At 49.1% G+C, this 57671-nt stretch carries 45 protein-coding genes, 1 pseudogene and 1 CRISPR repeat array (2 of these 47 cut by a window edge); of the genes and pseudogenes, 17 read left to right on the top strand and 29 right to left on the bottom strand.

Annotated elements, in window-relative coordinates:
• The 4 genes from cas2 to fghA all read left to right on the top strand — a co-directional run.
• Positions 1 to 279: the 3' portion of a CRISPR-associated endonuclease Cas2 gene (cas2, locus tag DBY97_RS04490; RefSeq protein WP_107857590.1), read on the top strand. Its footprint begins 15 nt before the window's first position; the window shows 279 of its 294 coding nt (coding positions 16-294); the start codon falls outside the window, past its left edge; the stop codon is at positions 277 to 279.
• A gap of 189 nt (positions 280 to 468) precedes the next feature.
• Positions 469 to 2829: direct repeats of the CRISPR family, unit length 32 nt; unit sequence CCAGCCGCCTTCGGGCGGCTGTGTGTTGAAAC.
• A 319-nt stretch (positions 2830 to 3148) separates the two neighbouring features.
• Positions 3149 to 3469 (top strand): HD domain-containing protein, encoded by a 321-nt coding sequence (locus DBY97_RS04495; protein ID WP_107857591.1) that lies wholly within the window; start codon positions 3149 to 3151, stop codon positions 3467 to 3469.
• A 33-nt stretch (positions 3470 to 3502) separates the two neighbouring features.
• Positions 3503 to 4639, top strand: a complete 1137-nt coding sequence (locus DBY97_RS04500; RefSeq protein WP_107857592.1) for an S-(hydroxymethyl)glutathione dehydrogenase/class III alcohol dehydrogenase — start codon at positions 3503 to 3505, stop codon at positions 4637 to 4639.
• 8 nt (positions 4640 to 4647) lie between these two features.
• The gene (gene fghA / locus DBY97_RS04505) at positions 4648 to 5475 is read left to right on the top strand and encodes an S-formylglutathione hydrolase (RefSeq protein ID WP_107857593.1); all 828 of its coding nucleotides are present in this window, start codon (positions 4648 to 4650) and stop codon (positions 5473 to 5475) included.
• A 153-nt stretch (positions 5476 to 5628) separates the two neighbouring features.
• Here fghA and rtcR read toward each other — a convergent pair whose 3' ends face one another.
• The 3 genes from rtcR to DBY97_RS04520 all read right to left on the bottom strand — a co-directional run bounded on the left by rtcR (position 5629) and on the right by DBY97_RS04520 (position 13445).
• Entirely contained in the window at positions 5629 to 7251 is a 1623-nt protein-coding gene (gene rtcR / locus DBY97_RS04510) for an RNA repair transcriptional activator RtcR (protein WP_107857594.1), read from the bottom strand.
• A gap of 88 nt (positions 7252 to 7339) precedes the next feature.
• A complete protein-coding gene (locus DBY97_RS04515; protein ID WP_107857595.1) occupies positions 7340 to 12667 on the bottom strand; it encodes a RecQ family ATP-dependent DNA helicase in 5328 nt (1775 codons plus the stop codon).
• A gap of 22 nt (positions 12668 to 12689) precedes the next feature.
• Positions 12690 to 13445, bottom strand: coding sequence for a tRNA(His) guanylyltransferase Thg1 family protein (locus DBY97_RS04520; RefSeq protein ID WP_107857596.1), 756 nt, complete (start codon positions 13443 to 13445; stop codon positions 12690 to 12692).
• A 1029-nt stretch (positions 13446 to 14474) separates the two neighbouring features.
• Here DBY97_RS04520 and DBY97_RS04530 point away from each other — a divergent pair.
• A complete protein-coding gene (locus DBY97_RS04530; protein ID WP_107857597.1) occupies positions 14475 to 16049 on the top strand; it encodes a vWA domain-containing protein in 1575 nt (524 codons plus the stop codon).
• Positions 16050 to 16137: 88 nt separating this feature from the next.
• Entirely contained in the window at positions 16138 to 17616 is a 1479-nt protein-coding gene (locus DBY97_RS04535; protein WP_107857598.1) for an RNA ligase, read from the top strand.
• Between the two features lie 32 nt (positions 17617 to 17648).
• Here the strand turns inward: DBY97_RS04535 and DBY97_RS04540 are convergent, their stop codons facing one another.
• On the bottom strand, positions 17649 to 18092 hold the full coding sequence (locus DBY97_RS04540) for an RpiB/LacA/LacB family sugar-phosphate isomerase (protein WP_107857599.1): 444 nt from the start codon (positions 18090 to 18092) through the stop codon (positions 17649 to 17651).
• 86 nt (positions 18093 to 18178) lie between these two features.
• On the opposite strand from DBY97_RS04540, the gene DBY97_RS04545 reads away from it, so the two are divergent.
• From DBY97_RS04545 to cysI, 4 genes are all read left to right on the top strand, one after another.
• A complete protein-coding gene (locus DBY97_RS04545; protein ID WP_107857600.1) occupies positions 18179 to 18832 on the top strand; it encodes a metallophosphoesterase in 654 nt (217 codons plus the stop codon).
• 137 nt (positions 18833 to 18969) lie between these two features.
• Positions 18970 to 19434: a dihydroneopterin triphosphate diphosphatase gene (nudB, locus tag DBY97_RS04555; protein WP_107857601.1), complete on the top strand. Its 465-nt coding sequence runs from the start codon at positions 18970 to 18972 to the stop codon at positions 19432 to 19434.
• A gap of 84 nt (positions 19435 to 19518) precedes the next feature.
• Positions 19519 to 20052: an inorganic diphosphatase gene (locus DBY97_RS04560; RefSeq protein WP_003678634.1), complete on the top strand. Its 534-nt coding sequence runs from the start codon at positions 19519 to 19521 to the stop codon at positions 20050 to 20052.
• Between the two features lie 169 nt (positions 20053 to 20221).
• Complete coding sequence (gene cysI, locus DBY97_RS04565) at positions 20222 to 21979, top strand: assimilatory sulfite reductase (NADPH) hemoprotein subunit (RefSeq protein ID WP_107857602.1); 1758 nt, start codon at positions 20222 to 20224, stop codon at positions 21977 to 21979.
• Positions 21980 to 22106: 127 nt separating this feature from the next.
• Here cysI and DBY97_RS04570 read toward each other — a convergent pair whose 3' ends face one another.
• The 6 genes from DBY97_RS04570 to DBY97_RS04595 form a co-directional block, all read right to left on the bottom strand.
• Positions 22107 to 22679: a hypothetical protein gene (locus DBY97_RS04570; RefSeq protein WP_107857603.1), complete on the bottom strand. Its 573-nt coding sequence runs from the start codon at positions 22677 to 22679 to the stop codon at positions 22107 to 22109.
• A 90-nt stretch (positions 22680 to 22769) separates the two neighbouring features.
• Complete coding sequence (locus DBY97_RS04575; protein ID WP_003685697.1) at positions 22770 to 23276, bottom strand: hypothetical protein; 507 nt, start codon at positions 23274 to 23276, stop codon at positions 22770 to 22772.
• Between the two features lie 449 nt (positions 23277 to 23725).
• Positions 23726 to 25516, bottom strand: coding sequence for an assimilatory sulfite reductase (NADPH) flavoprotein subunit (locus DBY97_RS04580; RefSeq protein WP_107857604.1), 1791 nt, complete (start codon positions 25514 to 25516; stop codon positions 23726 to 23728).
• Between the two features lie 190 nt (positions 25517 to 25706).
• Positions 25707 to 26030, bottom strand: a complete 324-nt coding sequence (locus DBY97_RS04585; protein WP_107723417.1) for a DMT family transporter — start codon at positions 26028 to 26030, stop codon at positions 25707 to 25709.
• A gap of 32 nt (positions 26031 to 26062) precedes the next feature.
• Positions 26063 to 26932 (bottom strand): ABC transporter six-transmembrane domain-containing protein, encoded by an 870-nt coding sequence (locus DBY97_RS04590; RefSeq protein WP_107857605.1) that lies wholly within the window; start codon positions 26930 to 26932, stop codon positions 26063 to 26065.
• 11 nt (positions 26933 to 26943) lie between these two features.
• Positions 26944 to 27369, bottom strand: coding sequence for a MarR family winged helix-turn-helix transcriptional regulator (locus DBY97_RS04595; protein WP_107857606.1), 426 nt, complete (start codon positions 27367 to 27369; stop codon positions 26944 to 26946).
• Positions 27370 to 27551: 182 nt separating this feature from the next.
• On the opposite strand from DBY97_RS04595, the gene yddG reads away from it, so the two are divergent.
• The gene (gene yddG / locus DBY97_RS04600) at positions 27552 to 28466 is read left to right on the top strand and encodes an aromatic amino acid DMT transporter YddG (RefSeq protein WP_234394520.1); all 915 of its coding nucleotides are present in this window, start codon (positions 27552 to 27554) and stop codon (positions 28464 to 28466) included.
• Between the two features lie 129 nt (positions 28467 to 28595).
• Positions 28596 to 29906, top strand: a complete 1311-nt coding sequence (locus DBY97_RS04605) for a sulfate adenylyltransferase subunit 1 (RefSeq protein ID WP_107857608.1) — start codon at positions 28596 to 28598, stop codon at positions 29904 to 29906.
• Between the two features lie 71 nt (positions 29907 to 29977).
• Here the strand turns inward: DBY97_RS04605 and glyA are convergent, their stop codons facing one another.
• The gene (gene glyA / locus DBY97_RS04610) at positions 29978 to 31228 is read right to left on the bottom strand and encodes a serine hydroxymethyltransferase (RefSeq protein WP_070714100.1); all 1251 of its coding nucleotides are present in this window, start codon (positions 31226 to 31228) and stop codon (positions 29978 to 29980) included.
• A 133-nt stretch (positions 31229 to 31361) separates the two neighbouring features.
• A complete protein-coding gene (locus DBY97_RS04615; RefSeq protein WP_070461683.1) occupies positions 31362 to 31736 on the bottom strand; it encodes a hypothetical protein in 375 nt (124 codons plus the stop codon).
• 221 nt (positions 31737 to 31957) lie between these two features.
• Between DBY97_RS04615 and DBY97_RS04620 the strand changes: the two genes are divergently transcribed.
• On the top strand, positions 31958 to 32176 hold the full coding sequence (locus DBY97_RS04620; protein WP_003746288.1) for a YdcH family protein: 219 nt from the start codon (positions 31958 to 31960) through the stop codon (positions 32174 to 32176).
• Between the two features lie 231 nt (positions 32177 to 32407).
• Positions 32408 to 34609, top strand: a complete 2202-nt coding sequence (locus tag DBY97_RS04625) for a FepA family TonB-dependent siderophore receptor (RefSeq protein WP_107857609.1) — start codon at positions 32408 to 32410, stop codon at positions 34607 to 34609.
• Between the two features lie 180 nt (positions 34610 to 34789).
• Here DBY97_RS04625 and DBY97_RS04630 read toward each other — a convergent pair whose 3' ends face one another.
• The 4 genes from DBY97_RS04630 to DBY97_RS11430 all read right to left on the bottom strand — a co-directional run bounded on the left by DBY97_RS04630 (position 34790) and on the right by DBY97_RS11430 (position 37723).
• Positions 34790 to 35452, bottom strand: coding sequence for an NAD(P)H-dependent oxidoreductase (locus DBY97_RS04630; RefSeq protein WP_107723409.1), 663 nt, complete (start codon positions 35450 to 35452; stop codon positions 34790 to 34792).
• 245 nt (positions 35453 to 35697) lie between these two features.
• Positions 35698 to 37095, bottom strand: a complete 1398-nt coding sequence (gene aspA, locus DBY97_RS04635; RefSeq protein WP_107857610.1) for an aspartate ammonia-lyase — start codon at positions 37093 to 37095, stop codon at positions 35698 to 35700.
• An 89-nt stretch (positions 37096 to 37184) separates the two neighbouring features.
• On the bottom strand, positions 37185 to 37385 hold the full coding sequence (locus DBY97_RS04640) for a hypothetical protein (RefSeq protein ID WP_003746297.1): 201 nt from the start codon (positions 37383 to 37385) through the stop codon (positions 37185 to 37187).
• A 191-nt stretch (positions 37386 to 37576) separates the two neighbouring features.
• Positions 37577 to 37723, bottom strand: coding sequence for a hypothetical protein (locus DBY97_RS11430; RefSeq protein WP_164836719.1), 147 nt, complete (start codon positions 37721 to 37723; stop codon positions 37577 to 37579).
• 296 nt (positions 37724 to 38019) lie between these two features.
• Between DBY97_RS11430 and DBY97_RS04645 the strand changes: the two genes are divergently transcribed.
• The 3 genes from DBY97_RS04645 (at position 38020) to DBY97_RS04655 (ending at position 42800) form a co-directional block, all read left to right on the top strand.
• Positions 38020 to 38712 carry a VIT1/CCC1 transporter family protein gene (locus DBY97_RS04645; protein WP_107848990.1) on the top strand — a complete coding sequence of 231 codons (693 nt, stop codon included), beginning with the start codon at positions 38020 to 38022 and terminating at the stop codon, positions 38710 to 38712.
• 130 nt (positions 38713 to 38842) lie between these two features.
• Positions 38843 to 42247, top strand: a complete 3405-nt coding sequence (mfd, locus tag DBY97_RS04650; RefSeq protein ID WP_107857611.1) for a transcription-repair coupling factor — start codon at positions 38843 to 38845, stop codon at positions 42245 to 42247.
• A gap of 211 nt (positions 42248 to 42458) precedes the next feature.
• The gene (locus DBY97_RS04655; RefSeq protein ID WP_107857612.1) at positions 42459 to 42800 is read left to right on the top strand and encodes a hypothetical protein; all 342 of its coding nucleotides are present in this window, start codon (positions 42459 to 42461) and stop codon (positions 42798 to 42800) included.
• A gap of 90 nt (positions 42801 to 42890) precedes the next feature.
• On the opposite strand, the gene DBY97_RS04660 is transcribed toward DBY97_RS04655, so the two are convergent.
• The 13 genes and pseudogenes from DBY97_RS04660 to thrC all read right to left on the bottom strand — a co-directional run.
• The gene (locus tag DBY97_RS04660) at positions 42891 to 43193 is read right to left on the bottom strand and encodes an ArsR/SmtB family transcription factor (RefSeq protein WP_107857613.1); all 303 of its coding nucleotides are present in this window, start codon (positions 43191 to 43193) and stop codon (positions 42891 to 42893) included.
• Between the two features lie 79 nt (positions 43194 to 43272).
• Positions 43273 to 43794 (bottom strand): rhodanese-like domain-containing protein, encoded by a 522-nt coding sequence (locus tag DBY97_RS04665; protein ID WP_107857614.1) that lies wholly within the window; start codon positions 43792 to 43794, stop codon positions 43273 to 43275.
• Between the two features lie 12 nt (positions 43795 to 43806).
• Positions 43807 to 44001, bottom strand: coding sequence for a YgaP family membrane protein (locus DBY97_RS04670; RefSeq protein WP_003685761.1), 195 nt, complete (start codon positions 43999 to 44001; stop codon positions 43807 to 43809).
• Positions 44002 to 44465: 464 nt separating this feature from the next.
• Complete coding sequence (locus tag DBY97_RS04675; RefSeq protein ID WP_107857615.1) at positions 44466 to 46562, bottom strand: TonB-dependent receptor plug domain-containing protein; 2097 nt, start codon at positions 46560 to 46562, stop codon at positions 44466 to 44468.
• A 316-nt stretch (positions 46563 to 46878) separates the two neighbouring features.
• Entirely contained in the window at positions 46879 to 48372 is a 1494-nt protein-coding gene (gene cls, locus DBY97_RS04680; protein WP_107857616.1) for a cardiolipin synthase, read from the bottom strand.
• A 154-nt stretch (positions 48373 to 48526) separates the two neighbouring features.
• Positions 48527 to 49117, bottom strand: a complete 591-nt coding sequence (locus DBY97_RS04685; RefSeq protein ID WP_107857617.1) for a phosphatase PAP2 family protein — start codon at positions 49115 to 49117, stop codon at positions 48527 to 48529.
• 217 nt (positions 49118 to 49334) lie between these two features.
• Positions 49335 to 50396: a uroporphyrinogen decarboxylase gene (hemE, locus tag DBY97_RS04690; protein ID WP_107857618.1), complete on the bottom strand. Its 1062-nt coding sequence runs from the start codon at positions 50394 to 50396 to the stop codon at positions 49335 to 49337.
• A gap of 135 nt (positions 50397 to 50531) precedes the next feature.
• Complete coding sequence (locus DBY97_RS04695) at positions 50532 to 51755, bottom strand: heme biosynthesis protein HemY (RefSeq protein ID WP_107857619.1); 1224 nt, start codon at positions 51753 to 51755, stop codon at positions 50532 to 50534.
• Complete coding sequence (locus DBY97_RS11470; RefSeq protein ID WP_234394524.1) at positions 51752 to 53023, bottom strand: uroporphyrinogen-III C-methyltransferase; 1272 nt, start codon at positions 53021 to 53023, stop codon at positions 51752 to 51754. Before DBY97_RS11470 ends, DBY97_RS04695 begins: the two co-directional genes overlap by 4 nt.
• A gap of 216 nt (positions 53024 to 53239) precedes the next feature.
• A pseudogene (locus tag DBY97_RS11475) lies at positions 53240 to 53875 on the bottom strand (uroporphyrinogen-III synthase); the annotation flags it as partial.
• A 72-nt stretch (positions 53876 to 53947) separates the two neighbouring features.
• A complete protein-coding gene (locus DBY97_RS04705) occupies positions 53948 to 54724 on the bottom strand; it encodes a ferredoxin--NADP reductase (RefSeq protein ID WP_107857621.1) in 777 nt (258 codons plus the stop codon).
• 85 nt (positions 54725 to 54809) lie between these two features.
• The gene (gene msbA / locus DBY97_RS04710) at positions 54810 to 56576 is read right to left on the bottom strand and encodes a lipid A export permease/ATP-binding protein MsbA (protein ID WP_107857622.1); all 1767 of its coding nucleotides are present in this window, start codon (positions 56574 to 56576) and stop codon (positions 54810 to 54812) included.
• Between the two features lie 228 nt (positions 56577 to 56804).
• Positions 56805 to 57671: the 3' portion of a threonine synthase gene (thrC, locus tag DBY97_RS04715; RefSeq protein ID WP_107857623.1), read on the bottom strand. The gene runs 543 nt beyond the window's last position; 867 of the gene's 1410 nt are visible here — the last part of the coding sequence; the start codon falls outside the window, past its right edge; the stop codon is at positions 56805 to 56807.

The following is a 57671-nucleotide window of genomic DNA, read 5'->3' on the forward strand; positions in this document are numbered from 1 at the left end:
ACTTATGATATTTCGCTGGAAGACGCGGAAGGGCAGACAAGGCTGCGGCGTGTGGCGAAATTGTGTCTGGACTACGGCGTGCGCGTGCAATATTCGGTTTTTGAATGCGACATTGCGCCCGACCAGTGGGTTGTTTTAAAAGACAAACTTTTGAAAACCTACAACCCCGAAACCGACAGCCTGCGCTTTTACCATCTGGGCAGCAAATGGCGGCGCAAAGTGGAACACCATGGCGCAAAACCGGCGTTGGATGTGTTTAAGGATACGTTGATTGTGTGAATCGCCAACCTGCGGTTCTCATGAAAATGCGGCAGGGTTGGCGAACTGGAATTGTTCTTTAACAATCAGGATATTGCAAATGCGGGTGTAACGGACAAGGCTGTGTTATACTCGCGTTCGCGCTTTTCTTGGGAGCCTAGCGAAATCGGGGCTGCGAAACCTGATGGAGCAAGGCTTTTGAGAGAGGCACCAGCCGCCTTCGGGCGGCTGTGTGTTGAAACCAGTTTCCAACCAATACGGGGAAACGTCTAACGCTCCAGCCGCCTTCGGGCGGCTGTGTGTTGAAACTCGCATATCTTTTCTGCCATCTCGTCGTTGTATTTCCAGCCGCCTTCGGGCGGCTGTGTGTTGAAACCTCAATGGCTAAGCCACCCCTTTTGCCGTCGCCAGCCAGCCGCCTTCGGGCGGCTGTGTGTTGAAACGTCGTCATAGTCCATACCGTCGTCAAGCATTGCGCCAGCCGCCTTCGGGCGGCTGTGTGTTGAAACAGCCTTAACAAACAAGTTTGGTTATTGCACTGCTTCCAGCCGCCTTCGGGCGGCTGTGTGTTGAAACCATTTTGACCATCTCGAGAGATGAAAATTTTTTTTCCAGCCGCCTTCGGGCGGCTGTGTGTTGAAACTTCATTGCTTAATCTCTTGTAAAAGTCTAGGGGCCAGCCGCCTTCGGGCGGCTGTGTGTTGAAACTAATAAAAGCCGTTTTATTAGTCGGGCATTTATCCAGCCGCCTTCGGGCGGCTGTGTGTTGAAACAGTACGCCGCGTTATGGACTTACCCAACCACCTCCCCAGCCGCCTTCGGGCGGCTGTGTGTTGAAACGATATTGAAGATGTATTGCCCAATAATTCGGGGAACCAGCCGCCTTCGGGCGGCTGTGTGTTGAAACGTATACAGGTGTCGGGAATTTGACTGCATAGCTTTCCCAGCCGCCTTCGGGCGGCTGTGTGTTGAAACTTCTGATTGTTCGTATGGGTACAGCTTGTCGAGCCCAGCCGCCTTCGGGCGGCTGTGTGTTGAAACGATGGAGTTGAATTTGTAACCCACAAAGGATTACCCAGCCGCCTTCGGGCGGCTGTGTGTTGAAACTATTCTCAGACGGCTGAAGGAAGCGTGATTACAGTCCCAGCCGCCTTCGGGCGGCTGTGTGTTGAAACCAGTCGATGCGTGAGGGTATGGCGGATGTCGTGTCCAGCCGCCTTCGGGCGGCTGTGTGTTGAAACATTTTTTCTTCCGTACTCATCGACTCGTATTGCCCAGCCGCCTTCGGGCGGCTGTGTGTTGAAACGGAGAGAAATCCAAAACACTGGATTCTTGGTCAACGCCAGCCGCCTTCGGGCGGCTGTGTGTTGAAACACGAGTCCAAACAGTTCTATGCCATTGAAGATAACCAGCCGCCTTCGGGCGGCTGTGTGTTGAAACTCGTGCGGAAGTCTGGGTAGTTGCTGGCGTTGCAACCAGCCGCCTTCGGGCGGCTGTGTGTTGAAACAGACGGCTGGGAAAAGCGTTTATATAAGTTTTTGACCAGCCGCCTTCGGGCGGCTGTGTGTTGAAACAATCTTTTGCCGATACAGCAAAAGTTGGCGATGTAACCAGCCGCCTTCGGGCGGCTGTGTGTTGAAACATGAATCCGATCAGAATTGAACCTAAACCAACAACCAGCCGCCTTCGGGCGGCTGTGTGTTGAAACATAAATTGCGTCCATATGAATCAATCAATCAGGACCCAGCCGCCTTCGGGCGGCTGTGTGTTGAAACAGATTATGGACAATGATTATGCTGGCGCGGAAGTGCCAGCCGCCTTCGGGCGGCTGTGTGTTGAAACGTCAGGTACTCGAACAGGTGCTGGCTGATATGCTCCCAGCCGCCTTCGGGCGGCTGTGTGTTGAAACCTCTCTACTTGCAAGCTGTTGACCGACAGAACCACCCAGCCGCCTTCGGGCGGCTGTGTGTTGAAACATCGGCTCAGTTGCTGAACCACGCATGTCTGGGTCCAGCCGCCTTCGGGCGGCTGTGTGTTGAAACTTGTTGGTTTGGGTGTGTCTCTTGTTTCTTATGACCAGCCGCCTTCGGGCGGCTGTGTGTTGAAACCATGACAACCGCATGGCATTTGAACAGTTCTTTATCCAGCCGCCTTCGGGCGGCTGTGTGTTGAAACAAAAAATCGGAGACAACAGGGCCGAGGATTTCGGCCAGCCGCCTTCGGGCGGCTGTGTGTTGAAACTGCATGGCAGAATGCAAATCCTCCAAACAGGCGGCCCAGCCGCCTTCGGGCGGCTGTGTGTTGAAACACGGTCGCGTGCTGGCTTGGGTACCTGCGCAGCCCAGCCGCCTTCGGGCGGCTGTGTGTTGAAACGGACTTTTGCAGACCGTACGGATACCGACTGGAGCCAGCCGCCTTCGGGCGGCTGTGTGTTGAAACAGGGCATGGTACGGAATCCGACTTAGACTTTTACCAGCCGCCTTCGGGCGGCTGTGTGTTGAAACTATATAATAGGATTCTTATAGCGCGATTTTCGCCACCAGCCGCCTTCGGGCGGCTGTGTGTTGAAACAAAGTAAGGCATTTAGTGGCACAAGGTCGTCTAAACCAGCCAGCTGGGTGTTGAAACTCTGCCACCGTATCTCATGTCTGAGTAGGGAAGAGGGGCTGTATGTTCAAATATCGTCCAAGCAGACCGCTCTTCTTTTGATCCTTCGCTTTTCGAAGCTTTAGTGAAAGCTGTGGAGGATATTAGAAGCAAGTTATAAAGGGTAATTAATAAAAATGCCGTCTGAAAAAGTTTCAGACGGCATTTTTTTCTATTTACATATTAAATTTAATATCATATTATCATTGAATCTATATCAATTTGAATTTTTTAGAATTTCAATATGAAACCCCTAATTTACTACGCCCATTCCGCCCAAGACAAACTCGGCAATCTCTTACCTTACGAACATTGGCAAACCTTGCAAAGCCATTCGGTCAATGTTGGGGAAATGGCGGCGGAGTTTGCTCGGGTATTCGGGGCGCAGGAAATTGCCTGCCATACTGGACAGCTTCATGACTTAGGGAAATATTCAGAACCATTTGACCGTCGATTGCATGGTGGTCCTTCAGTCGATCATGCCATCGTTGTAGTCAAAATTGCAAAAATGCTTGCTTTAGAGTGGAGGTCAAAGTATAACCTGTTGTTATCTCACTTAGGCTAGATAACTTTATTAATGAATTAAAAGGCAAAAATAATGGAAATTAAACAAACCAATTCAACCATCAAATCTCGTGCGGCGGTAGCATTTGCCCCAAATCAACCCTTACAAATTGTGGAAATCGACGTAGAAATGCCACGCAAAGGTGAAGTGTTAATCCGCAATACCCACACGGGCGTGTGCCATACTGATGCGTTTACGTTATCAGGAAGTGATCCTGAAGGCGTGTTTCCTGTGGTGCTTGGACACGAAGGTGCGGGTGTGGTTGTTGCTGTGGGCGAAGGTGTGTCAAGTGTAAAACCGGGTGATCATGTCATTCCTCTTTATACCGCTGAATGTGGCGAATGTGAGTTTTGTCGTTCAGGTAAAACCAACTTATGCGTTTCAGTACGTGATACGCAAGGTAAAGGCTTAATGCCGGATGGCACGACACGTTTTTCTTATCAAGGTCAGCCGATCTATCACTATATGGGCTGTTCGACTTTCAGTGAATATTCTGTTGTTGCCGAAGTTTCACTGGCGAAAATCAACCCAGAAGCCAACCATGAACATGTATGTTTGCTCGGCTGCGGCGTCACCACAGGTATTGGTGCGGTGCATAACACAGCAAAAGTGCAAGAAGGCGACTCTGTGGCCGTGTTTGGCTTGGGAGCGATTGGTTTGGCGGTGGTGCAAGGTGCGCGTCAAGCCAAAGCTGGTCGCATTATCGCTATTGATACCAATCCTTCAAAATTTGAGCTGGCAAAACAGTTTGGCGCAACTGACTGTTTGAACCCGAACGATTACGATAAACCGATCAAAGATGTGTTGTTAGACATCAACAAGTGGGGCATTGACCATACCTTTGAATGTATCGGCAATGTAAACGTAATGCGCCAGGCATTAGAAAGTGCACATCGTGGTTGGGGACAATCCATTATTATCGGCGTAGCAGGTGCAGGACAAGAAATTTCAACGCGTCCGTTCCAGTTGGTCACAGGTCGTGTTTGGAAAGGCACGGCATTTGGTGGCGTGAAAGGTCGCTCTGAACTGCCAAAAATGGTGGAGGATTCAATGAAAGGCGACATCGAGTTAGAACCGTTTGTAACCCACACAATGACACTGGATCAAATCAATGAAGCCTTTGAGTTAATGCACGAAGGTAAATCGATCCGCGCTGTTATTCATTACTAAGGTACGCGATGAAACTGATTGAACAACATCAAATTTTTGGTGGTTCGCAACAAGTTTGGGTACACCATGCCCAAACGCTTCAATGCGAAATGGAATTTGCCGTCTATTTGCCAAATAATCCGGAAAATCGACCGCTTGGTGTGATTTATTGGCTTTCCGGCTTAACGTGTACGGAACAAAATTTCATTACCAAATCAGGCTTTCAGCGTTATGCGGCAGAGCATCAAGTGATTGTGGTCGCCCCCGATACCAGCCCTCGCGGAGAGCAAGTGCCGAACGATGATGCTTACGATTTAGGGCAGGGTGCAGGCTTTTATCTGAATGCGACCGAGCAGCCTTGGGCGACGAATTATCAAATGTATGATTATATTTTGAATGAGTTGCCTAGTCTGATTGAGGAAAATTTTCCTACCAATGGCAAACGTTCTATTATGGGACATTCAATGGGCGGACACGGCGCATTGGTATTGGCGCTGCGAAACCGAGAACGTTATCAAAGTGTTTCTGCCTTTTCGCCCATTTTATCGCCTAGCCTCGTGCCTTGGGGAGAAAAAGCCTTTTCTGCCTATTTAGGAAAAGATCGCGAAAAATGGCAGCAATATGATGCCAACTCGCTCATCCAACAAGGCTGTAAAGTGCAAGGTATGCGCATTGATCAGGGTTTGGAAGATGAGTTTTTGCCAACACAATTACGTACAGAAGGTTTTATCGAAACCTGTCGTGCGGCAAACCAACCGGTCGATGTGCGCTTCCACAAAGGCTATGATCATAGCTATTACTTCATCGCCAGTTTTATTGGTGAGCATATTGCGTATCATGCGGCATTTTTGAAGTAGACCAAAGAAGTGATTCGTAAATCGATCAAACTTTGGAGTGAGCGTTAATTTTTCATGTTAACGAAAATAAAAAGGCATCAGATTGATGCCTTTTGTTTTTTTATAAATGATGAAAAATAATGCTATCAAAATGAACTAGCTTGCCCACTTTATTTAAATATCCCCCCATTCCAGTCCAAACCGTTGCAAATACTTTCTCAATCGATCGCTGTCATTGACTTTTGCCCTTTCTGTTCGGGAGACATTGAACAATGCACGGCCGGCAGCGGCCATGTTGGGGTGTTTACGGCATTCGTCGATAACGTGTTGCAGTTGTAGCTTGTCAAATAAATCCAATGTGTCCCAATCGACTTTATCGGGGTAGTCTTGTGCTTTTTCAGACGGCCTTTTATGTAGGAGGCCGTCTGAAAAGGGTTCTTCCGACCATAACCATTTGAGGCGTTCGATTTCGGCTTGGACTTGTTCTACCTGTATCCTGCCTTGCGGCGCGAGTGTGGCCAGGCGCATAATGCTGGCGGCGAGGTCGCGGAAGTTGCCGCGCCACGGTGCTTGGTTGGAGTGGGCGAAGTCGAGGTAGGCGGCCAGGGCTTCTTTATTGAAGCGGGTAGTGCGGCCGAGTTCTTGCGAGGCTAGGGCGAGCTGGTGTTCGACGTTGGGCTCAATGTCTTCGCGGCGGTTGGCGAGTGCGGGCAGTGGGTAATTCCAGATGTTGATGCGGGCGAACAGGTCTTCGCGGAAGCGTCCGGCGCGAATTTCTTGGCGTAGGTCGCGGTTGGTACCGGCAATGAGTTGGAAGTCGCTTTTGACTTCGTTGTCGCTGCCGACGGGATAAAAGTGTTTTTCTTCAATGGCTTTGAGCAACATGGCTTGCTCGTCTAAGCCCAATTCACCGATTTCATCTAAAAACAATACGCCGCCGTCGGCAGTTTTTAGATAGCCTTCACGTTTTTCTGCGGCGCCTGTAAAGGCGCCTTTTTTGTGGCCGAACAGGGCAGATGCTGCGCCGTCGCCGCGAAGGGTGGCGCAGTTTACATCGACAAATGTGCCTTTAATCAAATGGCGCGCTTTTTTCAATTCAAAAATCCTGCGTGCCAGCATGGATTTGCCTGCACCTGTCGGGCCGGAAAGCAGAATGGGGGAAGGGGAGTTGAGTGCGACCTGTTCGATTTCGGCAATCATGTGGTTGAAGGCGGCGTTTTGGGTGGAAATGCCGCTTTTCAGGTAGCGCACTGCGTCGTCGCGTACCGCGGCAAGGCGTTCTGCCAGTACGTCGTAACGAGCCAAGTCTAAATCGATGATTTCATAACTGCCGACATTGCCGTCCTCCATACTGCGTCTTTGATTTTTGGGCGGAGCGGTTTGTAACAGTACGCCGGGGATTTGACGCGATTCCACCAATAAAAACAGGCAGATTTGGGCAACGTGTGTACCTGTCGTGATGTGGGTGAGATAGGTTTCTTCTTCAATATTAAATGGATAGCCCGCCGCCCAATCGTGCAGCTTGGTATAAACCTCGGAGAAATCCCACGGGTTTGCCAACTCCATAGGTACGAGATTGACGACTGTGTGCGGCGACACCTGCTGAATATCGGCTTTTACATGATCCGCCAGTTCGCGGTATTTTTCAGCATAAAACAGCTCCATGCGGTCAAGATGAAAATCCCGACGCTGATTCATGGCAACATTCGGCCGCCACTTCTGCCAACGCCCTTGACCGAAACCGCTGTCCAACACCGTGCCGAGAAAGCTGACGGCGACTTGTTTTTTGTTACTCATCTTTTATTCCGTTTATTCCGTTCGAGTCTCAGACAGCCTTGTATTCAAGCTGCCTTCTTCATGTTTGAGATAGCCTGAAAAACTCTTTTTACTCAGGCGGTATCACTAGCATAGGAATAACAAGCGTCCATTTTTCCAGCTGTTTAGTACCGATTTTTTTTGGGATACGTTGGCGAAATGATTCTCCTACTTCGTCTAAATAACGTACTCTGAAAGTGTTGGCGTAGGCGGTAGTTTTTGTCGGCAACGGTGGTAATTTAACGGTACGGGCAACTTCAATATCATCAGAAAGGAAAATATATCTGCCATCCCCCGTCCGTTTCATTTCCAGTGGATCGTCTTTTTTCAGCTTCGCAGCAGTAAACAGGCGTTGTTTCACAGTTTCGACATTGTTGTGACAAACGATGAAGTCGATATCCAAATCACTTTTGCTGTCGGTTTTTCCCTCGGCTGCCGTGTTTCGATAAGCCGCCAAACGTCTGTATTCGGTATTCAAATCAGGTAATTCGGTAAAGATTTGAGCCACTCTTTCAATATCATCAGGTAGCTTTGCCATCCAAGGATGCTCTGGAGTAGTTTGCAGTAGGGTCAATGTTTCTATGGCACGAGTCATAGCAACGTAATAAAGCCTCTGTTCGGCTTCGTCAGCTCCCTGCCAACCTCCGTCTAAAATAAAGACGTGCTTAAACTCCAATCCTTTGACTGCATGTGCCGTGCCTAGAAATACACCTTCCGAACGGGTTTCATGTTCATCACCTACATACTCGTAGAGCCAGCTTTTCAGAAAAGAGGACGAATATCGGTTAACAGTGCCACTACCGTTTTTACACGACCCGCTGTCTTTTATGGGCGACACTTTGATTTCTGCCTCACGACTATCTGCAAGGTTATCTGACTTTTCAGGTAGCTTCTCATCTTGCAGTGGATATTCGTTTAAGAAATCAGTTTGTAATTGCCTAAACCAAACACACCAACTACCCCCACTTTTTTTCACTTGTTCACTAATAAGTTCTGCAAAAGCTTGTGATGTAAGGCCTTCGGTTTGTTTTTCCACGCCATCAATCAGGCGGACAAACTCACGGGTGTGGCGCAATTTGATTTTGCTGCTTTTGTCGGCACTCAAAAAATAAGGTATGCCGTTTTGTTCACACCATGCCTGCAGAGGTTTGAGACTAGCATTATGACGGGATAAAACTGCAATCTCATTCCATGCGACTGCGCCCAAGGTTTTCAGACGACCTATTTCAGTGATAACAGCTTGTCCCTGTATGTTGCTGCTGCTACCGAACGGCAGGCTGATGTGGCGCACACGCCCCTGCCGTATACTGTCTGTTGTAGCCCATACGCCACCGTTGGGCTGTGTTTGACGTTCAGGGTTGATAACAATCGGATGCAGTGTTTTCAGACGACCTGTCAGACCATTTATCACGCTGTTGGCAGCGCTGATGATGTGCTGCGTACTGCGGTAGTTGTAGGTCAAATAGTCAGGTTGGGCAACGTCGTAGTCTTTTTGGAAACGGTGGATGTACTCGTTGCTGGTGCCGTTGAAGGCGTAGATGTTTTGGTCATCGTCGCCAACCGCCAGAATGGTCAGCTTGTCTTCTTCAGCCCGCTTCCTACCCGCAAGCGCAGAAACAAGCCGGTAGTGTTCTTCACTGATGTCTTGGTATTCATCTACCAGAATATAGCGGAAGCCTGCCATGATACGTTCGCGTGTTTCATCGTTACCATCATCGTTTTCAAGGTCGTCTGAAAGCATAGCGGCAGCCTGCCTGCACCATTCTTTAAACTGACTTTTGCCGTATTCTCGGTTGTTGCCGTCAAAGCGCACACCCAAAAGCCGCATTGCCATACCGTCATAAGTCATAACCGTAACGGCAGCAGCAAGAGGGCCGACCAGTCCGAACAGGCGGCGCTTGACCTCCTGCGCCGCCAAACGGTTGAAAGTCAATACAATGATGGCGGATGCGGGAACATGTTGCACCCGTAAAAGGTAGGCAACACGGTGTACAATAACTCGCGTTTTTCCTGAACCCGGTCCGGCAAGAATAAGACGGTTGCTGCCGCTTTGGTCGGTAACAACGGCTTTTTGCATCTCATTCAGCCCGTCTGTAATTTCACGCAGGGTTTGTGGCGATGCAGGCTCGTCCAATTCTTTCAGACGACCTTTAAACCATTTATTCTTAAAATTCTTTTCTTCCAAGCCAAAGTAATCACGCACCAAATTCAACCCTTCAGTAAGATTTTTCAGTGCGCGAAGAGCATATTCCTGCATCACATGGATTTGAAAGCGTTTTTCGCCGTAAAAAATGGAAAGCGGTTTATAGTCCTCCGCAAGATACTGGCGTTTAGCTGAGAGTGCTTTTGGATTGGGTGTAATAGTCATGGCATGTCTCAGAATGGTCATGCCGTGGTTGAGTTTGATAATGCCTTGTTTGTGCATAAACAGCAGTGTTTGCCTGAGCAGAAGCTCGCGACGGTCAGCCGGGATTTGTACCGATAATACCAAATCGTCGGCAAGCTGCTGCACCAATTCACCCATACGGGTTTCAACCATTACGTCTTTTTGACGCACTCCATTGGTTTTTGTCATTAGGAATGGTAAAAGGCACAGACCGATATTACGGCGAAGTTCGGCATTGTTTTGTAGGTTTTCCCAACTGTCGCTTTGGGGATTCTTGAAACGTACTTTCAAAAGGTTGTTGCCAACATCACGGATTTGGAAACTTCCACTGCTGTTTGTTCGCTCTGCTGCTTTATCATCGGCAAGCGACTGCATCAGAAGTTTGATTTCAGCAGGATTGGTTTCTAAACCTACCTCATGCATTTGGTGGCAGACAGCGCTCAATGAGAGGTTTTGCCAAATACCTTGGTCTGCTTCTGGAATTTCGTTTTTTAAAATCTGCCAGAGTTTTTCCTCACGGGCGATAACTTGTGCCAGATGTTTGTCGGCAGGCTTTATGTTATCAGTACGCAAAATGATTGTCATATGCGTATCGTTGGTAAGGATACCCAATTCCTCCAGCTTTTTTAGATGACCTCGCAATTCAGTGAAACTACATGCTGTTGCCTGCACCAAATCATCGGTACTCAAAGGCGCGTCCTCTGGCGCTTTAAACACAATTTCGGCAATCGTTTGGTAAATTTCCGAGATACGCTTGCTGAACTTGTTTTTGTCAATAATCGCCAGCGCCTCATCTAGATTCAGACGACCTAAGCGTGCGGGGAAAATACGGGTTTGATTTTCCTTACGCTCCAATAAGTCTGCACGTTCCAACCATGCCAATACGGTTTTGACTTTGGTATCTGCCTGTCTATCATCGCTGTCAAAACTCATGTACTCCTCGGTGTCGCGCAAAATTTCGCCACCTGTTGCCACGATTTCACCGCAATGGTCTTTGCCGTATGCCGCCTGATTCAGCCAACCAACTTTCTTCCATACTGATTTCAAATCGCGCAATTCGATTTGCGACATTTTGCTGATGGAAAACTGTGTGTCCACGTCTTTGCCGTCATACAGCAACACGCATTTTGCCTCTGCCTGATCACGCCCTGCTCTGCCCGCTTCCTGCAAATAATTTTCCAGCGAGCCGGTGATTTCAGCATGAATAACCAAGCGTACGTCAGGTTTATCCACGCCCATACCAAAGGCGTTGGTGGCGACAATAACGCGCAAATTACCGCCAATAAACTGGTTTTGAATATCGGCTTTTTCGTTGTTCCCCAAGCCTGCGTGGAAATGCTCACATGCCCAGCCTTGTTCTTTCAGATAATCTGAATAGGTTTCCGCACTTTTCCGCCGCCCGACAAATACCACTGCACCTCCGCTTTGATGATCAAGTTCACGATGCAACAGTTCGTTGATTTTTTGCTTTTTAAGGTCATCTGAAATTTCCAGCACATCATAAAACAGATTGTCGCGCTCGTTATCACCAATAAATTGGCGGAACTCAATACCAGCCTCCACACGGAAATGGTTAGTGATGTCGGCGAGGACATCGGGTTTGGCAGTAGCAGTAAAACAACTTACTGGAGCCATCGTACCGTTGTTTTTGCTGTGTTCAGCGATAAATTTAACTGCGTATAGATAGTCTGGACGGAAATCATGGCCCCATTTAGACAGGCAATGTGCCTCATCGAATACCCAGCCGTTGATTTGGCGTTGCGAAATAGCGTTAATAAAACTGGTGTTGCGGAACTGTTCAGGCGCGACAAACAAAATGCCGATATCGCCCAAAGCTATTTTGTCTAAAATTTGGGCGCGTTCAACCACCTCAACCAAGCCGTTAAGCATAGCAGCGCAGGTAGCTCCTTTTTTCTCCAAACCGTCCAACTGATCTTTCATCAGCGATTGCAAAGGTGAAACAACTATTGTCAAGCCTCCGTTGCGGTAGTAGTGGTTGAGTGCTGGCAACTGATAACACAAGGATTTGCCGCCGCCCGTGGGCAGCACCGCCAGCGTATGCAACCCCTTCATACCTGATTGCACCACAGCACGTTGTCCACCATCAAATCCTTTTACATCGCGAAAAGTCGGTAGTTTGAAATAACGCTGTAACTGCGCCTCAGGATTGAGCGTATCCTGACAATAACGGCATTCCGTACTACCGCAATTATGGTCGCGCAATTCGGCAATCAGCCGAGCCGTATCGGGAAACTGGTGCCTCACCCACGGAGCTAACACAGAATTACCACCAGAGACATTTAACCAAGATAAGGCATAGCTGAGGGAAGGATATATGGCAGGATTGCGGATGTCAGTTTTCATTAACTCCAAAAAACGTGTACGGCAGACTTTCAGACGACCTTGATCATTGTTGTCCTGCATCATTAACCAAATAGTGTCGATCAGTTTCTTGACATCTGGCGATGTATCACGCTCGGGAATCATAATGTCTTCTGAAAGACGATACGGCAGGGGTATATCAGACAGGGCTGTCCACAGCGCAAACTCCTCGGGCTTTTCGGCTTTGATTTTTCCGAACGCAGTGCATTGGTCTTGAAAAAGCTGCCAGCAAGCGTGACAGTCGGCGAGTGGGGAATTAATTTCAGAAGAGATGATTTTATGGTTTTTGATTAGTCGGTGATACGGATTTTGCGGAAATGCCAAAGGCGAGAGCCACAGCGTATCGATAACAGGCACTTTAAGCCATGCGGCTTCGGGTACTACGGCCTTCAAATATTTCAAATCGTGCCCGAGGATGTTGTGCCCCATCAGCCACTTTAATCCACTGGTCAGATGAGCCATTTCACACAAGGCGGTATGAAACCCCTTTTCTCCACGAAAAGCTTTTTCAAAAAACAAACCTGAGTCGGGACGGAATGCACCGATTTTGAACGGCTTGTCGGTTTTTGGATCGACTTCCAAATCAATGATAAGAACAGCGGGGATTTGTCCTTTTGTAGCGGTATTCATTTTTAGACGACCTCTAAACAATTTAAACAATTCTTTCCAATACAAACACGCCGTAATCATCGCCCAACGGCAGCTCGAAATCCGTATGCAGGATTTGGCGTTTTACTTGTACAGTTTCGTCAGTTTTCGGATTAAAACCTTCTTTTAAGGCCGTCTGAAAATACACACCGAAGCCGCGTTTCTGCCATGCGGGCAATTCGTTGAAATTGATATTGTGTTCAAACAGCAAATCATGTTTCTGCGCGCGCGTGAGACCGCTGACCGCTTCTGTGGCACGGGACATGCTTTCGCCTTTCTTGCGAAGCATCCAATAGCAGTGGGCGTTGAGCGCGTTGCGGTATGAGTCTTCGTGCCGCCAACGGAAATAATCAACCACCAGTTTTTCGTTCGGCAAAACGCAAACTCTGGCATCAAAAGCGGCGGTCTGCCCGTGCGCCACAGAAAAGGCGGCGCTGGCTTCACCAGCCAATACCGAAATGATTTTGCGTGTTTTGCGTTTGAACGTATCGTCATCTCGACGCAGCAATAGTGAAATTTCATCGCTTTCCGAATAGCCGTACGCCACATTGAAGCCGCATTTCATCAAATGACGGACGGTGTGCGCCATCAGGTCGCGGAAACGAATGTCGAACGGGGCTTCAAACTGCCAAATTTCCTTGGTTAGTCGTGTAAAACCGCGCCCGTCTAAGCGTACAACAATAAAATTTTCCTGTGGTACGCAAAAATCATAAGCGGTTTCGTATTGTCGCAAGCGTTTGTCCAAATCATCGAATCTCATCATATATCCTTGTATATTTTATTTTCTATAAAACTATCTAAAAATATATTTTTCAACATTCTACGATTTTTACCGGTAAAAGCTACTTTAAAATATATTTTCTTTATATTCAATAAACTAAAAATTATTTTTATAAAAATTTTATTCTTGGCATGCTGTTGGCTATGTTGTGAATGTAACGATACAGCAGATGCTTCGGGAAATACAGTTACCGGAGAAAATTTTCCGTAAATTTAGTTGCTGTGTGGTTACAGGGCGAATGCCAACAAGACTACATTTGGTTTAACAGGTTCGAATCCTGTCTCGTCTGATAGACGTTGAACGTCTTGTTTATTTAGTCGCCCACCCTTTTCAATATGGCAGGCAAATGCCTAGGGAAACTACAACATGGATATCCTTATGTCGCAGGTTCGAGTCCTGTCTCTGTTGTTCAAAATAGCAGAGTAGCTCAGTTGGTAGAGCCAAGGCATGTTTCCCTTAAAAACTTGTTGCGTGCCATATTACTTTTACGGCAGCAGGCGGATGTCTGGAGAGAATACATGAACCTTTCACGTTAAAACCGTTTCTCTTCACTTTTAGCCGCTACGCTGCCACCCATGCAAGGCCGTCTGAAATATTCAGGCGGGCTGATATAAAAACTGTTTTTGGTGCAAACGGCAAATGCCGGAGGAATTACAGCCTGCTAAGCTCGAGGTCGCGGGTTCGAGTCCCGTCTCTGCCGCCAACTATGGCAGAGTAGCTCAGTGGATAGAGCGCGTAAAAATTTCTCCACTCTTTGTTGCCCAATGTACCACCCCTTATGGGCGAATGCCATTAGGATTACATTCCTTGCTTGCTACAAACCCGAATGATCCTAATTAAACTGGTCGTCCTACGGCAGTAGGCGGATGCCCGGAAGAGAATACATTAGCTTTCAGTTAAAAACGCTTCTCTTCATCTTTAGCTGCCACACTGCCACCCATTCAAGGCCGTCTGAAAAACAATGCTAAAACAAGTTCAGACGGCCTCAAACCAACAATATGAAAGAAAATGAAAATGGCTAATACTACCTTGTTTCAATCTATTAAAAACCGTTTTACTAAAACCGATACCTATAATGAAGCCGGCGGCATCGCCTACACGCTGACACCTAAACAACAGCTTGCCCAGCTTGCCGCTACCGGTTGTCTGAACAATACCTACTATGCCGATGCCCAAAGTCAGCTTGACCAAGTGCTGAAATTGGCAGAAAGCCTGGATGCCGAGTTTATCGCCAAAACTGCCGTATATGCCCGTCAAAAAGGTTTTATGAAAGATATGCCAGCGCTGTTGCTTGCCGTGTTGGCGCAAAAAGACGTGAACATGCTCGCCCGCGTATTCGACCAAGTAGTGGACAACGGTAAAATGTTGCGCAACTTCGCTCAAATCATCCGTAGCGGCGCAGTCGGCAGAAAATCTTTCGGCAACCGTCCGAAAAAACTGATGCAGACTTGGCTTTTGACCGCCACCGAAAAACAACTGTTGAACGCCGCCGTCGGCAATTCTCCATCGCTGGCAGACGTGGTCAAAATGGTGCATCCGAAACCGCGTGAAGCATGGCGTGCCGCATGGTTTGCATGGCTGATCGGCAAACCTTACGACCGCGAAGCATTGCCGCCCATTACCCGCGCTTTTGAAGACTACAAACAAAGCCGAGAAGGCGAATTACCCAACGTTCCTTTCCAAATGCTCACTGCTTTAGACTTGAACAGCGGCGACTGGGCGCAAATCGCCTGTAACGGTTCATGGCAGCAGGTTCGTCAAAACCTGAACACTTTCCTGCGCCACGAAGTGTTTGCCAAAAGCAAAAACATCAAAATGGTGGCAGAAAAATTGCATGACGAAACCGCCATTGCCCGCGCCCGCGTCCTGCCTTACCAATTGCTGACCGCGTATCAGGCAACATCTAATCAAATGCCGTCTGAAATCCGCGAAGCCCTGCAAGATGCGATGGAAACTGCCGTACAAAACGTACCGGCCATCCAAGGCAAAGTCGTGGTTTGTCCGGACGTTTCCGGCTCTATGCACAGCTCGGTTACGGGCTATCGCGGCAGCGCGACCAGCAAAACCCGCTGCATCGACATTGCCGCGCTCGTATCCGCCGCCATGTTGCGTACCAATCCGCAAGCCCGCGTGATACCGTTTGAACAAATCACGGTAAACGTCAAGCTCAACCCACGCGACAGTATCATGACCAACGCTGAAAAACTCGCCAATATCGGCGGCGGCGGAACGGCATGCAGCGCACCGCTTGCCATGCTGAACCGTGAAAAAGCCGACGTGGATTTGGTCGTCATCGTGTCAGACAATGAAAGTTGGGCAGATGACAACCAAGGATGGGGCGCAACAACCAGCCTGATGAAAGAGTGGGACATTCTGAAACGACGTTGCCCAGAAGCCAAACTCGTTTGTCTGGATATCCAGCCCTACACCAAGGCTCAAGCACGAAACCGTCACGATATCTTGAACATCGGCGGCTTCTCCGACCAAGTATTCTCCCTGATCGGTTCCTTTGCCGAACGAGGTATGGGTACAGATTTCTGGGTAGAAGAGATTGAGAAAACGCCGTTGGCAGTTGTGAACTGAAGCTAAGGCCGTCTGAAAAAAGGGTAGAAATATTTTTCAGACGGCCTATTTATTCAGGACAAGCTGAGAAAAAGAATAAGGAAACAAAATGCAAAAATTTATCTTAATCCGCGGTCATCAAGGTTCGGGAAAATCGACGTTTGCCGAACAAAAAGCCGCCGAATTTAAAGCGCAGTATCAGGATGCGGAAGTTGTCCGTATTGAAAACGATTTGTTTATTACCGATGAATACGGTGAATATCGTTGGTCGGGCGAAGCAGTGGATAAGGCGCAGAAACGCGGCAATGCCTTGATGACTGAAACTTTGAGACTTGGACGCCAAAATCCGAATCGAAATATTTTGATCATTCATTCCAATACCAACCAAAAAGCTTCGCGTTGCCGTCATTTATTGGATCAGGCGGAGAAAAGCGGTTTTGAAACAGAGGTCTACCGACTGCACAATTTCTATCCCAACCTGCACGGCGTAAAAGAGCATGACGTGTTGGCGGCGTATATCAAGTTGAACCAAAACCGAGTGGCAAACGAAATCCACATCGAGGCCGTGCAGCCGGCAAATGCGGAGCAGTTAGAAAAAATCGAACAGATGCAGGCTATCGAGCATAAGCCGCTGGTGTTTGATGAAGCGCAGCAAACCTTTGTGACCGATCACTATCTGCAACACGGCAGCCGCAACTTTACCGCCAAAGCATCCAAGCGTTATCCTGAATTGCGCGTGTTGAAATACGCCCGCAGCGTGTTCTATAACAACCGCTTTGATGATGCTTTGCTGGAAATGCGCGGTTTGATTATCGACGCGCATAATCGAATTATCGTGCGCCCGTTTAAAAAAGTGTTCAATTATTCGGAACGTATTGCCAAAGGCAGCCGTTATCCGATCCGAATCGGCGACGAGAAATTGGTGGACGCGGTGGTGAAAGTAAACGGCTTCCTCGGTTGCTGCACTTTCGTCTCGCTTTCAGACGGCCATCCGTCTAAAGGCGCGACGTTTGACGGCAAAGTGCTGTATTCGACTACCGGTTCGCTTGATAGCGCGTTTGCCGACATGACCGCCGCACATTGCGCTCAATACGAAACCCTGTTCCGCACGTATCCGAACCATACTTTTATGTTTGAAATCACAGATGTGAAAGACGTGCACATCATCCGCGAAGAATTGGGCGAAACTTTAATCGGCTGCATTGACGTGGCGACCGGCCGTCAATTTTCTGAATCGGAATTGGACGAAATCGGCAAACAATACGGAGTGCGCCGCCCTGAAATGCTGCAAAACATCACGTTCGGCGAGCTGAAAGGCCGTCTGAAAAATGTGGAACACGAAGGCTTTATGGTATTTGATGCCCAAAACGGCGAAATGCTGTTCAAGCTTAAATCGCCGTATTACCTGATTTCTAAGTTTCTGGGACGAAGCAACGAGGGCAATATCGGCCGCAAACTGGACAAACGCCATATTGATGAAGAGTTTTATCCTTTAATCGACTACATCCACGACCATCAGGAAGCATTCAATGCCATGTCGGAATTGGATAAAATCGCGTTCATTCAGGCGTTTTTGAGACAGTTGTAAGGCCGTCTGAAAATATATGGGGCAACGCGTATTTATTTTCCGCGCTCGTACGCTTCGATTTCGCCGACTTTAGGTGCATAGCCGCTGTTTGTGTCGTGGCGTAAATCCAACCAGATATCGACCAATGCACAAGCAGCCGGAGCGGCAATGACGTTCTGCCCCATACATAAAACCTGTGCATCATAGTTTTCCACTGAACCGCGAAGGGTGAGCAAATCGTGCGCCGTAGCCGCCCGTATGCCGCGCACTTTATTGGCGGCAATTGCCGTACCCACGCCGGTGCCGCAAATCAACAGCGCACGGTCGGCGCGTCCTGCCGCGATTTCTTCGGCCGCGGCAAACGAGAGTTGCGGATAGGTCCTTTGGGGCGAGGATAAATCGACCAAGCTGCTGACGCGCGGGTCGTTTTGCAGATGCGCTTTGAGCGCGTCTTTCAATATTGCGCCGTTGGCCGGCGCGGCAATAACCAAACGCATAAAAACTCCTTGAAGCACACAATAAACATTATTCAGGATACGCCCGCGCGTGATACGATTCAAGCTTGCAACGCAGAGAGCATGGCATGAGCAAAACCTACTTTACATCAGACCTACATTTTTCACATAAAAACATCGCCAAATTCTGCCCGCAATTTCGACCGTTCGATAACGTGGAGCAGATGGATGAATTTTTAATCCGGACATGGAATGAAACCGTTACGCCTGAAGATACGGTGTACAACCTGGGCGATTTTTCCTTTGCCCAAGACCATAAGCAGATAGAGCGCGTTTTGTCGCGGTTGAACGGGCAACATCACTTGATTTACGGCAATCATGATCATGTGATTCGGCAGCATGCCGATTTTTTCCGCAGCCAAACCAAGCATGACGGCTATCCGCTGCTGTCGTCCATACGGCCGTATTTGAAACTCAAATTGCCGGAAATTAAGAATACACTGGTTCTCTTTCACTATCCGATTCAGGAATGGGACGGCTGCTATCAGGGTTGGTATCATTTGTACGGTCATTTGCATGACAGGGTGGCGGAAATCAAAGGGCGTGCTTTAAATGTCGGATTTGATTTGCACGGTCGCTTTTTGACGGCGCAAGACGTAGATAAGTTTTTGTGTGATTTGCCTAAAATTTCGTATTTTGGCGAAGCAGGCTTGAAGGCCAAGTCGCTGGAAGAAGCGGCAGAGCTGGTGTCTCGGAAACTGGCGCAGTTAAATCAGGTATAATTTCAGACGGCCTTTGCGGATTTCCGGCAAAGGCCGTCTGAATATCAATTTCCCATTTTTGAGTGATACATGGAAAACCTTTTGGCTTACTTACTACAAAAAATCAGCCTCCCCAACCAAACCGGCAAGGACAAGTCATGAGCAGTAAGCCTTTGAAGTATCCCGTTTCCGCTTTGGTCGTTTTGCATGATAAAGACGGCAATATCCTGCTGATTGAACGCACGGCGCCGCAAGGTTTTTGGCAGTCGGTCACCGGCAGCTTGGAAGAAGGCGAGCGTATCGAAGAAACCGCATGGCGCGAAGTGCGGGAAGAAACCGGTATCCGCCTTGCAGACGGACAGCTGGAAAACTGGCATGACAGCACCGTTTATGAAATCTATCATCACTGGCGCCATCGCTATCCCAAAGGCGTTTTTGAAAACCGCGAACACATCTTCTCCGCCCAAATTCCGCGCGATACGCCTATCGTCCTACAACCGGACGAACATGTTGCCTACGGTTGGTTTGGCGCTGAAGAAGCGGCGGAAAAAGTGTTTTCCCCTTCCAATAAACGCGCAATTTTAGAATTGGTCAAAAGGCTGAATGCCAAAAAGGCCGTCTGAATACGACAGTTTCACATTTTCAGACGGCCTTGGGTTTGCTATACTTTCGCCGTTTGACTCTCTTTAAAATCAAAGGAAACCATCATGGCAGACTTCAATAAAATCCTGACCCCGGGCGACGTGGACGGCGGCATCATCAACGTTGTCAACGAAATCCCTGCGGGCAGCAACCACAAAATCGAATGGAACCGCAAACTGGCCGCTTTCCAACTCGACCGCGTTGAACCGGCAATTTTCGCCAAACCGACCAACTACGGCTTCATTCCGCAAACTTTGGACGAAGACGGCGACGAATTGGACGTATTGCTGGTGACCGAGCAGCCTTTGGCAACCGGTATTTTCCTGGAAGCACGCGTTATCGGTGTGATGAAATTCGTTGACGACGGCGAAGTGGACGACAAAATCGTCTGCGTTCCAGCCGACGACCGCAACAACGGCAATGCCTACAAAACTTTGGCTGATTTGCCGCAACAACTGATCAAACAAATCGAGTTCCACTTCAACCACTACAAAGACCTGAAAAAAGCAGGTACCACTAAAGTTGAATCTTGGGGCGATGTAGAAGAAGCGAAACAAGTCATCAAAGAATCTATCGAACGTTGGAACAAACAAGCCTAATCGGTTTGTCCCGTCCAATATCAAGGCCGTCTGAAAGCGAAGTTCAGACGGCCTTTTTATGTTTCAAACCGATATAACAAAATCGTCTTTAAAACAAACAAACCATTCTTTCTCATTTTCAGACGGCCTCATTAAAGTAACGCCTATACCAAAAATAAGGAGTGCTTCAATGACTGCTACCACAACCGACCCACGCGCCAAGCTGCCTGAGACGCCTTTGTCCGGCAATGAAGCCTTGAAAGAGCGCAGCGATTATCTGCACGGTACGATTAAGGAGGAGTTGAAAGACGACTTTACCGGCGGCTTTACTGCCGATAACTTTCAGCTTATCCGTTTCCACGGCATGTACGAACAGGACAACCGCGATATTCGTGCCGAGCGTACCGAACAAAAACTTGAGCCCTTAAAAAACATGATGTTGCGTTGCCGTCTGCCCGGCGGCATCATTACGCCGAAGCAGTGGCTGGGTATTGACAAATTTGCCGGTGAAAATACGATTTACGGCTCCATCCGACTGACCAACCGTCAAACCTTCCAATACCATGGCATTCTGAAAACCGATTTAAAACAGGCACATCAGGCATTGCATAAACTTGGTTTGGATTCCATTGCCACAGCCAGCGATGTCAACCGTAATGTGTTGTGTACCAGCAATCCAGTGCAAAGCACGTTGCACCAAGAAGCCTATGAATGGGCGGCGCGTATCAGTATGCACCTTCTGCCGCGCACGATGGCATATGCTGATGTCTGGCTGGATGGTGAAAAAGTGTTTACAACCGAGCCGACCGAGCCGCGCAATAAAGAAATTGCCGATGAGGTCGAGCCGATTTTGGGTAAAACCTATTTGCCGCGCAAATTCAAAACTGCCGTCGTAATTCCGCCCGATAATGATGTGGACATTCATTCTAATGACTTGGGTTTCGTGGCGATTGCAGAAAACGGCAGGTTGGTGGGCTTCAATGTATTGGTCGGTGGCGGTTTGTCCAGTGAACACGGCAATACTAAAACCTATCCGAACACTTCTTACGAATTCGGTTTCGTTCCGCTGGAATACACCCTCAACGCCGCTGAAGCTGTTGTCAGCACCCAGCGCGACTGGGGCAACCGCAGCGACCGCAAAGCAGCGCGTACACGCTATACGCTGCAACGCGTGGGCGTGGATGTGTTCAAAGAAGAAGTCGAAAGGCGCATGGGCATTAAGTTTGAACCCATCCGCCCTTACGAATTTACGCATCGCGGCGACCACATCGGCTGGGTACAAGGGCATGAAGGCAACTGGCATTTGACTTTGTTTATTGAAAACGGCCGCCTGCTCGATTATCCCGGTAGACCATTGAAAACAGGCATCCGCGAAATTGCCAAAATCCATCCCGGTGACTTCCGTCTGACGGCCAATCAAAATCTGGTGGTCGCCAATGTACCGCCGGAATTAAAAGATACGATTGATAAAATCGCTAAAGAGCATGGATTAATCAGCAAATCGATTACCATCCAGCGTGAGAACTCGATGGCCTGCGTTGCCTTGCCGACCTGTCCGCTGGCGATGGCGGAGGCTGAGCGTTTCCTACCAACATTCTCCGATAAAATTGACGAAATGTTCGCCAAATATGGTTTTGAAGACGAATACATCGTTTTGCGCATAACCGGTTGTCCCAACGGTTGCGGCCGCGCCATGCTGGCGGAAATCGGTTTGGTCGGCAAAGCCGTCGGCCGCTACAACCTCTACGCAGGCGGCAACCGTGAAGGCACACGCATTCCTCGCCTGTTTAAAGAAAACATTACCGAACCTGAAATCCTTGAAATTGTCGAAGGCTGGGTGGCAGATTGGTCTCGAAACCGTTTAGATGATGAAGGTTTTGGCGATTTCGCCATCCGTACCGGTATCGTCAAACCCGTATTGGATGCACCTCGCGATTTCTGGGCATAACGCATACAGACAGATCCGCAAGTCTACAATAAGAAAATAGAGAAAACCAAAGGCCGTCTGAAAATCAGATTTTCAGACGGCCTTTTATATTGTGCGTATTTATATCAAAGATGGAATATAAACCGAATCAGCGACGGCGGCCAAAGCCTCGACCCATGCTTGGGCGGCGGTAGTTGGAAGGCTGACGCGTAGTTTCACGGTATCGTTGTTGCTGCTGGGCGTTTTGTTGCTGGGCACGCAGGGTGCGTGTATTCAGCTGTTGGCTGGTGCGTCCGTTTGGACGTGCGCTTTGATAATAGTTGGCACGGGCTTGACGGGCAATCGGGCTGTTTTGATTGCGCGCCTGAGTAAATTTATTGGCCAATGCGTTGCCGATAAATGCACCGGCTGCAGTACCTATCAAGCTTTGCAGCAGCCAGCTGCCGGTGGATTGGTCGTAGATGTATTGTTGGCCGTCTGTACCGGTTACCGGTTGGCCGTTGTTGCCGTTGGCTTGTGCTTCGGCAGGAATGGTGTCTTTCACGGCTTCAGGCGTGAGCTGGTAAACCGTATTGTCTTCTTGTTGGCCGTTTTGTTGTGCCAACTGTTGTTGCAATGCTTCGATTTGTTTTTGTTGCTGCTCAAGTTGCGCTTGGGTATTGTCTTTGCAGGCAGCGAGGGCAAAAGTGGAAAGGGCGGCTAAGGCAATCAGTTTTTTCATTGTTTTTCCTGAGAGAGGTTTGTCTTTGCCGAGATTTCGGCGGAGTGTGTTTGCCTAATATTAAACCATTTCCCTGTTTTTCAAGTGGTTTTACAAAATAATATTGGAAAGTTGCGCTGCAAATGCACGGCTGTTGGCAGCCAGATTGCCCAGTGCAGGCATTTCGTGTTCGGTTTCGATAATCAACAGGTTGGCAGGGCGGCGGGTGTGCAGGGACATTTGCATTTCAGCGGGAGAGAAGGGCATGTGATGGCGTTTGGCGAAAGCTTCGGCGCGTTTGTTGGCGGTTTTGAGCATAGGCAGCAGGGTAATATCCAAATGGAAACGGCGTACACCCAAAACCAAAATACGCGCTGCGAAGAAATCTGCTTCATCAGTAAAAACGTTGGGGCTGCTTTGATTGAAGTCGTGGCGCTCTGCGGCAATTAAAGTCGCGATGGTGCGCACTTGCGGAATCAGGGCTTCGCTGATGAGGCTGTCAGGCGAATCAGGCAAAGTGTGCATGTTGAGCATGCTGTGGTGGCTGTTGCTGTCAACGACCATACGGCAGGTGTGTAACATTTGTGTTTGGCTGTGGATTTTAGTTGAGGCAGTCATGGCTGTATTCCTTATTTCTTAAAAATGGGTGGATTTAAGCGGCCATGGTGGGTATAAAAAAAGCCGCTCAAATGAGGCGGCTCTAATTTGCGTATTTTCAATTTGGTCTGTTTCAGACAAGCGCAAAAAAGTACCGCACGTTTGTGTGGTACCAATAGAAGAAAGTAGCAGAGCGTTGCGCGGTTTGCATGATGAAAATACGTCTTTAATGTATAAAAGAATGAAACGTAGTTTAAAACAAGAATGCCAGTAATTTCAATATCCAATCGACAAAACCCACCAATAAATCTACAAGTTGTTGTAATCCTTCCAATTTATTTTCTTTCGAGTGAGTCAAATTTGCACAATTATAATGCAAAACCGGGTGAGTTGATAACAATCCGAGCAGGCTCTTTAAAAAGGCCGTCTGAAAACTGAATTTCAGACGGCCTTTATTTTTGTTTATCCAATCAATAAACGTCGCGTTGGTAGCGTTTGTCTTCGCGCAGGTCGTTGAGATAGTCTTCGGCTTCATCACGGCTGAGTTTGCCTTGGGTTTCGATGACTTCGATCAGGGCGTTTTCGACATCGCGTGCCATGCGTGCGGCGTCGCCGCAGACGTAGATGTGTGCGCCTTGTTGCAGCCAGTTCCAAACTTCGGCGGCGCGTTCGGCGATTTTGTGTTGGACATAGACTTTATGTTCGCCTTGTCGGCTCCATGCGAGGTCGGCGCGGGTGAGGAGGCCGTCTTTGCGCCATTCGCTCCATTCGAGTTGGTAGAGGAAGTCGTCAGCCAGGCGTTGGTTGCCGAAGAAGAGCCAGTTTTTGCCGCTGTCGCCATTGGCGGCACGTTGCTGCATAAAGGAGCGGAAGGGGGCGACGCCTGTGCCTGCGCCGATCATGATGATGGGGGTATCGCCGTTTTGGGGTAGGCGGAAGTTGGGGTTGGGTTCGACAAAGACGCGGACTTCGCCGCCTTCTTCGAGGCGTTCGCCCAAGTAGCCGGATGCTGCGCCGGTGTAGGTGTGGTCGTGGTGGTTGAAACGGACGACGCCTACGGTAAGGTGGACTTCTTCGCCGACTTCGTCTTGTGCGGAGGCGATGGAGTAAAGGCGCGGGGTTTGTGGGCGGAAGAGGCTGTATAGGGTTTGTGCGTCCAGTGGGTGTGGATGGGCGGCAAATACGCCTACGGGCGGTGTGGCGGCGAGGTAGGCATCCAGTTGGGCTTTATCTGCGACTATGGTTTTGAGTTCTTCGTTGTTTGTTAATTCGGCGTATTGTTGGACGAATGCCGGTGTGTTTTGGGTGATGTCTGCGGATTCGGTCAGGGCGGTGCGGATGTCGGTTTCGCGGCCGTCTGAAAGTTGGACGGTTTCGTTGCCGTTCAGTTGGTTGAGGTCGAGGATTTCTTGAACGAGGTCGGCGGCATTCAGCGGCCATATGCCGAGTGCGTCGCCTGCCTGATAATGCAAACCTGAGCCGCTGAGGTCGATTTCGATGTGTTCGACGTCTTTTTCCGCATCGCGCGAGGTAATTTTTTGGCGCACGGATAGGGTGGCTGTGTAGGGTTTTTCTTTGGTATAAATGGCGTCGTTGCTTGGTGTTGCTGAACTGTTTGGTGCAGCGGTTATACTTGGGCTTGCTGCTTGGGCGGTTAATTCGGCTACTTTGGGTACGACGGCGGCAATCCATGCGTCGGCATCGGCTTGGAATTCTAAGTCACAAATGCCCAAGTCGTTCAGACGGCCTGCTCCCAGTTCGGCAAATTTGGCATCAAAGTCTTTGCCTGCTTGGCAGAAGTTGGGATAGGAGGAATCGCCAAGGCCCAAGACGGTAAAGGTCAGTTTGCTGAGATCAGGTTTCTTTTTGCCGTAGATGAATTTGTACAGGGGCAGGGCTTCTTCGGGCGGTTCGCCTTCGCCTTGGGTGGAGGTAACTAAAAGGATGATGTCTTCGTCGGGCAGGGTTTTGCTTTTGAAATCGCCTGCACTACTGAGGCGGGCTTCTACGCCGGCAGCTTGAAGTTTGGCATGTAAGGATTCGGCAACGCTGCGGGCATTGCCGGTTTGGGAGGCGGAGAGGACTAATACGCGGCGGCTGACTGTCGAGGCAGCTGTTTGCAGGGCAGATGGTTGGGTTGCTATACCGGATATGCCTTGGCTTTGCGCCCAGCAATAGCCGGAGAGCCAGGCAAGTTGGGTGGGGGATAGAGTTGAGAGTTGGACGGAGAGTTCGGGTGGAAGCGGATTGGCTTGGCTCATTTGGATTCCTTTGTTGGACGGCTATAACCGATTGTTTGAATAATGGACAGTCGCCACTTTAAACAGGCCGTCTGAAAAAAGGAAAGAATGCTTGGTTTTAATTTAAGATGATTTCGTTATATTCGGGAAGGTATTAGGCCGTCTGAATATGCTCGTTCAGATGGCCTTGGATTGGATAGAAACGAGATTTTCAGTTTCCGCTGGAGAGTTTCATCACTACGACGCCGGAGATGATGAGAAATGCGCCGAGCCAGCGGCCGAAGTTGGCGGCATCGTTGAAAAATACAACGCCCACCAAAAAAGCCCCCGCCGCGCCTATGCCTGTCCAGACGGCGTAGGCTGTACCCATCGGAATACTTTTTTGGGCAAGGTAAAGGAAGTATCCGCTGCCGATGATGCAGGCAAGCGCGGCGGCAAAGCCATGCCAGCGGTAGCCTTCCTGTTGTGCCAGCTTTAAGCCCAATGGCCAGCCGATTTCCAGCATACCGGCTAAGATTAAATAAAACCAACTCATAATATAATATGTCCTGATAGTGTGTTAAGGTTTCAGACGGCCTTAGAAAGATTGTTTTCTTCCGAGAGTTCAACGCGTTGTCCGATATCTTTTAGATTGGAGTATTGTTCGACCAAGCGCGGTACGTCGTCCAAGCTCATTGCAAACATCCATAAATAAGTGCTGACGGAATAGATATGGCCGGCGCTGCCATAGCCTTTAAGCGTCATGTGTATAAAGGCGAAGCCGAACAATACGCTCATCGCCATACCGATACTGAGATAGCCTAAGGCTTCGCGGTTGGAAATCAGCACGCGTAGTTTGGCAACCCAGCCGTAGTGGCGGTAGAGCTGATGTTCGTTGCCGTCGCGGATAAGGTGGTTGTCGCGTTCAAGCCGGTTGTTTAAACGGAAATATAGGTTTTCGCTGATGGCGGCAAAACGCGGCAGCAACCATAAAAACAGGGCAAGTATCGCGACAGCCAATACGCCCACCCAAAATTCCAACATCAGCAACATCATACATGCACCGAAGATGGAGACCAGCGAAGTAGCAGCGATGGGCAGGTGTTCTTCAAAAAAGCTGACAAACTCACGCGATAGGGCAACGCGTGCGGTAATGGCGGAATGCGGTACTTCTCGCTTGCGCTGTTCCAATACAACGGGGACGGCGATTTCGGTATAGATTTGGGTAAACGTACGCGTATCTGCTGCTCGGCGGGCGGCGCCGACCAGCCACATTAATAAAACCACCACACCATACAACATTGCCTGCCAGACGTTGCCTTCCATAACGGCATTAATCGCCCAACCACCAAACACGGGATATACCAGCAAGAGCAGATTATCCAAGCCGACGAGAGAGAAGGTTGTGATGAGTTTGCGGCGGTGTGTTTGACCGATGTGTTTCAGCATTTTCCACATGGATGCCCTCCTTATTTAGTATTGAGGATTTGCGCCATTAATTCGGCCAATGCGTCCAAATCGGCAAACAGTCGGGCTGCACGTTTTTCACCGAAGGCGGTAAAAATTCGTTTGCTGAATTCCTGCATGTTTTGCACCAATGGTGTGGCAGATTCCTTGCCTTGCTCGGTCAGTGACAATAAGCGTTCGCGTTTGTCTTGTTCGCTTTCGTGAAATGTCAGCAAGCCTTGTTCCGCCAGCGTTTTGCATGTGCCGGAAACGGTTTGCTTGGGCAGGCTCCATTCTTCGCCTATGTATTTTTGAGTGCGGCTGCCTTCGGTGGCTAAGGTGTAGAGAACGGCAAAGGTATTGTAGTTGGTGTTTTGCTGTTTAATCCATTGGTCGAATGCGCTGTCTATATGGCTGATGCGCATACCGAGTTGGTCGAGCTGATTCATAAATTGGTCTCGATATTGACTAATTGGATGCGGATTATAGTCATGTTTAGGACTAATTGCAAATAGAAGGCCGTCTAAAACAATCATTTTCAGACGGCCTTGAAACCGTTAAAATAATTAATGTAGAAACGATATATTCAAACTACGATAAACCTAATAAAACCATCTTCAACACATACGCCATGATTCATTTCTTATCTCAAAATATTTCATCCAAACAAGCCACTGCCATCGGGCTGCTTGCCGTTGCCTTGTGGAGCTTCGTCATTTCTCTGATACGCTCTTTGAGCCTGCATATGGGGGCAGTGGGCGGCGCGGCAATGATGTACACCTTGTCCACCGTATTGATTTGGCTGATTTTCGGCCGGCCGCATTTGCGCAATTACAACCGCAGCTATCTGTTTTGGGCGAGCGTGTTTTTTGTCGGCTGCGAACTGTGTTTGTCGTTATCGGTCGGTTTTGCGCAAAACGCAAGACAGGCAGTGGAAATCGGCATGGTCAATTATTTGTGGCCGACGTTTACCATCGTTGGGGCGGTATATTTCAATAAACAGCCGTCAAAATGGTGGATAGTCATCGGCTTTGTGCTGTCGTTTTTGGGGATTGCCACTGTATTGGGCGGCGATGTCGGCTTGTCGATTTCCGGTATTTACCACAATGTCCGAACCAATCCCGGCGGCTACATCATGGCATTTGCGGACGCAGTGTTTTGGGCGGCATATTGTACGCTGACGGCGCGTGTGAAAGCGGAATGCAGCAGTGTCGGTTTTTTCTTTGCGTTGGTGTCGATATTGTTGTGGATAGAGTATTTTCTCAGCGGCGCGGATACGTTGAGTTTTGATTCCGTATCGCTCGGCTATGCCGTTGCCGCCGCAGCTTGCATGGGTTTGGGCTATGCAGTGTGGAATATCGGTATTTCGCGCGGCAATCTGACTGTATTGGCGGGCGCATCTTATTTCATTCCGGTATTGTCTGCGGTTGTGTCATCGTTTTTGATTAGCGCGCCTTTGTCCATGACGTTTTGGCAGGGTGCGGGGATGGTGTGCTTAGGGTCGATTGTGTGTTGGTTGGCAACCCGGAGAAAACGGATAGCGTGAGGCAATATCCCATAGCTTTGCGATATAACGAAAACAGCTTTTTTAACAACCAAACATTCTTTCCCATTTTCAGACGGCCTGTTTAAAGTAGCAGTCAGTTTGAGAAATCACGAGAAATGGGAAAGAATCATGACCGCAGCTTCCGCTCCGCTTTTACGCTTCATTACCGCCGGCAGTGTCGATGACGGCAAATCCACCCTCATCGGCCGCCTGCTCTACGACAGCAAAACCTTGCTGACCGACCAGATTGACAAGCTTAACCGTGCTGCCGAAAACGGCGAAACGCCCGACTTTGCCAGCCTGACAGACGGCCTTGCCGCCGAGCGCGAACAAGGCATTACCATTGACGTGGCCTACCGTTATTTTGCCACGCCCAAACGCAAATTCATTATTGCCGACACGCCGGGACACGAGCAATACACGCGCAATATGGTTACCGGCGCATCAACTGCCGATGCCGCCATTATTTTGGTCGATGCCACGCGCGTCGATTTTTCCGGCAGCGAGCCCGTCCTCCTGCCGCAAACCAAACGCCACAGCGCGATTCTGAAACTCTTGGGCTGCCCCAACATCATCGTCGCCGTCAACAAACTCGACCTGCTCGACTTTGACGAAGCCAAATATCAAGCCATTACCGAGGCCTATCGAAAACTGGCAGAACAAATCGGCCTCCAAGCCCAAATCCACTTCCTGCCCATCAGCGCATTAAAAGGCGACAATATCGTTAATGCCAGCAGCCAAACCCCATGGTATCAAGGTTTGCCGCTTTTGCCTTTGCTCGAAAGCCTGCCCGTCAACCGTCAAAATGCCGCCGACCAAGCTGCGCACTTTCCCGTACAACGCGTGGCGCGCCAAGACGGCAGCAGCAGCGACGACTTTCGTGGCTATCAAGGCAGATTGGAAGCAGGCCGTCTGAAAGTGGGCGATGAAGTTAAAGTCCTGCCCAGCGGCCATGTTGCCAAAGTTGCCGAAATCTACAATGCCAACGGTAAAACCGAATCTGCCAAAGCAGGGGAAGTGTTGACTGTCGTTTTGGATACCGATATCGATATTTCACGCGGCAACAGCATTGTTTCAGCCGACAGCGCCATTGTTCCCGAACAACAATTTCAAGCCGCGCTTTGCTGGTTTGACGATATTCCGCTCAATCTGCGCCGAAAATATTTGCTGAAACACACTACCCAAACCACGCCCGTAAAAATCAGCGAAATTGCCTACGTTTGGGACGTCAATACCCTCAGCCGCGTCGAATCCGCCGAAACGCTCAAGCTCAACGATATCGGCAGCATCAGCTTCAAAACCCAACAGCCGCTCGCTGCTGCCGCATACGAAGACAACCATGCACAAGGCGCGTTTATTTTGATTGACGAAGCCACCAACCATACTGTCGCGGCAGGCATGATACGCAAAGTCAGCGAAACAAACAGTTTTGAAATTTAAAAGAAAAGTTGCAATAAAAAAAGGCCGTCTGAAGTTTCAGACGGCCTGTTATTTTATCCAAGGCGAAATGTTTATGCGCCGTAAACCGGATATTTATTGCACAAAGCAGTCACTTGTTCGCGGACTTTGGCGAGATTGGCTTCGTCTTCAGGGTTGGCCAATACGTCGGCAACCAAGTTTGCCAATACGCGCGCGTCTGCTTCGTTAAAGCCGCGTGTAGTCATGGCGGCGGAGCCGATGCGGATGCCGGAGGTAACGAATGGTTTTTCCGGATCATTTGGGATGGCGTTTTTGTTGACGGTGATGTGTGCTTTGCCCAAAGCGGCTTCGGCGGCTTTGCCGGTGATTTTCATCGGTTGCAGGTCAACGAGGAAAACGTGGCTTTCAGTACGGCCGGAAACGATGCGCAAACCGCGTTTGACCAACTCTTCCGCCATGGCGGCAGCATTGATTTTCACTTGTTTCGCGTATTGTTTGAACTCAGGTTGCAACGCTTCTTTAAACGCTACGGCTTTGGCAGCGATAACGTGCATCAACGGACCGCCTTGCAGGCTTGGGAAGATGGCGGAATTCAACGCTTTTTCGTGGGTATTGTCACGGCACAAAATCACACCGCCGCGAGGGCCGCGCAGGGTTTTGTGGGTGGTAGTGGTTACGAAGTCGCAGAATGGCACCGGGTTAGGATATTCGCCGCCGGCAATCAGACCCGCATAGTGCGCCATGTCGACAAAAAGGTATGCGCCGACTTTATCGGCGATTTCGCGGAATTTTGCCCAGTCGATTTGCAACGCATAGGCAGATGCACCGGCCACAATCATTTTGGGTTTGTGTTCAAGTGCCAAGCGTTCTACTTCGGCATAATCGAGAACTTCGTTTTCATCCAAACCATAAGTAATGGCGTTGTAGAGTTTGCCGGAGATGTTAACGCTTGCGCCGTGGGTCAAGTGGCCGCCGTGTGCCAGAGACATGCCCAAAATGGTGTCGCCCGGTTTCAAAACAGAAGCATACACGGCTTGGTTGGCTTGCGAGCCGGAGTGCGGTTGGACATTGACATATTCTGCGCCAAACAACTCTTTAGCGCGGTCAATCGCCAATTGTTCAACAATATCAACGTATTCACAGCCGCCGTAGTAGCGTTTGCCAGGATAGCCTTCAGCGTATTTGTTGGTCAATTGTGAACCTTGGGCTTCCATGACGGCACAGCTGACGTAGTTTTCAGAGGCGATCAGCTCGACGTGGTCTTGCTGGCGCTTGTCTTCTTGGGCGATGGCTGCTGCCAAATCGGGGTCATATTGTGCGAGGGTAACGCTTTTTGAAAACATGTTCTCGATTCCTTTGTGATGGGCTGAAAATATAGGATGGAGTGCTGCGAATTGGTTCAAGATGAACTATTTTTCTTGCATTGTCAACAATTGTGTCGGGTGTTTGGTTTCAGACGGCCTGAGATTGAAGGGTTTATTTGAAAATATCATCTTGTTTTAAATGAAAATCCATTTTTTCCAGAAGCGCGACCAAATCGGCTTCGGCTTGGGCGGCTTTAAGATTTTTTGCCAGTTCTACCAAGGCTACCGCATTTAATCGTTCTTTCTCCAGCCGTAGAGCTTCTTCGCTGAAGATTTTGATATTGTCTGCCGATTCGGCAGCATCTATTTTTTCAAATGGATAAAACGATTCTTCGTGTACGGCCAAACCGTCGGGCAAGGGGGCGGCATGGTTGAAATCGGCATCATTGACCGGCATCCATGAAGGATGGTTTTCAAGCAGGATAAATTGTCCGTCCATGCCGTTGATATGACGGAATAGGGTGGTTCGGCCATTGTGTAAACGCATAAGCCCGATTGTATGCCCAAGTCGGCAAACCGTCTAGAAACCTGTTTCTTTCCATTGGGACGATGGCTAATGGTGATATTATTAATTTTGACATAAAACAGTTTCGGCTTAAAAAAGACTGGATAAAACGCCCGTGTTTGTTATAATGAAGCTAAAGATTAATTCGTCCTAGTTTTTGGCAGCAGTACTTTTTTATTTAATTAACAAGAGAGGAAAACAAAATGTTTCCAGAATATCGCGATCTGATTTCTAAACTGAAACAAGAGGATGCACACTTTGCCCGTTTGTTTGAGGAGCACAACGAGCTGGACGATAAAATTACCGGTTTGGTGAATAACGTGGTAACCAGCGGCGCCGAAGAAATCGAGGAGCTGAAAAAAGCCAAACTCAAACTCAAAGACGAATTGTATGCCCTTTTGCAAAAAGCAGCAGGCAAATAATTAAAATTTGAATAAGGCCGTCTGAACGGTATGATAGGAATCTCGGATTTCGTTTCATACTGTTTCAGACGGCCTTTTTACTTGTTTGGTATTTTGTTATTTCTATTAGCACAATTTAACTTTTAATTGTAAATCACTCTTAATTGCATTGAAAACTCTGTTAAGTTTATTTAAAATCTCGAATAATTTTTATTTTGATTTTAAACAAACAAAACCAAGAGAAACAATGCAATGAAAACATTCACACTCGCCATTTTGCCTTTGGCGTTAATTAGTGCATTCTCACACGCAGCTGAAGAGAAAGCAGTTGAACAGGCTGAAGTCGATACCGTTTACGTTACTGCCGAGAAGCAGTTACAGCAATCGCTCGGCGTATCGCGTATTTCTAAAGACGATATCGACAAACGTCCTGCAGCCAATGATATTTCCGAATTTGTCCGCACCATGCCGGGTGTCAACCTGACCGGCAATACGGCAACAGGTCAGCGTGGCAACAAACGCCAAATCGACTTGCGCGGTATGGGTCCTGAAAACACTTTGATTTTGATTGACGGCAAGCCGGTTAATTCGCGCCAGTCCGAGCGGATCAGTATGCGCGGTGAACGCAATACGCGCGGCGACAGTAACTGGGTACCGGTTGAAGAAATCGAATCCATTACCGTTTTGCGCGGTCCGGCGGCAACACGTTACGGCTCGGGTGCGATGGGTGGCGTGGTCAATATCGTCACCAAAAAAGTGTCTAAGGAATTTAAAGGCCAAGTCAATCTTTACGCCAATCAGCCGCAAGACAGCAAAGAGGGCGCAACCCGCCGTATCGGATTCAATTTGAGTGGTCCAATTATCCAAGATACTTTGGGCTTCCGTATTTACGGCAATTTAAATAAAACGGATGCAGATGCTGCTGATATTAATGCCGGACACGGTAATGACAGCGCGGCCGGTGTCGAAGGCGTACGCAATAAAGACATTGCAGGCCGTCTGCAATGGAAAATCAGCCCTGCACAAACATTGATTTTAGACAGTAGTTACAGCCGTCAGGGCAATATCTACAACGGCGATACGCAAAACAGCAATCCGCGTTCTGCTTTGGTTAATTCTTTGGCCGACAGCAAAGCCGAAACTGCCCGCTTATACCGTTCCGCTTATTCTTTAACGCATGACGGCGCATGGGAATGGGGTGATACCAAAAACGTGATCAGTTATGAGCGTACAGTCAACAGCCACTTGCCTGAAGGTTTGGCAGGCGGTCCGGAAGGCAGCTATACAGGCTTGGATTTTGTTCAAAGCCGTCTGAAAAACCTGCGCTTTAGCAGCGAAGCAAATATTCCGTTTAAACTTGGTGTTGATAATGTGTTGACGGTCGGTGCGGAATTTACTGACAGTAAGTTGGACGATCCTGCTTCCAATAGTCAGGGATTTAAAGACCAAGGTAAAACCGATGCGTTTAACGGTATCTCCGCAACGCGCGGCAGCAAGGCTTCGCAACGTAACTGGGCAGCCTACGTTGAAGACAATATTTCATTGACCGACAAAACCCATCTGATTCCGGCTATCCGTTTTGACCACAACAGCGACAGCGGTAGCAACTGGAGTCCGGCTTTGAACTTCTCGCATCAAATCGGCGAAAATTGGTTGGTCAAAGGCGGTGTTGCCCGTGCGTACAAAGCGCCAAATTTGTATCAAACCAATCCTGACTTTATCCTGTACACACGCGGTCAGGGTTGTCCGCTTAATGCGCCGAACAGTGTCCGCTGCTACTACATGGGCAACAGCAATTTGAAACCTGAAACCAGCATCAATAAAGAGATTGGTCTTGAGTTTAACAAAAACGGCTGGCAGGCTTCCGCGACTTATTTCCATAATGCGTACCGCAATAAAATCGTGATTGGCGACCAGCTTATTGCCACCAGCAATATCGGCAACTGGCTCCTACAATGGGAAAATACGCCGAAAGCGACTATTTCGGGTATCGAAGGCAACTTGGTGATTCCGTTGCATGACACACTCAAGTGGAGCAACAATTTCACTTACATGCACAAATCCGAAGATTATCAAGGCAATCCATTGTCTTTAGTGCCGAAACACACCATCAACAGCACACTGTCTTGGACGCCGAACGAACGCTTCGATGCCAATCTGACCTTTACCCACTACGGCCGCACCAAGCCGCGCGGCGTGGCAGTCAACCGTTTGGAGCAAAACGGCAATCCGCGTGCAGGCGTGGCAGCGTTGTCTTCCGAACATAACCAAACGCAAGTCGGCTCTTACGGCATTTGGGGCATCAATGCAGGCTACAACTGGAACAAACGCGTGGCCGTCCGTGGCGGTATCAGCAATCTGTTTGACAAAAAACTGTACCGTACAACTGCCGGCGCACAAACGTACAACGAGCATGGCCGTGCCTTCTACGGCAGTTTGAAAGTATCGTTTTAAGTAGAAGCGTATTAAATCAGGCCGTCTGAAACGGTGTGAAATGAAATCTAAGATTTCTGACACATGGTTTCAGACGGCCTTTTGATTTTTAAATTTAGAAGCATTTGTTGTTACGGAATTTACCTCACTATTTTAAAAAAGTAAAAGGGCGACATTCGCCGCCCTGAGAATGCAAACTGCTTATTCGACCCAAGTCACCATTTCATCAATCGGTTTGCGTGATTTTTTAGTGATTTCTTTGGCACGATAGCCGAATGTTGCCGCTACGGATACGCCCCATTCGTTGGCATCAAACAGGCCTTCTGCTGCCAATACTTCGTTCATTTTGTCGTAGTTGAAGCCTTCGATTGGGCAGGAATCGATGCCGATGGCCGCTGCACCTGTAAGCATATTGGCCAAAGCAATATAGGTCTGCTTGCCGCTCCAGTCAAAGAGTGCGCGTTGGTCGTCGGCAATTTTAATGTCGGTTTCTTGGAAGCTTTTGTATCTTGCCAACGCTTTTTCCAGTTGCTCTCCTTGCAGGCCCCTGCGTTCGGCAACACTGCGGAAGAACGGGGTATCGTAACGGGCATTTTTCTTGGCAAGGATAATCACCAGATGGCTGCAGTCGTCCAGTTGGAATTGCATACCCCAGCTGAAAGGCTTGATTTTCTCACGCAGGGCTTTGTTTTGAATCAACAAGAATTTCCATGGCTCGGAGCCGACAGAGCTGGGAGAAAGGCGGGCAAATTCTAAAATCGCGGCAAAATCTTCTTGGCTGATTTTTTTGTTGGGATCGTAATAACGGGTGGAGCAGCGATTTTCGAATACTTGCAGCATTTGTTCGCGTGTAATTTGATTCATCTGGTTTTCCTAATAAATGAAGATGTTATTCCAATATCCGGTTCCTTTTGAGGCATCATTACCGGCATAACCTTAAGGAAGAAACAGGCTGGGGCAACACCATGTTAAATCAAACCTGACGGTCAGGCTATCTTTTAATTCTGAATTTCGCAAAAAAATTCGATAAATATCAATATCAATATGAAAAGGCCGTCTGAAACTTTAAACGTTTAAAGTTTCAGACGGCCTTTGATTTCAAATCCTCATTACAGATGAGGATTAATCAGGTTTTCTGGGGAGAGGATGCGGTTGAGCTCTTCTTCGCTCAACAAACCGCGCTCCAGTACGACTTCGCGCACGCCTTTGCCGGTTTGGGCGCAGATTTTGCCGACCAAGTCGCCATTGCGGTGGCCGATGTATGGGTTCAGATAAGTGACCAAACCGATGGAGTTGAAGACGTAGTGTTCGCAGATTTCGCGGTTGACCGTAATGCCTTTGACGCATTTGTCGGCCAGGTTGACCGCGGCATTGCCCAAGAGGGAAATAGTTTCAAACATACATTGGGCGATTACCGGCTCCATAACGTTCAGCTGCAACTGACCTGCTTCGGCTGCGAAAGTGATGGTGGTGTCGTTGCCGATGACTTTGAAGCAGACTTGGTTGACAACTTCGGGAATCACGGGATTGACTTTGGCTGGCATGATGGAAGAACCGGCCTGCAATTCAGGCAGGTTGATTTCTTTCAAACCGGCGCGCGGACCAGAAGAGAGCAGGCGCAAGTCATTACAGATTTTGGACAGTTTGACGGCTGTGCGTTTCAATGCGCCGTGTACCATCACATATGCGCCGCAGTCGGAGGTTGCTTCGATCAGGTTTTCAGTCAGTTTGCAAGGCAGGCCGCTGACTTCGGAAAGTTTCTCAACAACCAAAGCCGCATAGCCTTTAGGCGTATTCACGCCTGTACCGATGGCGGTGGCACCGAGGTTGACTTCAAGCAGCAGGGAGCGGGTGCGGTCGAGGTTGAGGATTTCTTCTTCCAGCAACACTTGGAAAGATTGGAATTCTTGTCCGGCAGTCATCGGCACGGCATCTTGAAGCTGGGTGCGGCCCATTTTCAAAACATCTTTAAATTCTTCGGCTTTGGCGGCAAAGGCGTTTTTCAGGATAGCCAGTTTGTCGAGCAATTCGCCGATGCTGTAATACACGGCAAGGCGGAAGCCGGTAGGGTAGGCGTCGTTGGTGGATTGGCTGGCGTTGACATGGTCCATCGGATTGACGATGTCGTAGTGGCCTTTTTCGTGTCCCAAGACTTCCAATGCGAGGTTGGCAATGACTTCGTTGGTATTCATGTTGACCGAAGTACCGGCGCCGCCTTGATAAACGTCGGACGGGAATTGGTCGAGGCAGCGGCCTTTGACCAATACTTCATCGCAGGCTTTTTCGATGGCGGTCGCGATTTCCGGCTTGATGGCACCCAATGCGCCGTTGGCTTGCGCGGTGGCTTTTTTAACCATGACCATGCTGCGGACAAATTGCGGTACGTTGGAAATTTTTTGCGTGGAAATTTTAAAGTTTTCAATGGCGCGCAAAGTATGGATGCCCCAATATACTTCAGCAGGGATCTCGCGGTCGCCCAATAAATCGTGTTCGATTCGTACAGTCATTTCTCTTACCTTCTCGTATAGTTGTGTTGGTGTGCATTATGCGTTTGGAACATTAGCCCAGTTCGGCACGATTGTCCAGTCTATAAGGCTTAATCGTCAGGGTGAAAACGTGCCGCTTCACGCTCTTTTGCGGCTGTCTCTTTATCTTTCAATTTCGCACCCAAGCCCAACATTTTTTCATATTCGGATTGCGGCGTGCCATCCTCTTCCATGCCGAATGCGCTGGCATTGACCCAAAGGGAAAGCAGGGAAACGATGAAGGCGAAAAAACCAACGATATACCAAAACATTTTTTTCTTCCTTGTGTGTCTGCGTGTGCAGATTGTTGTGGTTTGTAAAGATATGAATGTAGCACAAACGCGGTTGGGTTTAAATTCTTCTCCCGCATCCTTTCATTGATTTACCTGTAATTGTTTAGAAAAGAAAAGGCCGTCTGAAAAGTAAGACTTTTCAGACGGCCTTGGGGGCTTTGTCGGGAAGATTAGCCGCCGCATGCGCCGCAGCAACCGCCTTCGCCATGACCGCCGCGTTTTTCTTCGTTGTTGATAACGGGCAGCTCGGTTTCTTCGGTTTGCTCTTTTTTATCTTCAGGCAAATCGTTTACTTTGATTTTGTTTTCTTCGGACATGGTACATCCTTTCAATGGATTGAGGAGTGGAAAGATTCATAAAGATAGCATCTTTAAGCCGATAAACCAAGCAGCACAAAACTGCCTTGTGATAATGCCATGACTTGGAACAATAAATTTGCTTGTAAAAACGTTAAGGCTGTCTGAAAAATCCAAAGAGGAATATTGGTTTTATGGTTTGAAATGGCAGCAGAAAGATTTAAGAATACTTGATTTGAAGGGATAAACTGACATTGATTTCAAAAAACAATACAATGTTATCATCATCTGGAAAACGCCAATTTATCGGAGCATATATGTATTCACACCACAGCGAACGCCATTTCAGCGACCGCAACAACTGGCTTCGGGCAAGCGTGTTGGGTGCCAATGACGGCCTGATTTCTACTGCCTCGCTGTTGACGGGTGTAGCCGCTGCCGCGCCTGATTTCCAAACCCTGCTGTTGACGGGCGTTTCGGCGCTTATCGGGGGCGCGGTGTCAATGGCGGCGGGGGAGTACGTTTCCGTGTCCAGCCAATCGGATACGGAAAAAGCCGATTTACACAAAGAGCGTTTTGAGTTGGCAAATAATCCTGATGCGGAGTTGGAAGAGCTGACGGAAATTTACCGCCGCCGCGGTTTGACCGACCCGCTCGCTGTAGAGGTGGCCAAAGCCTTGATGGAACACGATGCACTCGCCGCTCATGCACGTGACGAAATCGGCATTACCGAAACCTCTGCCGCCCAACCCATGCAGGCCGCGCTGGCTTCTGCCGCTTCATTTTGTGCCGGCGCGATTTTGCCTTTATTGGTCGCGTTGACGGTTTCTGTCGCCATTGTTCCTGCCTTGGCAGTCTCCACTTTGTTCGGCCTGGCATTACTGGGCTATGCCTCCGCCAAACTGGGCGGCGCGCCTGTCATCCCCGCCGTTTTGCGCGTGTGCCTATGGGGCGTTGCGGCATTGGTGATAACTGGATTTATTGGAAAACTGGCCGGCGTGGCCGTCTGAATGTAAGGGCTTATATTCTTTTAAACCTGTATCCAGTAAAATTGAAAATCTATTTGATCGCTAAAGGCCGTCTGAAAATTTTTCAGACGGCCTATGGTGCTTGTATTTACTTATTACAAACTGTTTTGTCATGACTTATCCGATTCCCAAACCCCGTGAAAAATCCCGTTGGCTCAATCTTTCGCAAGGCTCGCTGCCCTTGGCTTTAGCGCGTTATCTGCCGCATAAGCAGCTCAAGGTTGTCTTGACCCAAGATGCGGAACAGGCGCTACGCCTTCAGACGGCCTGGTTGTTTTTCCGTCCGCACGATACGGCGGTGTTCCTGCCTGACTGGGAAACGCTGCCTTACGAGCGTTTTTCACCGCATCAGGATTTGGTGTCGGAGCGCTTGTCGGCATTGTGGCAGATTAAGAGCGGCGCGGCAGACGTATTGTTCGTACCGGTCGCCACGGCAATGCAGAAACTGCCGCCTGTGCCGTTTTTGGCGGGGCGCACGTTTTGGCTGAAAACGGGGCAGACTTTGGATATAGGCCGTCTGAAAACCGATTTGGTGGATGCAGGTTATAACCATGTGTCCCACGTTGTTGCGGCGGGCGAGTTTGCCGTGCGTGGCGGTATTGTCGATTTGTTCCCGATGGGCAGCGAAATGCCGTACCGCATCGATTTGTTTGACGATGAAATCGACAGTATTAAAACCTTCGATACCGAAACGCAACGCACCATTTCTCCCGTTTCCGAAATCCGCCTGCTGCCGGCGCACGAGTTCCCCACCGACAGCGAGGCGCAAAAGATTTTCCGCAGCCGCTTCCGTGAAGAAGTCGATGGTAATCCGAACGATGCGGCTGTGTACAAAGCCGTCAGCAACGGCCATTTCGGTGCGGGCGTAGAATATTACCTACCGCTGTTTTTTGAAAACGAGCTGGAAACGCTGTTTGACTATATCGGCGAAGATGCGCTGTTTGTCTCTTTGGGCGATGTTCATGCCGAGGCAAACCGTTTTTGGAGCGACGTTAAATCGCGTTATGCCATGGCGCAGGGCGACGAAACCTATCCGCCTTTGCTTCCACAGTATTTGTATCTCTCTTCTGATGTCTTTGCAGGCCGTCTGAAAAATTATGGTCAGGTATTGCCGGACATTTTGGGTGATGAACATATGTTGCCAAACTTGGCCGTCAACCGCCAAGCAGATGAGCCGTTGCAGGCATTGAAGGATTTTCAGACGGCCTTTAACGGACGGATTCTGCTGTGCGCCGAAAGTTTGGGACGACGCGAAACCATGCTCGGTTTCTTGCAGCAAAACGGTTTGAAAGCCAAAAGCGTGTCCGACTGGCAGGGCTTTTTGTCGGCGCATGAGTCGCTGATGATTACAGTGGCGCCGTTAGCTTACGGGTTTAAATTAGAAGATCAAAACATCGCGGTTATTACCGAATCCGATCTTTATCAATATGTTGCCCGCTCGCGTAAACATCATCGCAAGAAACACGCCGCCGTTTCAGACGGCCTGTTGCGCGACCTTGCCGAAATCAATATCGGCGATCCTGTTGTGCACGAAGAACACGGCATCGGGCGGTATATGGGCTTGGTAACGATGGATTTGGGCGGCGAAACTAACGAAATGATGTTGCTCGAATACGCAGGTGAAGCGCAGCTTTATGTGCCTGTTTCGCAACTGCATTTAATCAGCCGCTACTCCGGTCAGGCGCATGAAAACGTTACTTTGCACAAGCTCGGCAGCGGCGCGTGGAACAAGGCGAAGCGCAAAGCCGCCGAAAAAGCGCGCGACACCGCTGCGGAATTGCTCAACCTCTACGCCCAACGTGCTGCCCAATCGGGACACAAATTTGAAATTAACGAGTTGGACTATCAGGCGTTTGCCGATGGCTTCGGCTACGAGGAAACCGAAGACCAGGCCGCCGCCATCGCCGCCGTGATTAAAGATTTGACACAAGCGAAGCCGATGGACCGCCTCGTGTGCGGCGATGTCGGTTTCGGCAAAACCGAAGTCGCCCTGCGCGCCGCGTTTGTGGCGGTGATGGGTGGCAAACAGGTCGCCGTACTCGCCCCGACCACGCTTCTGGTCGAGCAGCACGCGCAAAACTTTGCCGACCGTTTCGCCGATTTCCCTGTGAAAGTCGCCAGCCTTTCGCGTTTCAACAACAGCAAAGCCACCAAAGCCGCGCTGGAAGGCATGGCGGACGGCACGGTTGATATTGTTATTGGTACGCACAAATTGGTGCAGGACGACATAAAATTCAAAAACTTAGGTTTAGTGATTATCGATGAAGAACACCGCTTCGGCGTGCGCCAAAAAGAGCAGCTCAAACGCCTGCGCGCCAATGTCGACATCCTCACCATGACCGCCACGCCGATCCCGCGCACCCTCAGCATGGCTCTCGAAGGCCTGCGCGACTTCTCGCTGATTACCACTGCGCCCAGCCGCCGCCTCGCCGTAAAAACCTTTGTCAAACCGTTCAGCGAGGGCAGCGTGCGCGAAGCCGTGTTGCGCGAACTCAAACGCGGTGGGCAGGTATTTTTCCTGCATAATGAAGTGGATACCATCGAAAACATGCGCGAGCGGCTGGAAACCCTGTTGCCCGAAGCCCGCATCGGCGTAGCGCACGGACAACTGCGCGAGCGTGAGCTGGAACAAGTGATGCGTGACTTTTTACAGCAAAGATTTAACGTGTTGCTCTGTTCCACCATCATCGAAACCGGCATCGACATTCCCAACGCCAACACCATCATCATCAACCGCGCCGACAAATTTGGGCTGGCGCAACTGCACCAGCTTCGCGGGCGCGTCGGCCGCAGCCACCACCAAGCCTACGCCTACCTGCTCACGCCCGAATACATCACCAAAGACGCAGAAAAACGCCTTGACGCCATCGCGGCGGCAGACGAACTCGGCGCAGGTTTCACCCTCGCCATGCAGGATTTGGAAATCCGCGGCGCAGGCGAAATCCTTGGCGAAGGACAATCCGGCGAAATGATACAGGTCGGCTTCACGCTCTACACCGAAATGCTCAAACAAGCCGTGCGCGACCTCAAAAAAGGCCGCCAGCCCGACCTCGACGCACCATTGGGCATTACCACCGAAATCAAACTGCACAGCCCGGCATTACTGCCTGAAGACTACTGCCCCGACATTCACGAGCGCCTCGTCCTCTACAAACGCCTCGCCGTCTGCGAAACCGTGCAGCAAATCAACGCCATACATGAAGAACTGGTCGACCGCTTCGGTCTGCCCGAACAACCCGTCAAAACCCTCATCGAAAGCCACCACTTACGGCTTATGGCAAAAGAATTGGGTATCGATGCCATTGATGCGACCAGCGAAGCGGTAACGGTAACCTTTGGAAAAAACAACAATGTCGATCCAACCGAAATCATCCTGCTGATTCAAAACGACAAAAGATACCGCCTTGCCGGCGCGGATAAGCTGCGATTTACCGCAGAGATGGAAAATATCGAAGTGCGGATTAATACAGTGAAGAACGTATTGAAGACTTTGAAAGAAAGGGTGATGGTTAAGTAAGGATAGAGGAAAAAAGGCCGTCTGAAAATTTTCAGATGGCCTTTTTATACTATTCCTACTTAATAAGTGTAGGTTGAATTGAGGACCAACAGAACTATTAAATTTATTGAAATCGTTAGGTTTATCAATCCAATCTACGCATTTAAGAATTTATAGTACTATCAGCTTCGGGAATCGAACCTAAAGTTGCTAAATCGATCAGGGAATTATTATGAAAATAAGGGCAATGATACTGGGTATTGCAGGCTTGATATTATCCGGCTGCTTTTTCTCTAATGAAGAAATTAAGTTGGAAGATATTTGGAATTTTAAAATTACTGTCAATGAAGCTAAGGGGAATAGGCAGGTTCATTTGACAGGCTTATTAGGCAATAGTGCAATGGGTATTTCAGATATCAAAACAACTAGCCGCAACGATGAGCTGAATATTACTTTATTTCAAAAATTAGCAGGTTCTGAATACTCAGGAACATTAGATAAAGAAATTGCTCTTGAAAACAATATCAAGAAGATTACTTATGGTTCTAAACACGAGATTATATGGCAAGACTAAAAATACAATAAAGGCCGTCTGAAAAAGATTCAGACGGCCTTTAAAATTATAAATAGATAGATTTTTTGACTATCTTATTTCGGCAACATTTTAAGAGTTTTCTGCGCAGAAAAAGGAATACAGCAACTGTATCATCTCGGTTACCCTCGGGTCGGCAATGTAATATTGCCGTTCCCGATGGTTCACTTCAAACGATACTAAACCGGCTTCACGCAGTAGGGCTAATTGGCTGGACATTGCTGCTTGCGGCAGTCCGGATGATTCAGCCAACTCGGTTACATTGTGCGGCCTTTCATGTAGTTTGCACAATACGGCGAGGCGGTTGGGATTGGCCAGTAGTTTGAGAAAAGCGCTGGCTTCTTCGTAGGGAGGTTGATTGTCGGCAATGGTCATTTTTCACGCTTGTCGGCAAATGGGGAGGTCGAATTATCAGTCATAATGTCCTCAGCAGCAACTTTCAGACGGCCTTTGCTTAATGGTTCCATGGCATTTTGGCCAGTAGGCGTGCCATGCCGCAGAATCCGGTTAGTCCGGCCGTCAACAGGCCTGCGCCGACCATCACGTCTATCAGATAAAACCAAGGCGATACCAGCCAACCTGCCAGCACGCCCAACAGAATCAAACTGCCCGCTATGGTTTGCACCTGCCGCATGATGTCCGGTGCCGACTGGTCGGCAACAATAGGAAGTCCTACTGATTTCCATGCCAGTAAGCCGCCTTCTAGAATATAACATTCGCGACCTTGGCCAAGCGCTGACAATATAGTTTCTGCCTGAGTTGTACGTTTGCCGCTCAGACAATAAAAAATCAGGCACGAGGCTGAATCATCGGGCAGTCTGTCTCGCTGCTGTTCAGGCGGAAGGGATAATGCACCGCCAATATGTCCGCCCCGATATTCGGCTTGGCTTCGGATGTCTACTGCCAACGCGCCCTCACGGATTTTTGCCATTGCTTCGGAAGGCGTGATTCGCGGAAGTTGTCCGAGCGTACTCATGTTTTGCCTTCGTTATTTTTTGTTGATGCGGCAGGTGTTGATGCCCAATAAGCTGTACAGTGCGCAGTTGCCAATCAGTGCTGTGCCCAGGGGGATGATGCCCAGCCAACCCCACCAGCCAATTTGTCCGGTAGCGGCTGCAGCAATCAGTGCAACACCGATAACAATACGGATTACGCGATCCAAAGTACCCAAGTTTCGTTTCATTTTATTGCTCCTTGTTTCAGAATGAATTGTCTATAAATAAATATATATAACAAAAATCATATATGAGAAATATTATAGCTTTAAAAATGACTTTGTCAAATGGTTTACAGTAAAAGTGTAATGAATATTTGCATTGTATTTTTTAAACACACAAATAGAATCAATCTCCAACGGCATGGTTAAATGTAAAAATACAGCCTTATATTTTCAGACGGCACTGGAGATGATCTATATAATATTTTATTTATATTGGAAGAATTGGTAGTCAGTTTTCAGAAGGAGTCAAATCATGACCGATTCGGAAAAGAAGTCCAATGGAGACGATTTGAAGACTGGATAATCTGTTGTGTAACTAGCAAGGGGGAGGAAATACTTTTAAATCAAATTGTCTACGAATTATAAAAGGCCGTCTGAAAACTGAATTTCAGACGGCCTTTAATTTCTTTATAACGTCGTTCGTATTATCAGAAACGATAGTTCACGCCCAAGGCAAACTCGCGGCCGCGTTCGTAGAAGGGCACGCGTCCGTTGCCGTCGGGGAAGCGTTGGCTGTGCGAACGGTATTGCTTGTTGCCGATGTTGTTGACGGCGAAGTTGACGTTCAGGTTGTCTTTTTTCAGCGGCTGCCAGTTGGCGTAGATGTCGTGTACGCCGTAACCGGCTTTCTTACCGTGTATCGTGCCTTGTCCGCGGGCGACATCGGTGTATTTCACGCTTTGGGCGTAGCGGCCGCGCCAGCCGATTTCGAGTTTGGGGTTTTCAAACTGGTAAGACAGGCCGGTCAGCCATTGGCGGCCGGTGTTCCAGAATGTAAACGAGCTTTCGTGGTCTTCTGCTTGAATCGGGCTTTCGCCGTAGTACATTTCGCCGTTCAGACGGGGTTTGACGTAGGACACGCCGGCGCGTGCGGTCAGACCGCCCCAGCGATAGGATGCGTCAAGTTCGTAGCCGTAGGTTTTGAGCGTGCCGCCGTTGTAAATCTTGCCGCGTTCGGTGATGGAGGCGGTGTTGTTGTTGATTTTTGCCCAACGATAGACGATGAGGTCTTTGATGCGTTGGTGGAACACGCTGCCGCTGACATTGAAGTTGTCGTTGCGCCATTTGAAGCCAATTTCAGCGCGGCGGGCAGTTTCGGCTTTGAGGTTGCCGTCCAAATCGGCGGCGGCACCTGCGCGTTCGTTAGCCAATAGGGCTTCGTTCAGACGCGGTGCGCGGCTTGCCTGATTGAGGTTTGCCAAGAGGGAGAAGTTGTCGTTGATGTCCCAAATCGCGCCGATGCTAGGGTTGAGCTGACCGTGCGACGCACTTTGTTTGCTGGCGGCATTGTATTTGAAATGGTCGTAACGCAGGCCGGTGGTCAAGGTAACGGGGTGCAGGTTCCAGATGCCTTCCGCGTACACGCCGTATTCGGCTTTTTTCTCTTTGTCGCGGTCATACAGGCCGAGAATCTTCAGCCATGCGCCTTTGTCGGACGGCTCGGAGGTTTCGTGGCGGTAGTTGACGCCGTATTTCACCATGTGTCCGTCGCCGAAGGAGCTGGCGAGGTTCAGATTCGCGCCGGTCGCTTTGATTTTGCTTAGCTCAAGCTGACCGATAGGAACGCCGCCTTGTGCCGTGCCGGAAGCTTGGGCTTTTGGAGAAGGAGCACCTTTAGGCGGTTTGGTGTCATCGGTATTGATTTGGAAGACGTTGGCGTCGATTTTGTCGATAAAGCCGACGTTGCGGCCACGGTATTCCAGATTGTAGGTCTGCTCTTTTTGATAAGTGCCGTCCACGCCGATGTAGCTGTCAACGTTTTGGAACTCGGCTTTGTCGGTGCGGTTGCCTTTTTGGTATTCCTGACGGTAGGTCAGGCGGATGCCGTGGTTGTCGTTGAAATCGTAGCCGAGTTTGGCGAGGTAGCTGTGCTGTTTCAGACGACTGCCGAGGTTGACATTGCCGTTGCCGTCTTTGTAGTCACGGTTGTTGAGGAAGTTGCCTGCAAACAGGGCATCGAAGCCGTTTTGATAGCCGTAAACCGCTGCGCTGCCGGTTGAGCCTTTATTGCTGCTCAAGCCTGCGCCCAGTTTGAAACCGAAAGGTTTGCCGTCGGTCAGCAGGTCTTTTGCGTCAACCGTTGTTACGCGGATGGTACCGCCGACCGCACCCAAACCCGCGCTCGCCGTGCCTGTGCCTTTTTCTACGTTGATGCTTTTTACCAAAGCGGGGTCAAGCTGGAAGCGGCTTTGGTGGTGGAAGATTTTTGTGGATTGGCTGGTGTTGTCGACTTCTAGGTTAATTTTGTCTTCACCAACGCCGCGGATGCTGTAAAACTGTGCTACGCCGTTGCCGCCACCGACATCCATACCGATTTGATCTTTCATGACTTGTTTTAAATCGGTCGAAATTTCGCGGTCGAGCTGGTTGCGGGTTACACGAGTCGGTACGGCAGTACCGGTAACCTTAATTTCATTCAGCTCGGCAGTTTCTGCGGGTTGCAAATTTTCGGCATGAGCAAAGCTTGTTGATAATGCGAGTGTAATGATGCTAAGGCGGAATACAGGAGAGGAGACCTTATTCATGATTTTTCCTAAGTGAAAATTGACTGCTTATTCTAATTATTCTAATAATGATTATCAAATTCTTAATAAATATTAATAAATATATTCTGTTTCATTTAAATCTAAAATTAATAGAATTTTAATAAAAATCAATTAGTTTATATTTTAGTTAAATTTAGTAAAGATTATTTGATTGGGAAATGGGTTGAGTCTTACTTTTTCCGAGAGGTAGAGAAGGGATAGCTTGAATATCTGTCAATAAAGAATTTTATCTATCAGTGTTTTATTTAAGAGGCCGTCTGAAAAGTATTTTTCAGACGGCCTAAATATTTATGTTTTACAGCAAAGGGCTCATCAGGCGGACGGCATTTTCTACGAGGCCGCGGAGTTTGGAGCGTTGTTGCCATGATTTGATGGCGATGTAGCTGCTGTTTTTAAGGTAGCTGCGCTGTAGGTGGCAGATTTGTTTGGTGGTGTCGCGATCGTAGATGGCAAGGCTAATTTCGAGGTTGAGGAAGAAGCTGCGCATGTCCATATTGACCGTGCCGAAGAGGGAGTAGTCTTCGTCAATGGTCATGGTTTTGGCATGTAAGAGCCCACCTTCAAACATGGCGATTTTGACACCGGCTTCCAGCAACATAGGGTAGTAGGCGCGTGAGGCGTAGCGTACCATCAGTGAATCGACTTTGGCTGGCAGTATCAGGGTCACTTTGACGCCGCGTTTGGCGGCAACGGTTAATGCCATGAGAAGCGGCTCGTCGGGGACAAAGTAGGGAGTAGTAATCGTGATTTGTTTGGTGGCGGCATAGATGGCGCTGATGATGGTTTCGTAAATAACGAAGCTGCCTTGCTCGGGGGCGGATGGAATGATTTGGGCAACAATATCGCCTTGTTGCATTTTTTCAGGAAGGATTTGGGGCAGCAGGCTTTGAGCTTGGTTGAGGTATGTTTGTACGTTTTGGAGGTTTTCATCGGTTTCGACGGCAAGGTCGGCGAAGAAGACGGCAGATAGTTCCAAAACCATAGGCCCTGTGCAGCGCATCATGACATCGACCCATTCTCCAACGCCGGAGTTTTGTTTGAAATAGCGCGGGTCGACGAGGTTGAAGCTGCCGGTGTAACCGATTTTGCTGTCAATAACGAGGATTTTGCGGTGGTTGCGCAGGTCGGTGCGCGTGAATAGTGTACGCCAGATGCCGACAGGCAATGAGGTATGTACTTCAACGCCTGCTTGGCGCAGTATCTCTATCCAATCGCTTTCAAAAAAACTCCTGCTGCCGACGGCATCGGCCAGAATGGCGCAGTCAACGCCTCGATCTGCGGCGGCAAGAATTTCATTTAAAATTTCTTCGATGCGGCCTTTTGGCTCGATAATGTAAAAAGCCAGCAGGCAGGAGTGGGTTGCGGCGCGTATGTCCGTAAGCATGCTGTCGATGATGGCATCGGTGGTTGAGAGCAGGTTCATGGCGTTGCCTTTGGTGGCACCCAGCCCCGTTCCTTTTTCGGCAACTTTACTGATGCCGTGGTAACGTGATTTGACTTGGTCGGCAATGTCGAGATAGATATCGGCTAGATGGGTGGCGGCAAAGTTGCGGTAGAAGCGGTTCATTTCGCCGGTACGTTTGGCGCGGGCGGTGCCTAGACGAGGCTCGCCGATAAGGATGTAGGCAATGGTTCCGAATACGGGGAAAAGGAATAGGATAATCAGCCAGGCAAAGGTTGAGCCGATGTTTTTTTGTTTGTACAACACGCGCAGCATACAGACGAGTGCGGCGCAGGTGTGGGCGAAGATGAAAATCTCGGTCCAGGTGATGTCTTTTAAAAAATTCATATTCGGTAGCGGGAGTGGATGTGTTTTTAAGTTTGAAGGTGTCAGCTGATAAGCTTCAGATATTAAGTATATAGAAAAACCGTCTGAAAGCAAAAACACGATTATCGTGTAAATTTGTTTTCAGACGGCCTTTTGAGTAGATAGTCTTTTTACGTTAAACCACTAAAAGATAGAGCCAATAGGCAAATCCACCCAGTGCCGCACCGGCAGGCAAGTCAATCAGGTAATGCTGTTTGGTAAACACGCAGGATAGTGCGATAAGGATAGGGAAAAGGAATGCGGCAATGCCCAAAGATGGCAACGCGTGCAATGCGGTCAGCGTGGCAACGGAAACATGCATGCTGGGGAAGCAGTTGCTGGCTTGGTCGAACTTTTGCACAAATTTTAAAAACCATTCGGATGGTGTTTTACCGGTATTGATGCTGCGCCAATGCGGTGGGGTAGAAACAGGGAACAGCCAGAAGAACAACATTTGCATAAACAGCAACATCAGAAAGCTGAATGCCATCATGTTGAAATGGCGGTGGTTGGTGGCGATAAGGTTGAGATAGAGGATAGCCGGGTAGTAAAGAAAACTATATACCCACGACCAACGCGGGCGGAATGGGATTTTTTCGTCTATTGGAGAATTCCAAACAATCTCTTTGCGTAAAGGATGGCGTTGGGTATAAAAGTAAAACTGATAAGCGCCGATAATCATCACGCCGCTTAATATCAGATTGACCAAATAGTCTTGGAAGGTCATGGTGTATGTTCCTAAAAATAGATTTTATTTGAAATGAATGTATGAATTTAAAAGAACGACATCATACCCATCTTTTGAAATATGTAAAATAATTTTTTCGATTTCTAAAAAATATAGGGTCAATTAAAGAAGATTAGTTGTTTTGCGGTTAATTCTGGCTAAAAGGCCGTCTGAAACCTGTTTTGGGAATTTTCAGACGGCCTTTGAGTTGCTTTAATTAACGGTGATACTGACGGGACAATTCGTGTACGGTATCGACCAAGATTTTGGCGTGTTCGGGGTCGGCGTGTTGGTTGATGCCGTGGCCGAGGTTGAATACATGGCCGCTGCCGTGTCCGTAGTCAGCAAGAATGCGTGCGACTTCGGTGCGGATAGATTCCGGTGTGCCGAAGAGGGCAAACGGGTCGAAGTTGCCTTGCAGGGCAACTTGTTCGCCGACGCGGCGGCGGGCTTCGCCAATGTTGCAGGTCCAGTCCAAGCCTAATGCATCTGCGCCGATTTCTGCCATGCTTTCCAGCCATAAGCCGCCGCCTTTGGCAAATACGATAACAGGCACGCGGCGGCCTTCGTTTTCGCGTTTGAGTCCGGCTACGATTTGACGGATATATTTCAGGCTGAATTCTTTAAATGCGGCATCGCTCAACACACCGCCCCAAGTGTCGAAAATTTGTACGGCTTGTGCGCCGGCATCGATTTGGGCGTTGAGATAAGCGGTAACGGCTTGAGCATTGGTGTCGAGGATTTTATGCAGCAAATCAGGGCGCGAATACATCATGGTTTTGATGGTGCGGAATTCTTTGCTGCTGCCGCCTTCAACCATGTAGCAGGCGAGCGTGAATGGGCTGCCTGAGAAACCGATGAGCGGAACTCGGCCGTCCAGTGCTTTACGGATGGAAGTCACTGCATCAAAGACGTATTGCAGTTTTTCCATGTCGGGAACTTGCAGTTTTGCAATGTCCGCTTCATGTTGCAAAGCGCGTTCAAATTTCGGGCCTTCACCTTCGGCAAAATACAGGCCCAAACCCATGGCATCTGGAACTGTCAGGATATCGGAAAACAGAATTGCCGCGTCCAGATCAAAACGTTCTAAAGGCTGGATAGTGACTTCGGTTGCCAGCTCGGTATTTTTACACAAATCGAGAAAGCTGCCTGCGCGCGCGCGCGTGGCTTTGTATTCAGGCAGATAGCGTCCGGCTTGGCGCATCATCCAGATGGGCGTGTATTCGACAGGCTGTTTAAGCAGGGCGCGGAGGAAAGTGTCGTTTTTCAGAGTAGTCATGATAAATAGGTTTTCTGATTTGGTGTGTTGGACAAAGTTCAGACGGCCTTAGATATGTATTGAGGCCGTCTGAAATGATTAAATGGTTGGTTCTGTTGTAGATTTCATACTGTCGCTTAATGCGAAATCAGCACATCAATTTGGTTGAGGAAGGGTTGCCGGATGTTCTTCTTCGACCACGCTTTCCAAAACCAGATTGCGTTGTTCTTGCGCTTTTTGTGGTTGATCGGTTTCATCAAACACGCGAGCCAAGACCAAATGTGCGGGTACGCTGGGTTGCAGGGCGATGCTGGCTTCGAGGTAGCCTTGGGCTTTGCCCCAAAGTTTGCGTCCGTAAGCCAGTTGGCCAAGATACATCAACAGCGGTGCATTGTCGGGTTGTTCCTGCAGCCAAGAATCTGCCAAGTCGATGGCTTTTTGTTGCTCGCGCTCGCTTAGGAAACGCACGGATTCGACAAAAGCTTCCAAGAGTTCAGGCTGGCGGGTTTGCGGATAATGGGTTTTAACCCATTTGACCGCATCGGCATACAAACCTAAACGCTCGTATTTTTCGGCAATCGCAACACACAATTCACCTGATTTCAAGCTTTCTGGAATGTGTTTCAAACAAGCTTTCAGACTGCGTGCATCGGTTACTTCGCTTAAGAGGCGGCGATATGCCCAGTTTTGATACTGTTCGGCTTCGTAATCGTTGATGGCGCCGGCTTTGACCAGTTTTTCTGCTTTTGCCAAAACATCTGAAGCATCGCCATGATCAAAGGCATAACGTAATTGCAGACGGACCAAGCGGCTTAAGTTGCTATTGATTTTTGCCGCTGCTTCAAGGTTTTGTGCGGCAGTCGGATAATCGCGGCGGCTCAGTGCAGATTCAGCCAGCAAAAGATGGCGGGAAAGCTGTTGTTTTTGTGGCAGGTGTTCGATTTCGTGCAGGTAGCGGTCGCGCAATGCGAAGTTTTCCATTTGGTCGGCCGCGTGCGCGCCCAACATCAAAGCCAGGGTGCGGTTGTCGCCTGCTTCCTTGTTTTGCAAGACTTTGGCGGCTTCTTGTTCGGCTTTTTCAAAACGGCCTTCAAAATATGCCAGACCTGCGCTGTTCAAAGAGGCAGAAGCCTGACGGCCTTTGCGGGCGATGCCGAAGCGTTGCATACGCGCCGGAATGTTCAAGAGGCCGAACACGAATTTAATCAGGAAATACAAGACGAATACGCTCAACAGCAGGCCTAAAACAAAGGCATGCAGATTGATACGCAGCATGGTTTGCTCAACCACGACATACACGTTGCCGGTATAAATGCCGGAAGCCAACGCTAAACCGACGGCGGCGGCAAACAGAATGACAATCCAAACGACGGTTTTCATGCTTGCTCTCCTTTAATTTTGGCAGCAGGCTTGGTTTGGTTTTGTGGTTTGGCAGCTTCGGTGGCCGGTTCTTTTTTGTTTTCAGACGGCAATGCAGGTGCTTCCAAAGACTGAGGAGCGGAAGCGGCAGCCGGTGCGGAAGTTGTGGCTTGTTCGGTAGCTGCAGCCGGTGCGGAAGCGGTTTTCTCGGTAGCTTGGGTTTGTGCAGCTTCTTCGGTCGTCATTTGTGTACGAGAACCTTCTTGATAAGCGCGAACGGCGCTCAAGCTGGCTTTCAGGCTGTCGTCTGAAATCATGCGGACATCAAGGGCTTTGAGTTCGGCCAACTCTTTCAGCCATGACTGGGTAGCAGGGGATTTGCTGTCGAAGTATTGCTTCACGGTTGCTTCAACGTTGTTCAAATCGCTTTGATACACTTCGCCGTTGTGTTGCAACAGGGCAATGCGCGCATCCAAAAGGCGCAGGCGCAGGTTTTCACGGATGAAGTAGGTTTGATCGGGTGAAATCAACATGGCGTCGTTGCTGTCCAGATGACGGACTTCAACCAAGCCTTTGAGGGCATTGAGGGATTTCTCCCATGTGTTTTCCCACCAAGTTCCTGAATTGGCGGCTTCGACAGGCGCGGCACCTGGTTTCAATACGCCGTCCAAGACTAAAGGCAGTCCGGAAATACCGGTTTCCAAACGGTCGATACGCAAGGCAGTGGCGGAAATATCGACATAAGGACGGTTTTTCAGCGCGGCCAAATCATTGCTGATGGCTTGCTTGATGGGGATAAGCTCAGGCTGTTCAAAACGGCTTAAGCGGCTGTCAATGTGTTCCAATACGCTGACCGCGCCTTGAAGGTTGCCTGACAGCATCAATTGTTGCGAAGCAGTGTTCAACATGGATTCAGCTTCGTCGACCAGCCAGTTGATACGGCCTTTGAGCAGCTCTTGATAAGCTTTCTGCGTTTGCAGGATTTGATCGCTATTGTTTTTTTGACCGTTGTTCAAGCGGTCTAACTCGGCCTGAATAGCGGTTTGGCGGTTGAGGTTGTCTTTTAGAAGGCTGGCGTTTTCAGACTCGCCCAATGCAGCTTTGTCGATTTTTTGGTTGAATTCGAGCTCTTGGTTTTTTAAAACATTTTGACCCTGTACAAACAGGAATCCGCTCGCGCCCAAGCTAAGCAGTGCCAAGACGGTTGCACCTGCAGCCAAGGCTTTGTCGCCAGATTGTTTGATGATAACAGGGGAGTTGTTTTGTGGGAGATTGTTGGACTCGGGCATGCTCGCCTCCACTCGCTGAGGTTGGGTAGGTTTGATTTGTTCAGACGGCCTGGTGTTTTCAGAATGTTCAGGCGCCGGAGCTGCCGTATTGGCAACTTGTTGGGTATCTTTATTGTCTTCGACTGGGCTCACTGCTTGGCTCCTTTGTGGCATGGATGAAAGTGCAGCGGATAGAGAAGTGACGGTTTCTACATGTTTGGCACCGACGATGCGAAGCGCATCGGCAATGCGCGGATGATGGGTAAAGTATAGCAAGGATTCGAAGAATCGGGAAAATTGCGGCGGAATCTGATGGAAAAATTCGCGCGCAAGTTCACCGGATGTGACGTAGGCGGCGGCGATGTCTTCGGTTTTAAAGTTCTGCCAATCGATGGCGTGTGGCCGTCTGAAATAGATTTCGGCGATGTCGATTTGGAAACCCAGTTCGGTCAGTTTGTCTGCCAGAAAATCACGGCCGCCATGACCTCGAATGATTAAAACTCGGGCATTGGGTGGCAGGTTTTTCCAAATAGGCATTCTCAAGACGGCTTCGCTGTCGTTGCCATCTTCGGGAGAGAATACGGGATAGGGGGAGAATTGTGCCAAAGTATGTTGGCTGGTTTGGCCGACGGTAATGTGTGCTCTGGGGCCGTCTGAAAAGTTCAGGTGCGGCGCTGCGGTTTCAATAGCGGTGGGGCTGACCCAAAACACGACATCGGCTTGCTTGAATTGTTCGGGAAGTTTGTTTAGCGCCGAAAGATCCGCCTCTATTTCAATCGGACTCAATACCTGAGCCTGCCAACCGGCTGCATGGCAGGTTTGGATATCTTGCTGTGGACGGTTGGACGGACGGATGATGAGTAGAGTAGGCATAATGTGGGATAAATTATTAAGGTTTAGGCCGTCTGAAAGAAGGGCTTCAGACGGCCTGCTGCCGGGGATACGTTATTGATCGACGAATGCGCGCTCAATTAGGTAGTCGCCGCGGACACCGGTTTTCGGAGAAACGGTCAGGCCGAATTCGTCCAAGACGTTGCAGGTGTCTTTCAGCATAGCAGGGCTGCCGCACAACATGGCGCGGTCGTCTTGCGGATTGATTTTAGGCAGGCCGATGTCTTCGAAGAGTTTGCCACTGCGCATTAAATCGGTCAGACGGCCATGGTGTATATAGTCTTCGCGTGAAACGATTGGATAGTAAATCAGTTTTTCTTTAACCAAGTCGCCCAAGTATTCGTGTTCGGGCAATTCTTTGGTGAAGCGGTCGTAGTATGCCAAATCTTTTTTGTAGCGTACGCCGTGAACCAAGATGATTTTTTCGAATTGCTCGTAAATTTCAGGGTCTTTGGTAATGCTCAAGAAAGGGGCGATGCCGGTACCGGTGCTCAAGAGGTAGAGGTGTTTGCCCGGATTCAGGTCGCCAGCAACCAATGTACCGGTCGGTTTTTTACTGATGAGGACATCATCACCGACTTTAAGGTGTTGCAGGCGGCTGGTCAATGGGCCGTCTTGTACTTTAATACTGAAAAATTCCAGATGCTCTTCCCAGTTGGCGGAAGCCACGCTGTATGCGCGCATCAGCGGTTTGCCGTCTACCATCAGGCCGACCATGACGAATTGGCCGTTTTCAAAGCGCAAAGATTCGTCACGGGTGCAGGTAAAAGTGAAGTAAGCGTCGGTCCAGTGGTGTACGGACAAGACTTTCTGGGTATTGAATGCTGCCATTGATATTTCCTGTCGGATAAGGCCGTCTAAAAAGGGTAGGTCGGGGCGGCCAAGGTTAATAAAAAGAATGGAATGTGCAGCTCAGCTATTTGCTTGCTGGTTTGGCTGATTTTTCGCTGAGGCTGTGCAGGTCGGAATAGCGTCCGCCTGCGCTGATTAATTTATGATGAGTGCCTTGTTCGACGACATTGCCTTCATGCATGACAACGATGTTGTCGGCTTTTTCGATGGTCGAAAGTCGGTGGGCAATCACCAATGTGGTACGGTTTTGCATCAGATTTTCCAATGCGGTTTGCACCAAACGTTCGGATTCATTATCCAATGCGCTGGTGGCTTCGTCCAAAATTAAAATCGGCGCATTTTTCAAAAGCGCACGCGCAATGGCGAGGCGTTGACGTTGGCCGCCGGACAGTTTTAAACCATTTTCGCCAACTTCAGTGTGCAAGCCTTGCGGCATTTTTTGGATAAATTCCCAAGCATTCGCGGCTTTTGCAGCATTGATAATTTCTTCTTCACTGAATTTGTCAGCTTGAGCATAGGCAATGTTTTCAGCAATCGTACCATTAAACAGGACAACGTTTTGGCTGACGAATGCCATGCGGCTGCGCAGGCTTTCGAGCGTATATTCATTGATGTTGACGCCGCCAATCAAAACCTTGCCTTCATCCGGATTAAGGAAGCGCGGCAACATATTGGCCAGGGTGGTTTTACCGCAACCCGATGCGCCGACCAATGCAGTCACTTTGCCTTGTGGGACAAGCAGGTTGATATGGTTCAAGCTGTTGCGTTCGGCTTCAGGATAGCGGTGTACAACATCGCAAAATTCGATATCGCCAGGGTTTGGGCTGAGAATCTGTTTGCCTTCGTTGCTTTCTTCAGGTTGATCCAAAAAGGTGAAGACACTTTCTGCCGCCGCCAAACCGCGTTGAAGGGACTGCATCACGCCGGTCATGCGTTTGATGGGGTCAAACATCATGATCATGCTGGATAAAAACGACATAAAATCGCCTGCACTGAAGCCGGAAAGCCCTGCTTGGCGTGCGGCTGCATAAATAATCGCAGCCAGTGCAACCGAAGCCATTAATTGCGTAATGCCGGTACCGGCAGAGCTGGCGGAAACCTGTTTGAGCAGGTTGCGGCGAACATCATTGGCAATACGGTCGAAGCGGCGGTTTTCATAATCTTGACCGCCGTAGATTTTTACAACGCGTTCACCATTAATGCTTTCGCCCAAGACCTGCATCAGCTGGCCAAGATAAATTTGGTTGTTGGCAGACAGTTTGCGCAGGCGTTTGCTGACTGTTTGGATACATACAGCAACAACCGGCAAGATGATAAAAGTAATCAGGGTCAAACGCCAGTTCAGATAAGTCAGCAAGCCCAATAGGCCGACTACGCTCACGCCGTCTTTAGCAATCACGGTAATGACGTTAAACCCTGCATCGGTAATTTGATTGACGTCGTTCAAGATACGAGACATCAAACGGCCGCCGGTATTGCTGCTGAAATACGAAGTCGGCAGGTGCATCATTTTGTTGAACATTTCACCGCGCAAGCGCTGCACTAAGTGGCTGGAAAGATAAGTCGTGCAATATTCATTAATGAAGTTGAACAGGCCGCGGACGAAAAACAGCGCCACAATTGCCAGCGGCAACCATGACATGCTTTTCATGTTTTTATCAACAAAACCTTCATTAATCAAAGGTTTGAGCAAGTAACCGAAAGCCGGCATCGTACCGGCGACAATCAGCATGGCCACTACGGAGACGATAAACATCTTCCAATAGCTTTTTAAATATCCAAGCAAACGCTTGTACAGCTCCCAGTTGGATGCGGCTTGTGTTGTCTGCATATCAATCCAGATTTAGAGCAAACATGCAATTCTAAACGAAAATATCTGTCATTACAATGTTTGCAATTGAAAGTCAAAAGGAGTCGGTATTGTTTTAACACCTTGATTTTATATTAGGAACGACTGCAGCGTGGTGGGTTTGGCAATAATGTTACCCACTTCTCAAATATCGGTTGCGGCCGTCTGAAACTTTTTCAAACGGCCTATGCAGTCGTCAAGGACGGCCAGTTAAGCCAGGGCTTCCTTAATGATGTCTTTCACTGCCGTTGCATTATTAGGGACAACACGGACACGTTGCGGCAGATTCTCCAAGCCTTCCAATGCGGCAGGGCGGGGGATGAAAACTTCGCCGACAGCCTCATGGATGGTGGCTTCAAATTTGGCAGCCAATGCGGTTTCGAGGCAGATAATGGTTTCGCCGGCTTCGCGTACTTCACGCGCTACTTTGATGCCATCAGCAGTATGCGGATCAATCAATTCGCGGTCTTGTTCGTAAACCTGTTTGATGGTGGCAAGGCGGTTGGCATGGGTCGATTTGCCGGAAACAAAGCCATATTGTTGATGTACTTTGTTTAAGACAAATTCTAAATTGAAACCTTTGCCGGAGCCTACTTCAGCCCATAAGGTTTTGATTTCGTCTGCATCGCGGTCCATCAGGTCAAACACGAAACGCTCGAAGTTGGAGGCTTTGGAAATATCCATAGACGGGCTGGATGTGACGTGGGTGTGTTCGCTGTTGCGCGGGCGGTATGCACCGGTTTTGAAAAATTCGTCCAATACGTCGTTTTCATTGGTGGCGACAATCAAGCGGTGAATAGGCAGGCCCATTTGACGGGCGATATGGCCGGCGCAGACATTACCGAAGTTGCCGCTTGGCACGCAGAAGCTGACTTTTTCGTCATTGCTCGAAGTGGCATTGAAATAACCGGCAAAGTAGTACACGACTTGGGCGACGATGCGGCCCCAGTTGATGGAGTTGACTGTGCCGATGTGGTATTTAGCTTTGAATTCGGCATCGTTTTGTACGGCTTTGACGATGTCTTGGCAGTCATCAAACATGCCTTCAACGGCGATGTTGTGGATGTTGGCATCTTG

This window comes from Neisseria subflava, assembly GCF_003044645.1.
GTDB classification, from domain to species: domain Bacteria; phylum Pseudomonadota; class Gammaproteobacteria; order Burkholderiales; family Neisseriaceae; genus Neisseria; species Neisseria subflava_B.

Bases quoted from the DNA above. Each gene is read 5' to 3' on its own strand.
- DBY97_RS04495 (WP_107857591.1), top strand. From the start codon at position 3,149: ATGAAACCCCTAATTTACTACGCCCATTCCGCCCAAGACAAACTCGGC.
- DBY97_RS04500 (WP_107857592.1), top strand. From the start codon at position 3,503: ATGGAAATTAAACAAACCAATTCAACCATCAAATCTCGTGCGGCGGTA.
- fghA (WP_107857593.1), top strand. From the start codon at position 4,648: ATGAAACTGATTGAACAACATCAAATTTTTGGTGGTTCGCAACAAGTT.
- rtcR (WP_107857594.1), bottom strand. From the start codon at position 7,251: ATGAGTAACAAAAAACAAGTCGCCGTCAGCTTTCTCGGCACGGTGTTG.
- DBY97_RS04515 (WP_107857595.1), bottom strand. From the start codon at position 12,667: ATGAATACCGCTACAAAAGGACAAATCCCCGCTGTTCTTATCATTGAT.
- DBY97_RS04520 (WP_107857596.1), bottom strand. From the start codon at position 13,445: ATGAGATTCGATGATTTGGACAAACGCTTGCGACAATACGAAACCGCT.
- DBY97_RS04530 (WP_107857597.1), top strand. From the start codon at position 14,475: ATGAAAATGGCTAATACTACCTTGTTTCAATCTATTAAAAACCGTTTT.
- DBY97_RS04535 (WP_107857598.1), top strand. From the start codon at position 16,138: ATGCAAAAATTTATCTTAATCCGCGGTCATCAAGGTTCGGGAAAATCG.
- DBY97_RS04540 (WP_107857599.1), bottom strand. From the start codon at position 18,092: ATGCGTTTGGTTATTGCCGCGCCGGCCAACGGCGCAATATTGAAAGAC.
- DBY97_RS04545 (WP_107857600.1), top strand. From the start codon at position 18,179: ATGAGCAAAACCTACTTTACATCAGACCTACATTTTTCACATAAAAAC.
- nudB (WP_107857601.1), top strand. From the start codon at position 18,970: ATGAGCAGTAAGCCTTTGAAGTATCCCGTTTCCGCTTTGGTCGTTTTG.
- DBY97_RS04560 (WP_003678634.1), top strand. From the start codon at position 19,519: ATGGCAGACTTCAATAAAATCCTGACCCCGGGCGACGTGGACGGCGGC.
- cysI (WP_107857602.1), top strand. From the start codon at position 20,222: ATGACTGCTACCACAACCGACCCACGCGCCAAGCTGCCTGAGACGCCT.
- DBY97_RS04570 (WP_107857603.1), bottom strand. From the start codon at position 22,679: ATGAAAAAACTGATTGCCTTAGCCGCCCTTTCCACTTTTGCCCTCGCT.
- DBY97_RS04575 (WP_003685697.1), bottom strand. From the start codon at position 23,276: ATGACTGCCTCAACTAAAATCCACAGCCAAACACAAATGTTACACACC.
- DBY97_RS04580 (WP_107857604.1), bottom strand. From the start codon at position 25,516: ATGAGCCAAGCCAATCCGCTTCCACCCGAACTCTCCGTCCAACTCTCA.
- DBY97_RS04585 (WP_107723417.1), bottom strand. From the start codon at position 26,030: ATGAGTTGGTTTTATTTAATCTTAGCCGGTATGCTGGAAATCGGCTGG.
- DBY97_RS04590 (WP_107857605.1), bottom strand. From the start codon at position 26,932: ATGTGGAAAATGCTGAAACACATCGGTCAAACACACCGCCGCAAACTC.
- DBY97_RS04595 (WP_107857606.1), bottom strand. From the start codon at position 27,369: ATGAATCAGCTCGACCAACTCGGTATGCGCATCAGCCATATAGACAGC.
- yddG (WP_234394520.1), top strand. From the start codon at position 27,552: ATGATTCATTTCTTATCTCAAAATATTTCATCCAAACAAGCCACTGCC.
- DBY97_RS04605 (WP_107857608.1), top strand. From the start codon at position 28,596: ATGACCGCAGCTTCCGCTCCGCTTTTACGCTTCATTACCGCCGGCAGT.
- glyA (WP_070714100.1), bottom strand. From the start codon at position 31,228: ATGTTTTCAAAAAGCGTTACCCTCGCACAATATGACCCCGATTTGGCA.
- DBY97_RS04615 (WP_070461683.1), bottom strand. From the start codon at position 31,736: ATGCGTTTACACAATGGCCGAACCACCCTATTCCGTCATATCAACGGC.
- DBY97_RS04620 (WP_003746288.1), top strand. From the start codon at position 31,958: ATGTTTCCAGAATATCGCGATCTGATTTCTAAACTGAAACAAGAGGAT.
- DBY97_RS04625 (WP_107857609.1), top strand. From the start codon at position 32,408: ATGAAAACATTCACACTCGCCATTTTGCCTTTGGCGTTAATTAGTGCA.
- DBY97_RS04630 (WP_107723409.1), bottom strand. From the start codon at position 35,452: ATGAATCAAATTACACGCGAACAAATGCTGCAAGTATTCGAAAATCGC.
- aspA (WP_107857610.1), bottom strand. From the start codon at position 37,095: ATGACTGTACGAATCGAACACGATTTATTGGGCGACCGCGAGATCCCT.
- DBY97_RS04640 (WP_003746297.1), bottom strand. From the start codon at position 37,385: ATGTTTTGGTATATCGTTGGTTTTTTCGCCTTCATCGTTTCCCTGCTT.
- DBY97_RS11430 (WP_164836719.1), bottom strand. From the start codon at position 37,723: ATGTCCGAAGAAAACAAAATCAAAGTAAACGATTTGCCTGAAGATAAA.
- DBY97_RS04645 (WP_107848990.1), top strand. From the start codon at position 38,020: ATGTATTCACACCACAGCGAACGCCATTTCAGCGACCGCAACAACTGG.
- mfd (WP_107857611.1), top strand. From the start codon at position 38,843: ATGACTTATCCGATTCCCAAACCCCGTGAAAAATCCCGTTGGCTCAAT.
- DBY97_RS04655 (WP_107857612.1), top strand. From the start codon at position 42,459: ATGAAAATAAGGGCAATGATACTGGGTATTGCAGGCTTGATATTATCC.
- DBY97_RS04660 (WP_107857613.1), bottom strand. From the start codon at position 43,193: ATGACCATTGCCGACAATCAACCTCCCTACGAAGAAGCCAGCGCTTTT.
- DBY97_RS04665 (WP_107857614.1), bottom strand. From the start codon at position 43,794: ATGAGTACGCTCGGACAACTTCCGCGAATCACGCCTTCCGAAGCAATG.
- DBY97_RS04670 (WP_003685761.1), bottom strand. From the start codon at position 44,001: ATGAAACGAAACTTGGGTACTTTGGATCGCGTAATCCGTATTGTTATC.
- DBY97_RS04675 (WP_107857615.1), bottom strand. From the start codon at position 46,562: ATGAATAAGGTCTCCTCTCCTGTATTCCGCCTTAGCATCATTACACTC.
- cls (WP_107857616.1), bottom strand. From the start codon at position 48,372: ATGAATTTTTTAAAAGACATCACCTGGACCGAGATTTTCATCTTCGCC.
- DBY97_RS04685 (WP_107857617.1), bottom strand. From the start codon at position 49,117: ATGACCTTCCAAGACTATTTGGTCAATCTGATATTAAGCGGCGTGATG.
- hemE (WP_107857618.1), bottom strand. From the start codon at position 50,396: ATGACTACTCTGAAAAACGACACTTTCCTCCGCGCCCTGCTTAAACAG.
- DBY97_RS04695 (WP_107857619.1), bottom strand. From the start codon at position 51,755: ATGAAAACCGTCGTTTGGATTGTCATTCTGTTTGCCGCCGCCGTCGGT.
- DBY97_RS11470 (WP_234394524.1), bottom strand. From the start codon at position 53,023: ATGCCCGAGTCCAACAATCTCCCACAAAACAACTCCCCTGTTATCATC.
- DBY97_RS04705 (WP_107857621.1), bottom strand. From the start codon at position 54,724: ATGGCAGCATTCAATACCCAGAAAGTCTTGTCCGTACACCACTGGACC.
- msbA (WP_107857622.1), bottom strand. From the start codon at position 56,576: ATGCAGACAACACAAGCCGCATCCAACTGGGAGCTGTACAAGCGTTTG.